Raw genomic sequence first — 57,671 nt, 5'->3', positions numbered from 1 at the left:
TTTTCAGTAACCGCAACACCGCCGATATCAGCCAGTATAAAATTGGCGCCCGTGACGCCCACTTCCGCCTGCGCATACTTCGCCCGCAGCCGCTCCCGGGCCACCAGGGTTAGCTGCTCGGCACTGAGGCCGGGATCGGTCCCGAGTTTTTCCGCAAACAGTTGCGCAATGCCCTCGCGGCTTTTATGCATGGCAGGCGTAACGATATGATAGGGCGTTTCACCATCCAGTTGCTGGATATACTCACCCAGATCCGTTTCAACGCTTTCGATACCGGCTGCTTCAAGATGCGTATTGAGATGGATCTCTTCTGTAACCATACTCTTGCTTTTCACCAGGGTCTTGCAGTTTTTCTCTTTGCAGATCTCCAATACGGCGTCGATGGCCTGCTGACTGTCTTCGCACCAGATCACCCGGCCGCCGCGGGCGGTGATCTGAGATTCGAAATTTTCCAGTTGCTGGTCCAGGGTCTCCAGGGCTTTCCATTTCAGATTCTTGGCCCTTTCCCTGGCCAGTGTCAGCTCGGAGAACTGCTGCTTGCCCCGGGGGACCGCATTGTTATATTTGCCAATATTAAAATTAATGACATCCCGATGGGACCGGTCTGCGGCTTTCTCGCGGCTTTTTTTATGGAAGGTGGAGGCGGTCTGAGACATAATGGATCATTTAGGAATCTAAGGCGCCTGGCGATGCATCCGGGCAGCCTGCTCCAGCACCTCAAAAAAATCTTTACCGTATTTACGGATCAGGGGTTCTTTTAAAAATTCATATACCGGCACTTTCAGTTTTTCGCCCAACTGGCAGGCAGGACTGCATAATTGCTGCCGGGGTTCGTAGTTCAGGCGTTCATAATCACCGTGCCGGCCCTGATAAGCAATGATGGGATACAAATGACAACTGATGGGCTTTTTCCATTGGATCTTTCCGTCATTATAGGCCTGTTCGAAGGCGCATTTAATCATGCCGCTTTTTTCGCGAATGGCGTAAGCGCAGATTTCATTATCAGCAGCCAGGGTAGGCGTCACCCAGCCAAATTCTTCGTCGTACTGATACTTGCCGTTCTTTTCAACATGCCGGATGGCGGCTGCGGTCATATAGGGCTTGATGGCCTCAAAGTTCCGGTTGACTTCATCCAGCTCGGCCTTGGACAGCGGTGCTCCGGCATCCCCCTCTTCGCAACAGCCCCCCTTGCATTTACCCAGATCACATACAAACTGTGATTCCACAATATCATCACTAATAATCTTATTCTCTATTACTATCATTTCACTATGATCTTTATCTGCTTGGCCCGGTTTCTTTCAATCTCCAGTACAGTGAATTCAAAATCACCTGACTGGATCGTATCATTCAACTGTGGTAAATCACCCGCCAGTTCATTCATGAGGCCACCTAGGGTCTCACTGTCACCCCGAATATCATCAAAGGTATTTAAAGGCAATGACATCGCCCGGCATACATCCAATAGACGGGTATTGCCTTCGAAAAGATAGGTCTTATCATCAATTTTGGTGCTGTTGTTTTCCTCTTCGTCAAATTCGTCCTTGATATCCCCCACCACTTCTTCGACAATATCCTCCATGGTCACGATTCCACTGGTGCCGCCGAATTCATCTACAACGATCGCAAAATGGGTCCGCTTTTTCTGAAATTCCAGTAACAGGTCTTCGATCAGTTTGGATTCGGGGACAAAAAACGGCGGCCGGATCAGGTCATGCCAGTTAAAATCCGGTTCGTACAAAAAAGGCACGACATCCTTGGTATTCAATACCCCTTCGATCTCATCGAGGTTCTCCCGGTAGACCGGTAACCGGGAATAGTGCAGGGATTCAATCTTTTTAACCAAATCCGCAAAAGAAGTTTTTAGCTCAATACCATTCACATAGAGCCGGCTGCGCATGATCTTTTTAACCGAGATCTGGCCAAACTTTACAATGCCCTTCATGATCTTCTTTTCTTCCGGCGAAGCTTCATCATCGGTCTGCACATCGATAGCGGCATCGAGTTCTTCAATGCTATTGGCCTCCGCATTATTCGCGCCGATTCCACGGCCCAGTCCATCAGAAATAGAAACCACCCATTCACTGATCCGGCGCAGGGCCATATGGATGCCTTCTACGATCATGATGACCACGGGCCATTCGTAAGCAAACCGGAGGCTGTTCTGCCGGGCCCAGACCCGGGGAAATATTTCCAGCGGAAATAGAATCAGAAAAGCAATCAGCAGCCATTTGCCCAAAATTGCCCAGGAATTATGAAAATATTCCGGCGGCGTATACTGGTTGATCAGGTAATTGGAAACGATCACCAGCAGAATATTGATAATGGTTTTGGCAATCAGCATGGAAGCAAAGACCGCCTTGGGCTTTTCCAGCAGGTCCAGGATGCGTCGTGCCGCGGGTTGCTGACGGGTCTTGAGCACGTCGATATCCTTCTCATCCAGTGAGAATACGGCAGCCTGCGAACCTGAAATCGAAAAGGAAAGGAAGACCAGGACGATCAGGCCGATAATAAGTAAGGTGCTGCTCTGGGTCGTCGCCGGCAATTGCAGGATTACCCAGCCTTTAGCGATCAGCGTAATAAAGGCAGTGTCAAACAAAATGGAAAATTATTTTTGAAACTTTTTTACCCTCATAACGGGATTACCAGACAAAAATATGGGTAATTGTCAGAATTTGTATGGTTTTAGGACGCCGGCTACCAGTCAGATGAGCTATCGGATCCCTGTTCGGATTGCCCCTGATCTCTATCTGCTTCAGACTCATTGTTTTCACTATGGGAATTGACATCGCCTTTTTTATCCAGCATGATCAGATTTTCTCCGACGACTTCGGTAATATACTTTTTCACACCATCCTTGTCTTCCCAACTGCGGGTACGCAACCGTCCTTCTATATAAACCAGGCTGGCTTTGTGTAAAAATTTTTGCGCCAGATCGGCGAGGCCCCGCCATAACACAACGGTATGCCATTCCGTTTGTGACACCAGTTTTCCCGAGCGGTCCTTAAAGGTTTCCGTAGTCGCCAGTGGAAACTTGGCCACCGGAATATTTCCATCCAGGGTCTGTATTTCCGGATCTTTACCCAAATTCCCAATCAACATAACGCGATTAACTCCTCTCATATACAAAAATTTATCTGAAACGGTAATTAGTTACCGGTCTAACCCGCAGTGAAATTAACTTTTTTTGATGATTTATAAATATTTAATGGTCTCCGATTCAAAAAATTTAAAAGAGGGTACCATTCCTTAGACCCCGGCGTTTTCCAGATAACGGTGAATGATTTTAGGAAAAGCAAAAGCAGTCAGTTCCGCCGGATCCACCCACGCACATGTTTCCAGTGATGCCGGTACCCTGCCTCTTTTTGCCGGCGCCTCGATAAAAACCGCAGTAATCGTCTGATGGGTGAGCTTTTGTTGTAGCGGCCCGGTGACCACCCGCGCCTGACGCTGACCGGATATCCAGCCCAGCTGACCCGCCTGCAGCACCGCCTGTTCTTCCTGACCGGCTAAAGGAAGTTCCAGCACCGGGAACTCATACAATTGCTGCCAGATATCGGCTGCAGTCCGTTGGCGCAAGGCCAGCTTCCCCCCACGACGAAGTACAAAAAAATAAAAAAATCGCTGGCGCTGTTTGAGCTTTTTTTCTTTTACCGGCAGTTGGGTAATCCTGTTGTGCTGGTAAGCGATGCAGCTGGCCTGGTAAACACATTGCTCGCAGGATGGCGCAGCAGGTTTACAGACCGTGGCGCCAAAGTCCATAATCGCCTGGTTATAATGTCCGGGGTGGCGTCGATCCAGCAAAGCCGCAGCCTGGCGTTCAAAATACTTCCTGCCGGCCGTGCTGTCAATCGGTTTTTCGATTCCGAATACCCGGGCGAGTACCCGCAGGACATTCCCGTCCACCACTGCATGCGGCAGGTTATAGGCAAAAGAGGCAATTGCCGCAGCCGTATAAGGTCCCACACCTTTCAACTGCAACAGGCCTTCATAGCTGTCGGGAAAGCGGCCCTGGAACGCATCAACAATCAAACGGGCCGTAGCCATCAGGTTGCGGCAGCGGGAATAGTAGCCCAGGCCCTCCCAGCGCTTGAAAACGGCAGCTTCGGGGGCTGCCGCAAGTCGATGCACATCAGGGAAATCCGCTATGAACCGCTGGTAATAAGCCAGACCCTGTTCTACCCGGGTTTGTTGCAGGATAATTTCACTAATCCAGATCCGGTAAGGATCCCGTTCTCCCTTCCAGGGCATTTTTCTGTTGTTTTGGATTTTATTCCATTTTAACAGAATTTCCGAAAAATTATTGAAATTCAGAGATTTAAGTGTTAAATTGCTCAAAAGTTTAAAAATAAATTGTTTAAGGCATAAAGTTTGGATTAATAATTGTTTATAGCAAAATTCACATGCCATAGAGCGTTTAAACGTTTATGGGGGATTTTCAGATTTACAAAACTCATGTTTTAAGTTAAAATCATTAATTACTATGCGAAAAGCTGACTTAGTTAACAAGATTTCAGACAAAACAGGTATTCCGAAAGTGGATGTATTGGTCACACTGGAAACCATGTTTAAAGAAGTTAAAGATACGCTGGCTTCAGGAGAAAATATTTATATCCGGGGCTTTGGTAGCTTTATAACCAAAAAGCGGGCGGCTAAAATTGGTCGTAATATTAAAAAGAATATTGCCGTCCATATTCCCGAGCATTATATCCCCGCATTCAAGCCAGCCAAGGAATTCAGTGCTGAAGTCAAAAAACTCAAGGAACCTAAGCCCGATGCGGGTCCCGGTGAAGATGCGGATTAGTGCCTGAGGCATTCCTGAAGCAATACATTTCGCCTTAGATCCCGGAATCCCAGAGATTACCGGGATTTAAGGCTTTTATTTTTAATCCTCCGACGGTCGTTCCAGACCTGGAAAAACCTCCCGACCTGGTGCCGGCTTAAAAAAATTCCCTGCTTTTGGCGGTTCACGCCGGATTGAGTTACCTTTGCAGTTCAAATTTTTTTGATTTTGAAAAAGCCGCAATTATTCATCCTGCTGGCAGCACTGCTGGTGCTGGTCCTGCTCTGGGCGTTTGGCAGTACGGTCTCCCATAAAAAAGTTTCGCACGAAGGACATAACCACGATGCGCCGGCGGTATCCACCGACTTATCAAGTTCCTCATTTTCAATAGATAGTGCACTTATTTCAACGAAAAAAGCGTTAAACCCCGCCCAGTCAGCCTTTGTCAGCCAACTGGAAGAAAATATCGGAAAAGCGCCTGGTGGCGAAGAAAAAATTCATGCTTATCATCAGTTGTCGCAGTATTTTAAAGACAGCGTTCGGGCCTTCCTGCCCTTCGCCTGGTACACGGCGGAAGCGGCAAGGTTGGAAAATTCAGAAAAAAACCTCAATTTTGCAGGCCATTTGTTTTTAAACAATGTGCAGGAGGTCCATCAGGCTGACATGAAACAGTGGATGGCCCTTCAGGCAAAAGACTTGTTTGAGCGTTCTTTGAATATTAATCCGCAGAATGATTCTGCCAAAGTAGGATTAGGTGCGACTTATATGTTTGGCGGCATTTCCAATGCCCCGATGCAGGGTATCAGCAAAATCCGGGAAGTCATCGACAAAGACAGTACCAATGTCTATGCGCAGATGACCCTGGCGATGGGTTCCCTGATGAGCGGACAGACAGACAAGGCACTTCAGCGTCTCCTGACGGTGCACCGTCTCGATGGCCGCAACCTGCAGGCAGTTTTACTACTAGCTGATCTTTATGAGCGGCAGGGCGATAAAAACCAGGCCCTGCAATGGTATAGCAAAGCGTTGCCTCTGATCACCGATCACGATGAAATGAAGACCGCTTTGCAGGAACGGATTAATACTCTTAAAAATTAGACCTCAACTTATTTTTTTATAAACAATATTTTAAATCATTTTAATTATGCCTTGCGGTAAAAAAAGAAAACGTCATAAAATTGCGACTCACAAGCGTAAGAAAAGACTTCGGAAGAACCGTCATAAGAAAAAATAATATTTTTTTCTAAGATGATCCTATTGATAAACCCCGTAATGGTACGGGGTTTATCTGATTTGCTGTTTTCAGGTTACTTGATTCATGGTAGGCGCACCCAATGCCTTTGAATGCCATATGTCTCTTCTTTTCAGCCATAACATGGGTTAAGGTCACCAATAAAATTTTACCTATCAGGGCATAGCAATATGTTCACACCTGATGAATAAAGAAATTGTAATTAATTCAGCTCCCACCGGCGTGGAAATTGCATTGCTGGAAGACAAAAAGCTGGTTGAGCTGCACAGTGAAAAAACCGATGCCCGGTTTGCTGTGGGGGATTTATATCTGGGAAAAGTCAAACGCCTCATGCCAGGGCTGAATGCCGCCTTTATTGATGTGGGATTCGAAAAGGATGCTTTTCTCCATTATACCGACCTCAGCCCCTACGCAAAATCCCTGCTCAAATTCACGCAACAGGCCATGCAGGCCACCGATGCAGCCCCTGTCGATTTTACGAAATTCCAGGTAGAACCTGAAATAATCAAAACCGGCAAAATCAGTGAAGTACTCGGCGGCAAACCGCATATCCTGGTGCAGATTCTCAAGGAACCCATTGCCGCCAAGGGACCCCGGCTCAGTTGCGAATTATCGCTGCCCGGCCGGTTTGTGGTCATTACCCCATTTAATAATATCGTAGCGGTTTCCAAGAAGATCCACTCTTCTGAGGAAAGAAAAAGACTGCAGAAGATTATTGATGCGGTCAAGCCTAAAAATTTCGGAGTCATTGTGCGTACAGCCGCCGAGGGGAAAAATACGGCAGAGCTATATGAAGACCTTGCCAACCTGGTATCGATCTGGAATACGATTACGATAAACCTGCGGGGCGCCAAGGCCGCTTCAAAGATCTACAGTGAACAGACCAAGACCAACAGCATCCTGCGGGATCTGTTGAGTGCGGATTATAACCGGATCGTCACCAACGACAAGAATATTTATACCGAGACCAAAAACTATATTCAGCGGATCGCACCGGAAAAAGCTGAAATTGTCAATCAGGCCCAGGGAAATGTATTCGACGCCCTTGGAATTACCAAACAGGTAAAGGGTTCTTTTGGCAAAACCGTAACAATGAGCAGCGGTGCCTACCTGATCATCGAGCACACCGAGGCACTGCATGTGATTGATGTAAACAGCGGCTACAAGAATGCCAGCAACAATCAGGAACAGAACGCACTAGAGACCAACCTGGAAGCTGCCTCTGAAATTGCCCGGCAATTGCGGCTGCGGGATATCGGTGGCATTATTGTGGTGGACTTTATCGATATGAAGCTGGCGGAGAACCGTAAGAAACTCTATGAAAAAATGGAGGAGATCATGCGGGCGGACCGGGCCAAACATTCCGTTTTACCGATTTCAAAATTCGGGCTGATGCAGATCACCCGGCAAAGAATGCGGCCTGAAGTCAATATCAATACCCAGGAAATCTGCCCCAGTTGTAACGGCACCGGTAAGATATCTTCGACGCTGGTGCTGGAGGATGCCATTGAAAAAAACCTCAGCTACCTGATTACTCATAAACACAAAAACCTGAAACTGGTGGTGCATCCCATCATGCATGCCTACCTGACCAAGGGGATGTGGTGGAACAGCATCCTGGCCAAATGGAATAAGAAATTCACACAAAAGACCCGTCTCGAAAAAAATTCAGATTATTACCTGACGGAGTATCATTTTTTTGATACCAATGATGATGAAATAAAATTTTAAGAAAAAGCGGCCCAGGCCGCTTTTTTTAGAGCTTTCCTTTCACGTTCAGTGCATCCCTGAGTCCATTTCCCAGCAGGTTGAACGCCAATACCAGCACCATAATGGCAAATCCGGGTGCCAGGGCCAGCATCGGATTTTCGGTAATGATAAAATTATAATTCTCTTTAATCATCAGTCCCCAGCTGGGCATGGGCGGTTGCACCCCAACGCCCAGAAAACTCAGGCCCGCCTCAATGATAATGGCCGAGGCGAAATTGGCTGCCGCAATCACCAGTACCGGACCCGCAATATTCGGCCAGATATGGGCCACAATGATTCGGATCCTGCGGAAACCCAGGGCGCGGGCAGCTTCGACATATTCCTGTTCCCTTTCAGCCATTACCTGACCCCGGACCAGCCTGGCGACATTGACCCACATCGTCAGACCAACGGCTATAAAGACCTGCCAGAAACCCTTACCCAGCGCCAGCGTGATCGCAAAGACCAGCAGGAGGGTGGGGATGCTCCAGATTACGTTGATAAACCACATGATAATATCATCTACGCGGCCCCGGTAGAAACCGGCCAGAGAACCCAGTAGCAGGCCGATGCTTACGGACAGTATGACGGTTACCAGACCCACACTCAGGCTCACCCGGGTACCCACGATCAGACGGCTGGCAATATCCCGACCGTAACTATCGGTACCCAGCCGGAAATGACGGCGCACCACCGGCTGTGCAGCCAGTGCGCCCCTCGCATAGCTCTGGCGTTCACTGAGCCCTTCGTCGATATATTTTTCGACAATCAGACTGTCTCCCTTCCATTGATGCGCATTTACCGGAATATGGTGATACCGGTCTCTTCTTCCCTGCAGCAATGTCTTCAGGAAATTTTCAGATTCGGGTGGACTGGCTTTTTTTACCAACAGAAAATCCTTTACAAATCCGGGCTTCTCGCCACCGATCTCCAGAATGATACGGTTCGCAAAGGGCGAAGGATCCGGTGCGATATAATAACAGCCCAAAGCGACGACAACCGACAGCAGGATGACCAGCAGTCCGGCCATTGCGCCTTTGTTTTTTTTCAACCGGATCCAGGTAGGACTTTTAAAAAAAGCATTTGATGCCATGGGCCTTAAAATTATTAATAATCCGCTTATCTGACTTTACGTCCCTTCCATTCATAATTACCGAAACTACCCAGAAAACCCGCCAGCAGGGTATAGGCGATATGAAGGGGTTGAAAAAATAAAAAATAGCGCATCAGGTGTTGTTGACCGAAAAAACGACTCACCGTTCTGACAAAGGGAAATTCTGCCGCCGTTTTCAGGATCCATAAAATCAGTAGAAACCACAGATACCGGGGCTCAAACAACGCAGCTGCAATCAGGATCAGAAAAGCGGCGTTGAACAGATAGACCAGCAACAGGACGGCAAAAATGCGTTTGTCATCATAATTGCCTGCCTTACTGGCCCAACGGATGCGTTGCTGTATAAAAGCTTTCCACGAGGCTGCAGCGGCCGTGTCCACAATCATTCCCGGCGATTTCAGGTAACCCACCCGGTCCGGATAAAGCAACCAGATCTTATGCATCAGTAACATATCGTCACCGGAAGCCAGCCCGTCTATATCCTTAAAACCTGCTACTTCTTCAAATACATCACGCCGGTAAGCCAGGTTGGCACCATTGCACATACTGTGCATTTTCTTATACACAGAGGCACCGGTGATGCCCTGTAAGGTCAGAAAATCCAGGGTCTGGAACACAAAGAGCAGCTCCTGCCGTCCCGCAGCTTCGGGTGCAGGAATGAAACGTACGGGTGCCGCCACGAAAACAGGGTCGCTGTTCTCAATGAAAGCGGCAAAGCCCGAAAGCCAGCCCGGGGGCAGAATACAATCAGCATCCGTACATACAATCCAGGGCTGTCGGGCGGCGGCAATACCGGTTTCAATCGCTTTTTTCTTATAGGAATTAATGCCCTCTTCCGTTAAACGAATCACCCGGACACCCGGATAGCCTGCGGCAATCTGCGGCGTAGCATCCGAGGAATGGTCGTCAACCAGAATGATTTCAAATAAGGCCCTGGGGTAATCCTGGGCCAGGAGGCTTTCCAGCAGGGCCCCGATCGAAGCCGCTTCATTGCGGGCCGGTATGATAACGGAAAAACCCATACCTGAAACCGATGCACCTGCGGTGAATGTCGGCAGGGCCTTCCAGCTTTTATGGTAATAGCTGATAATGCCTGCATAGCACAACCAAATCAGAAACAGGACCATGCCGCTGATGAACATCCGGCAAAACTAAGCGGTTGCGCCCATCTTTGAAAGCCTTTTTAACTACGGATCTGACAAAAAACCCCGGGCCGGCAGGTTCCTGCAATTCCGGAAAGGCGATTGTTTTCTTAAGCAGGATCAACAAATCAACAGGCGGTTACGGGATTCAACAAATAATCCTAACTTCAATTGGTTGTTAAAACAACTATATGACAAACAACCAATTTAAAAGAAGTGAATTATATAGTTTTATAACAGGTATTGCCAGTACAGCGATTGCCAGGCGCCTGCAAAAAAAATTCAATGGGGCGGACCTGAGTCTGACGATTGAACAGTGGAGCGTATTATATCATTTATGGAAGGAAGACGGGATCAGTCAGCAGGAGCTCTGCCGGGCCACTTTCCGGGATAAGCCGAGCATGACCCGGCTGGTAGACAACCTGGAAAAGGCAGGGCTCGTTAGGCGCATCGCCTCGCAGTCAGATCGTCGTAAGAACCTGATTCATCTGACACCCAAGGCCCAGGCCATGGAAACGGTCTGTCATGGATTTGCCGCCGAGACCGTAGACGAGGCACTGCAAAGCGTCAGCAATGCAGACATTGAACGCTGTAAAGTGGTGTTGAAGAAAGTGTATGAGAACCTGAAGTAGCCGGCCGGCTGACGGGCGGTCGGATAACAATTACTAAAATTAAAAACAATGAATACTGCAGCAACATCAGAACCCATCAAAGGCGCCCAGTGGCTGGTTACCGCAGCCGGTTATGCCGATACCTTTATCAGTGAAGAATTCGGAGAAGAAGAACAGATGATCCGGGATATGTGTACCCAGTTTCTGGAAACCGAAGTCCTGCCGATTCTGGACCAGATTGACGATATGGAAGAAGGGCTGATGCGCAGTCTGGTTGAAAAAGCCGGCGCACAGGGCCTGCTTTCCGCGGCATTGCCCGAAAAATATGGCGGTCTGGGTAAAGATTTTATCACTTCGACCATTATCAATGAATACCTGGGTGCGGGTCATTCCTTTTCTGTGGCCATTGCAGCCCATACCGGCATCGGGACCCTGCCGATCCTGTATTTTGGAACCGAAGCGCAGAAAGAAAAATATATTCCGCAGCTGGCCACCGGCGAATGGGCCGGTGCTTATGGTTTGACCGAGCCCAATTCCGGCAGTGATGCACTTAGCGCCAAAACGACGGCCCGGCTTTCGGAAGACGGAAAACACTACCTGCTCAATGGCCAGAAATGCTGGATTACCAATGGTGGATTTGCACAGGTTTACACCGTATTTGCAAAAGTGAATGGCGAGCAGTTTACCGGTTTTATCGTAGAAAGAGGTATGGAAGGTTTTACCAACGGACCCGAAGAAAAGAAAATGGGCATCAAAGGATCTTCCACCGTGCAACTGTATTTCCAGGACGCCAAAATACCGGTAGAAAATCTGCTCGGTGAAATCGGCAAGGGACACCGCATCGCCTTCAATATCCTGAATATCGGAAGACTGAAACTCTGCGCAGCCGCCCTGGGCGGGGCTAAAATGGCACTGAACCTGTCCATTACTTACGCCCGTACCCGCGAACAGTTTGGTAAACCGATCGCTGAATTCGGCGCCATCCAGCACAAACTGGCTGAAATGGCCATCCGGGTCTATGCGGCAGAGTCCGCGCTGTACCGGACAGCCAAATGGATCAACGACCTGGAAGAACGGCATATCGCAGCGGGCAAACCCTTCAACGAAGCTGTGCTGGCTGCCGCTGAAGAATATGCTATAGAATGCGCCATCCTGAAAGTCTACGGCAGTGAACTGCTGGATTTTGTAGCTGATGAGGGCGTACAGATACACGGAGGCAACGGATACAGTGCAGAATATGATATTTCCCGCGCCTACCGTGACAGTCGAATCAACCGTATATATGAAGGCACCAATGAAATCAACCGCCTGCTGATACTGGATATGACCCTGAAAAGGGCCATGCAGGGCCGGCTGGATTTAATGGGACCGGCCATGGCCGTGCAACAGGAGCTGATGAGCATCCCGGATTTTGGCAGCGGACCGGAGGTTGCCTTTGAAGCCGAAAAGAAACTGGTCGCCGGATTTAAAAAAGCCATTCTGATGGTAGCCGGTGCCGCAGTTCAGAAACTGATGACCAAGATTGAAAGCGAACAGGAAGTCCTGATGGCACTCGCAGATATGGCCATCAACTGTTTTCATGCGGAAAGTATCCTGCTCCGGACCGAGAAGCTCAATGCCACGGTGGGTGCAGAGAAAACACAGGTTCAGCTGGCCATGACCCGTACTTTCCTGTATGATGCAGCGGATGCCATCCATAAATCAGGCAAGGATGCCATCAATGCTTTCGCTGAAGGGGATGAACAGCGGATGCTGCTGATGGGCCTGAAGCGTTTTACCAAGGCCGCTCCCTTCAACACGAAGGAAGCCCGTAGAGAAATTGCCGCGGCATTGCTGGATGCCGGCAAGTTCCGTTTTTAGCCGCTCCCGGGTGCCCTGCCGCCGGTGAAGGCATCCGGCGGCAAACCCATGTCGATTTAACAAATTTTTATCTATCTTTGACCTCTTTACAAAACTAAATGAGGCCCTACCTCCTATTGCGTATCACCAAAAATTGACAATCTATGAGCAAACTGCTGCATATGAAACTGATGGCATTGCTATTCTGTATCGCGAGTTTCAGTGCCATAGCCCAGAACCCTAAGCATTTTAAATTCGGAAAAATTTCTGCAAGTGATTTCGATGTCCGGTCCCCGGTCATTGATACCGGTACGACAGCAGTTATCCTGGCTGATATCGGAGAATCAAAAATTGAGGGGAATAATAATGGCTTTTTCTCCCTGGTCTATACCCATACCCGCCGTATTAAAATCCTGAATAAGAACGGATTTGATGCTGCCGATGTATCCATTGTACTCTATAATTCACCTACCTCAGAAGAGAAACTGACCACCTGCAAGGCCTATACCTATAATCTGGAAAATGGTAAAGTGGAAGAGACCAAACTGGATAATTCCAATATTTTTAAGGAAAAGGTCAACCGGAACTATATGCTCCGGAAATTCACTTTTCCCAATGTGAAGGAAGGTTCTATTATAGAATATACCTATACCGTCAATTCCGAATTCCTGACCCACCTGCGCCCCTGGGAATTTCAGGGTGCGTCCTGGCCCAGGATCTATAGCAGGTATACGGTAAATATTCCCCAGTTTTTTGATTATGTATTCCTGTCCCAGGGCTATGTCAAAACCGAAATGGAAAAAGACGCTACCTATAAAAGCTATTCTGTTTCTACCAGCCAGGGGGCGGGTGCAACAGAACACTATTCCCTTTCCGGTAATGAGAATGAAGTCACCTGGACGGCGTTGAACGTCCCGGCGCTAAAAGAAGAACCCTTTACCTCATCGATTGAAAACCACCTGACCAAAATTGATTTCCAGTTGAAATCAATTCAGTTCCCGAATATGCCGGCAGAACAGTACATGGGCACCTGGGCCAAGGCTGCCGAGGAATTATTGAAACGGGAAGACTTTGGTATGGAAATCACCCGACCGAATAATTGGCTGAATGATGAAGTGGAAACGATTGTCGGAACGGCAGCCACCTCCCTGGAAAAAGCCAGGTTGCTCTATGCCTATGTTCGGGATCATTTTACAGCAACTACGGAATCCGGTATCTTCATCAACGACAATACCCGGCTCAAGGATGTTTTCCGCAAGAAAAGCGGTAATATAGCAGAAATCAATCTCCTGTTAATAGCCATGCTCCGCACAGCGGGCCTTCCGGCGGATCCGGTATTGATCAGCACCCGTAGCCATGGATGGGCGAACCCCTATTACCCGCTGATCACGAAATTCAATTACCTGTTATGCCAGACCAATATCGATGGACAGAACCAACTCCTGGATGCCACCGGCAGTAAAATGGGCTTCGGGCGACTGTCACCGCAGTGTTATAACGGGACGGCATTTCTGGTCCGACCCAATCCGGCCAACTTCGACCTGGCACCCGACTCCCTGCGGGAAGCCAAAAGTACCCTGATCTTTCTGATTAATGACCCTGAAGGCGGCATGAAAGGTTCCTTTACCAGCACACCGGGTTATTATGAATCTACCCAATTACGCAAAAGACTGGTGAAAGAAAACATCAAAGACCTGGTGAAGGAGTCGATTAAGACCTATTCTTTCCCGCTGACGACCTACCAGGAACATGTTGACTCGCTGGATAAATATGATTATCCCGTGGCATTGAAATATAACCTGCATTTTGATACTGATGACCAGGACATGATTTATCTCAATCCCATGTTTTCCGAGGGAACGACCAAGAATCCGTTTACATCAGCCGAACGAAACTATCCGGTGGAAATGCCGTATAAGTTATCGGAAACCTATGTACTTTCCATGGATATACCGTCCGGCTATAAAGTAGAGGAACATCCCAAATCAGCAAGGGTGAACCTCAATAATGGTGAAGGCAGCTTCGAATACTATATCGATGTGAAGGAAAACAAGATTCTGTTAACCAGTCGCATCAATATTAAAAAAACCCAGTTCAGTTCGGAAGATTATCAGACGCTCAGGGATTTCTTCGGTTATATCACCAAGAAACACAGCGAGGTCGTCGTGCTCAAAAAAATATAATTGCTGGCAAGTTTTGATACCGGCCTGTAGGTCCCCTATCACGAAAACTTAATGATGCGAAAATGAAAAACTATTTCCTCCTGCTGCTGTCCATGCTGTTATCTGTAGGCATGCAGGCCCAATATGAGGTCAGCAGTATTCCGGAAAACCTGCTGAAAAATGCCAATATGGTCATCCGGGCCGATGAGATCCGGATCGATATCAAAAGTCCCGGCAAGGCGGTCTGCACCAGAAAATTCGTTTATACCCTGCTGAATGAAGCCGCAGCACCCTATGCAGTCATTTACCATCCCTATAATAAATTCCTGGACCTGAAAACCATTTCGGGTACGCTTTATAATGCGGCCGGCAAAAAAATCAAGGATGTCAAAAAAAAGGATATCAGTGATGAAACCGGAAACAATTCCGGGCTGATCGAAGATACCCGCTACAAGATCCACAGCTTCTATCATAGGGTCTATCCCTATACCATCGAGTATACAACCGAAGTGGTTCTCAATGGCCTGCTGGGCATTCCGGACTGGGAACCTGTTCCGGCACCTGAAGTGGCCGTCGAACATTCCAGTTTTCAGGTGACCACACCTAAGAATTATACCCTGCGCTATAAACAGTTTCGCTATAAAGGCAGCCCTGAAATTAAAACGGAGAAGTCGGGGATTACTTACAACTGGAAAGCCCAGGCTATTGCAGCCGCGCCGGACGAAGCTTATATGCCCGCCTGGGAAGATATCAGTACCCGGGTGCTGGTCGCTCCTTCCGCTTTTGAATTCGGCGGTTACAAAGGTGATATGAGCAGCTGGCAAAATTTTGGTAATGCCATGATGGCCCTTTACCGCGACCGGGACCAGTTACCGGCATCTGTCAGTAGCAAAGTGCATCAGCTGACCGACGGCCTGACCGATCCCAGACAAAAGATCAATACCCTGTATCAGTACCTCCAGAACAATACCCATTACATCAGTATTCAGCTGGGAATCGGAGGCTGGCAACCCCTGGATGCTACCTATGTGGCGGAGAATAAATACGGCGACTGCAAAGCCCTGTCCAATTTTATGGTAGCCCTGCTCAAGGAAGCGGGCATCAAAGCCTATAATGTCCTGATCTATGCCGGAGCCAATGAGTCCAATATCATTACGGATTTCCCGTCCAACCAGTTCAACCATGTAGTGGTCTGTGTGCCTTTAAGCAAAGATTCACTCTGGCTGGAATGCACCAGCCAGACCCTGTCACCGGGTTATTTGGGCAGCTTCACGGGCAACCGCAATGCTTTGTTGCTTGATGATAAAAACAGCCGGCTGGTCCATACGCCGGAATACTCCAAACTACAAAATCGGCAGGATCGGATGATCGAAGCCAACCTCAATGAAAGCGGCGGGCTTCAGGCAAAGGTAGTGACCCTGAGTTCCGGCCTGCAACAGGATGACCTGCACCATGTCATCCACAACCAGTCTCCGGAAGAACAGCAAAAAAGACTCCGCAATCTTTTTAACCTGACCGACTACGACGTGCCTGCATTTCAATATCATGAAAACAGGTCTGCACTCGTACCGACCATAAGTGAACGCCTGGATCTCGTATCAAATCATTATGCCAGTGTCAGCGGCAAAAGAATTTTCGTACGGCCCAATATCCTGGCTACCTATACCTCCAAACTATCCGCCGACGATAAGCGGGTACATGATATTTATTACAGTTATGCTTTCGAGGATAATGATACCGTCCATTTGCAGCTGCCTGCGGGTTACCGGATAGAATCCCTGCCCAAACCTGTCACGCTGACCAATAAGTTCGGGAAATACCGCATCCGGTATGAGGTCAGGGACAGCACCATCCAACTCATCAGGAATTATGAGCGGAATAAGGGTCGTTTCCCGGCCAGTGACTATGCGGACTATGTGGATTTCAATAATACCATTTATAAAGCTGACCGGGCAAAAATGGTCTTTGTAAAGCAGGAAGATCCGCCCCCCGCCGGCTGATGATCCCTCCAGGAAGGCCTTTTATCAAGGGAATGACAACTTATTTCAGGAATGGACGCCGTTGCCATCGTCAGGGCTGGCCTGATGTTTGTGCTTTTTTGAAGTAATATTCAAAAAACGACACTATGAAAAAAATTATTTTCTGCCTGCTGGCAGCAGGCTTGATTTCAGCCCAATGTACCAAGTCTGAAGGCGTATCCGATTGTCAGCGAACGGTGGTTACGCCAGCCGATGCAGTAACCGGTCCGACCAGCACCAACCTGGGCCAGGAAACAGAAATCAAAGTCCGTTTTACGGTTTCCAACGGATGTGGGAATTTTGGAGAATTTGAGGAAACCGCGGAAGGACAGACCCATCAGATCAGCATACTTGCCGATTATGCCGGTTGTAACTGTACGACGGCACTGAAAGAAATAGAAGCGGTATATCTTTTTAAACCCGTCACTGCCGGCGAACACCAGCTGATTTTCAAAAATAAGGAAGGACAGAATATCGTTCACACCATTCAGGTAATCCCTGTGGCTGAAGCCTTCTGAACTGTGCACTGTTCCCTGTATCAGTCGGGTTCCGATTGCGGGTAAGCATCTCCTTTATGACAGGTATAACAACTGACCTTGGTCAGGTAGGCGGGATGAATGCCAGGATTAAAATTGAAATATTTCTGATTGATACCCATGGTTAGTCGGATCATACGGCGGCCTTCTTCTTTTACCGGATTGTCCTCAGCAGCAAAATTGATCAGCGTATCGCCATTTTTGACTTCATAGGCATGGCAGAAATCACAGCTAACCCCCAACCCCTGATTGTAGGTCTGCATCAGGCTGTCCAGCCTTTCATCCGATATATCCTGAGGCAAAACTTTAAGGTTCCTTTTCTGCATGCTGTCTGCCTGCACAAAGCCCGCAAGCACCAGACAGCTGATACCGGCCATCGTCAGCCATATTTTATTCCTAAGCATGCAGCAATGTACAAAAAAACAGGCAGCCGTTTGATCCGTAAGCAATCGCAGGCTGCAAAAACCTGGCTTGCATTACAATCAATTACCACCAGTTTTTAGGCCATTTCCCTAAGTCCTGACAGTTTTATGACAAATTTCTGTCATTTATCAGACACCCGGGCGCGACCGCAGGATCAGGATCCCGCTTAAATAAACTACCTTTGCACGCGATTTACAGTATCAAAATGTCAGAACTTGCAACAGCCGCATTGACGGCAAAAGATTTCGCGACAGACCAGGAAGTACGCTGGTGTCCGGGTTGTGGAGATTACTCCATCCTGGCCCAGGTGCAACGGATCATGCCGGGACTGGGGATTCCCAGGGAAAATATTGTTTTTATTTCAGGGATCGGCTGCAGTAGCCGCTTCCCCTATTATATGAATACCTATGGTATGCATTCGATCCATGGTAGAGCTACGGCGATCGCCAGCGGACTGAAGGCTTCGCGGCCCGAACTCAGTGTCTGGATCGTCAGTGGTGACGGGGACGGTCTGAGTATCGGCGGCAATCATACCATTCATATGCTGCGCCGGAACCTGGATGTCAACCTACTGCTGTTCAATAACCAGATTTACGGATTGACCAAGGGACAGTATTCGCCCACTTCCGAACAGGATAAAGTCACTAAATCCACGCCTTTCGGCAGCATTGATCATCCATTTAATCCGGCGGCACTGGCTTTGGGCGCCGATGGCAGTTTTATTGCCCGGAGTATGGACCGGGACCCCAAGCACCTGCAGGCCATGTTGTTAAGAGCCCAGGATCATAAAGGCAGCTCCTTTCTTGAGATTTATCAGAACTGTAATATCTTCAATGACGGCGCTTTCAGCAGTTTTACAGAAAAAGGCACGAAAGCAGAACAAACTATTTTCCTGGAGCAGGGTAAGCCGCTGGTCTTCGGTGCCGCACAGGAAAAAGGTATCCGGCTGGACGGTTTTAAACCCCAGGTTGTCACGCTGGGTGAAGAATACAGCGCCGATGATCTCTGGATTCATGATGAGCAGGATATGTACAAAGCCCAGATACTGGTGCGGATCTTCGATGATCCCGCGCTGGCCCAGCACCTGCCGCGTCCTTTCGGTGTTTTCTATGAGCACGACCGCCCCTGCTATGAAGAGGTGATGGCGCTGCAACTGGAAGACGCCATCGCCCGTAAAGCGCCTGATCTGAACGCCCTACTGCGGGGCAGGGAAACCTGGACGGTGGCCTGACCCGCTGCGAATGGTTAAAGAAAACCGATGTAGCCTTAAAGGAATAGCGGGGTTCTGAAAGTTTAACTATCTTTAACCCATGCTTTTACAGATCCACCCGAAAGACCCGCAGGAGCGGCTGATCAAACAGGTGGCCACCGCATTGCGCAACGGAGCGATCATCGTTTACCCCACTGATACTATTTACGGCTTGGGTTGTGATATTTATCAAACCAAAGCCATCGCCCAAATCGCCAGGATTAAACAGATAGACCCCAAGAAAGCACAATTCTCCTTTGTCTGTGCCGATCTCAGTCATTTAAGCGATTTTGCCCGGCAATTATCCAATCCTACCTATCGGTTATTAAAGGAATACCTGCCCGGACCCTATACATTTATACTCGAGGCCAGTAAGCAGGTGCCTAAAATACTACAAAGTAAAAAAGATACCATCGGCCTCAGGATACCGGATAATAAAATTGCCCTGGAGCTGGTGCGGGAACTGGGACATCCGATTCTGAGTAGTTCCTTACCCGGAGAGTTTATCGAAGATTATACGGACCCGGAAATCATTCATGAGAAATATGAAAACCTGGTGGACATAGTAGTAGACGGCGGTATCGGGGGAAGCGTCCCCTCCACGGTAATTAACTGCGTTCATGATGAATTTGAGCTGGTACGTCAGGGGGCCGGCCCCTGGGAATAATAGGTGGTCGACGGCTCACCATTATTGGGTATTTTAAAAAATCATTGTTTTCGGGATTGTTTTTAGTGCGAACTGGCTGTTTCTTTGTACCAAAATATTGCAAATCAAACTTCAAAAACTTCAATATGAAAAATAAACTTCAAGGCAACGCCTGGATGGCAGCCACCGTCCTGCTGGCATTGATTGGTTTGTCCGCCTGTACCAATCCCCGATACATTCATTCTCCTGCTGTGCAGAATGCCGCATTCTTTCAGCAGCAGGGCGATTTTAAATTCAGCGTGGCTGCGGCTGGCAACCCCGGAAAAATCTTCTCCAATTTGGACGCACTGGATGAGGAAGACGATGATGACAACCTGGACCATTCCTATGGCTTTGACGGCCAGGCGGCCGTAGCAGTAACCGACCATTTCTTCATCGCAGCCGGTGGTTATTACCGCAATGAAAAAGACCGGTACCACGATGATGACCTGCCAGGCTTTGAAGGGCCTTCCAAAGTGAACTATGAACGTTCCATGTTCGATATCCATGCCGGTTTCTATACCCCAATGGGCAATAGCCGGAAAGCCTATTTTAACGGTTCCCTGGGCGTGGGATTCGGATCCATGCGCTCCACAGATAATGGCGATCCGGTAGAAGCAGCGCGTGCACGGACCTATAAAGCACAAACAATGAAGTACTCGCTGACGCCCGCTTTTAATTTCTTTTTTAATGATTACCTCCGCATGGCCGTATCACCCCGTTTCTCACTGCTGAAACTCCACGATATCCAGACCAATTATAGTCCCGAAGAGGAAACGGCACTGGGTTACGGGAATGCCCGTTCCAAAACATTTGCCCTGCTGGAACCCGCGGTCCTCTTACAGGCCGGGTTTAAAAACAATGACTGGCTGAAACTGGACATGGGCTTTAATTTTTCCAGTAATCCCTTTACCAGTGACGGGGCCGAATCCGACGGCGTAGATGTGGATACCTATAATGTAAAATCCAGAAATTTTCTATTATCGCTGGGCCTTTCCTTCTATCCCGGGAGAAAAAAATAGTCTTTTTTAAAATTTCGGACGGCTCCTTTACCCTTTGTTACAGCAATCAGGGCAATAAAAGTTTTGAAAAAGCGAGTGAGTCTCCATTAAATACATTAAAGTCCACCGGGCCATTAATGCCGTTGACCCGACCCCGGTCATTGTGTTGCCAGAACTGCCATTCCCTTTTGATCCGGGGTTGTTTGCGCTCATAGTAATGGGCCACCCAGAGCGGATAATCTTCAAAATCCGCTCCCATGTATTTTTTGTAAAAATCGGCGTTGGTATAAATAATGGGTTTGACCTGATAATGTGTCTCGACCAGGTTGAGCCATATTCTGAGACCAGCCCGGTAGGCTTCGACGGACTGTTGTCCGGCGTGCTCCGCGTCAAGCACGGGTGGCAGATCACCCTGCTCCAGTTTTACCCTGGAAATAAAATAACGGGCCTGCCGGGCCGCATCGGCCTGGGGCAGAAAAAAATGATACGCCCCTCTGGCGATTTTCTGATTTCGGGCATTTTTCCAGTTCCGTTTAAAATATTTGTCGGTCAGCCGGGTTCCTTCTGTGGCTTTGATAAAGGCAAAACGGATCCGCACGCCTTCAATTTCCATTTCACGAACCCCCTGCCAGCTGATTTTCTGCTGATAACGTGATACATCGATCCCATGCCAGTGATAATCTACCGGCAGGTCGATATTAAAAGCTGCATAATGTGCAAATCGGACCTGACGGGCGTGCTGCCAGCGGAGAATAAAGAGTACCAGTGCCAAAATCAGCCCCGCAGCCACCAGCAGTTTTACATTGTTATAATTCCGTTTTTTCTTTTTTCCCGCCATAGTTCCGGATGATAGTCCGCAACAAATTTAGGAAAGGAGTCCCCGAACTAAATGCTAAAAATCGAATGCCGTATGGTTTAGCGGGATGTCGGCTATTTGTTGTAGTAAGAGCGAAAAGTGCTTTTGCGGCTTTCAATGCCGTGCAGTTCCTGTTCGACGGCAGTCGGCATCGTAATATGTACCGAACCAGCCAGACCTTCGTAATCCCGGGCAGAGCTGTAGAGATAGTCGGTCGCATGCTGAACGATCCGGTCCTTAACCGGCAGGGTATGTATCATATCCAGGTGTTCGGCCATTGTTTCAGGACGATTGATATCCAATTGTACCACAGAAAGGGCGGGTTTCCAGCATTTGGGTTTGGGTACCGTGAATAAGGAACTGCTTTTCATAAAATGACGCAACAACCAGTCCCTGCGCTCACCAGGCTCATTATTGATGGCATCAATAATTTTTGCACAGGTGAACTGCTTGAACTCAGTTCTTAACGCGGAAAGCGGAAGGTCTATTCTTTGAGCCTGACAAATAAGATACAAGCGGTTGGTCAGTAAAGTCCATCCATACACCACCAAACCTTTACTGTCAATAAAATGGTTTAAACTATGTACGATGATCTGCTTGTACATAGGTTTTGTAAAAATATCTACAGAATCCACCGTTTCAAGCGTCAGACAATAAGATCTGTTATCGTGTAAAGAAATCATTGCTGCTGCATTTTATCTTTTGCCAGCAAATCCTGTTCCAAGTTTTTTGAAAGCAGGTCCTACCACAAAAAACATTACTGATAGTCAATAATTTGCAAGACAGACACTCCCCTTTATTGGGGAGACAGCGTCATTGCCCTTTGAAAACCGGTTTTCTTTTCTCTAAAAAAGCTGCGATGCCTTCCAGGGCATCATCCCCTTGCAGCAATTCGCCGAACAGCCTGGCTTCCAGGGCATAGCCGTCTTCCTGGCCCGGGGTAACGGCCTGAATGCAGGCAGCGACCGCCCCGGGCGCCTTGCTATTGACCAGGGCCAGAATGGACCGGGCTTTCAGGAGTAATTCCTGCTGGGGTACCACATGATTGACCAGTCCGTAGTTAAACGCCGTGACGGCATCGATCATATTGCCGGTAGCCAGGAGTTCCAGTGCCCTTCCCTTCCCGATGAGTTCCACCAGTCGTTGGGTACCTCCGTATCCAGGCAGCAGTCCGAGGTTCACTTCCGGTTGGCCGAAACGGGCTGATTCCGCTGCCAGGCGGAAATGGCAGGCCATGGCCAGCTCACAGCCTCCGCCCAGGGCAAAGCCATTAACGGCAGCCAGGATAATTTTCGGACTCCGGGCTATTTTGTCAAATACCTGCTGACCCCGGCGGGAAAGCGCCTCCGCCTGAGCGGCATCCAGCCCGCTGAATTCTGAAATATCGGCACCGGCAACAAAAGCTTTTTCGCCTTTGCCGGTAAGGATCGCTGAGCGAATTTCAGGATCCTCAAGCAGCTGGTCCAGACAAATCTCCAGTTCATCAAAAACTGTCCGGTTCAGCGCATTGAGTTTCTCCGGCCGGTTGATGGTGATGATGGCCGTTTTTTCTACTGTCTCGTACAGGAGGGTCTTATACATAGTGATATGCTGTTTTTCTAAAGAAATTCTTTGATTTGAAAAGCTGCGTCCCGTTGTTTGTCAGAAAAATTAAAGTTACGCATCACTAAGCTATGTATTTTTGAGGTACAGATGAAGTTTATCGATTTTATCACTTATGCCGGTATCCTGGTTTTTGCGCTGGCAGGCGCCTTTAAAGCCCGGGGTGCCCGGCTGGATGTTTTCGGTGGCCTGGTAGTGGCCTTCGTATCCGCCTATGGCGGCGGAACGATCCGCGACCTGCTGCTGGGGATCCGACCGGTCAATTGGCTGAATGATATGCCAGCCCTGTTACTTGTGTTCTGTGGTACCGGTTTCACTTTCCTGGTGAAAGATAAAGTCAATAATTTCCGGCGCACCATTTTCTTCACTGATGCCGTCGGCCTGGCCCTGTTCACTGCTGCGGGGATCGAAGTTTCCCTGCGCATGGGCATCAACAACACCTATGCCCTGGTAATGGGCGTCATAACCGCCACTTTTGGCGGATTGATTGCCGATATATTCTGCGGATACCCACCGGTACTGCTACGCCGGGGCGAGCTCTATGCCACCACCTGCGCCATCGGCGGGCTTGCTTATATTACCCTGAAAGAAATCGGCTATACCAGCAAAGACCTGAATATTACGGTCTGTATTTTTCTGATCGTTATCCTGCGCATTTACTCGAAACGTAAAAAGCTGATGCTGCCCGAGCTCTGAAGTTTGTTTTTTTGATCCGGTCCCTTTAAAATCGGCAGGTAAGCCTATATTTACAGCCTGAAGAATGCAGATCCCGGGATCTACTTATTGCCTGAAAATATTTCGCCCCAGTATGGGCCTCTGTGTTCACTATTACAAAAAAGTTCAATATTATGTCTGAACCGCTCCAACATATATCCGCCGGCGCCCGTTTCCGGGAAGCGATGCTTCAGGAAGACCCATTGCAAATCGTAGGCGCCATTAATGCCAATCACGCCCTGCTGGCGCAACAGGCTGGATTTAAGGCCATTTATCTCTCAGGAGGAGGCGTTGCCGCTGGTTCGCTGGGAATCCCGGATCTGGGCATTACGACCCTGGACGATGTACTGACCGATATCCAACGCATTACCAATGTCTGTGAACTGCCCCTGCTGGTGGATGTAGACACCGGCTTCGGGCCCTCTGCCTTTAATGTCGCCCGCACCGTAAAATCTTTGATCAGGGCGGGAGCAGCTGCTCTGCATATTGAGGACCAGGTGGGTGCCAAACGTTGTGGTCACCGGCCCGGTAAAGAACTGGTCAGCAGGGAGGAAATGTGTGACCGCATCAAAGCGGCAGCCGATGCCCGCACCGACGAATCCTTTGTAATTGGGGCTCGTACGGATGCTTTTGCCAGTGAATCAGAAACCCAGACCCTGGAAAGGGCCGTTGCCTATAAGGAAGCAGGCGCCGATTTTATCTTCGCCGAAGCGGTGCCCGAACTGGGTCTTTACCGGCATTTTGTGGAAGCAACCGGCATCCCGGTACTCGCCAATATTACCGAATTCGGCATGATCCCCCTGTATACCGTAGAAGAACTGAAAGCCGCCGGTGTGGGGCTGATTCTGTATCCGCTTTCGGCCTTTCGTGCCGCCAATAAGGCGGCGCAGCGTGTATATGAACATATTCGCCAGGATGGAACGCAGGCGGCGATGCTGGCGGAAATGCAGACCCGTGAGGAACTGTACCAAAGTATAGGTTACCATGCCTATGAACAGAAATTAGATGACCTCTTTAAAAAAAATAAAAATGGCGGGAACTAAAGCAACACCATTCAAGCCCAAAAAAAGTGTGGCTCTTTCCGGCGTAGCCGCTGGAAATACCGCGCTTTGCACAGTGGGTAAAAGCGGCAATGACCTGCATTACCGGGGCTATGATATTCTTGACCTGGCAGAGAAGGCCAGTTTTGAGGAAGTCGCCCACCTGATCATCCATGGCGAACTGCCATCCGCAGCACGGCTCCGGGCTTATCGTCAGAAACTCATTGGATTGCGGGGCCTGCCCCAGGCCCTGAAATCTGTCCTGCAACTCCTGCCGGCGGCCTCCCATCCCATGGACGTCATGCGCACCGCCAGTTCAGTACTGGGCAGCCTGCTACCTGAAAAAGAAGATCACAACAGCGCCGGTGCCAGAGATATCGCCGATAAATTACTGGCCTGTTCCGCCTCCGCCCTGTTGTATTGGTACCATTTTGCCCACCACGGCCGGGAGATCGAAGTAGCAACAGCCGATGAAACTACAGGCGGCCATTTCCTGCATTTATTGCATGGCAAACCCCCTTCCGAAACCTGGGTAAAAGCGATGCAGGTATCGCTGAACCTCTATGCGGAACATGAATTTAATGCTTCTACTTTTACCGGGAGGGTCATTGCCGGCACCGGCTCGGATATCTATAGTGCCGTAACCGGTGCGATCGGAGCACTCAGGGGTCCCAAACACGGAGGTGCCAATGAAGTCGCTTTCGAGATCCAGTCCCGTTATGCCGACGCCGATCTGGCCGAGCAGGATATTCTGGAAAGGCTGGCCCGCAAAGAAGTAATCATTGGTTTTGGTCACCCGGTCTATACGATTTCCGATCCACGGAACATTGTCATTAAAAAAATAGCCCGTGAACTTTCCGAAGAAGCTGATGATCTCCGGCTGTACCGTATCGCCGAAAGGCTGGAAACCGTTATGTGGCGGGAGAAAAAAATGTTTCCCAATCTGGATTGGTTTTCGGCGGTCTCCTATCACCTGATGGGCGTACCTACACTGATGTTTACCCCCCTGTTTGTACTGGCCCGGATCACCGGATGGACCGCGCATATTATGGAGCAAAGACAGGATGGCAAAATCATCCGGCCCAGTGCCCAGTATACCGGACCCGAAAACCGCAAATTTATTCCCCTGAACAAACGCAGGTAGGCTGTTTACAGCAACACTTTATTTTATACTGAACTTAAATTTATTCTATCTCATGTCATCAAGGATATCGAACGAAAGACCACAACCTGATCAGGTACTCAGTGATATAGCAGATTATGTGCTGAACTATGAAATTACCAGTGAACTGGCCTGGCAGACGGCCCATTACTGTCTGCTGGATACCCTGGGTTGCGGATTGGAAGCCCTGACTTATCCCGCCTGTACCAAATTGCTGGGACCCATTGTACCCGGCACTATTGTACCGCACGGCGCACGGGTTCCGGGTACACCCCATCGCCTGGATCCGGTCCAGGCTGCTTTCAATATTGGTGTCATGGTCCGCTGGCTGGATTTTAATGATACCTGGCTGGCTGCCGAATGGGGTCATCCTTCCGATAACCTGGGGGGCATTTTGGCTACTGCCGACTGGCTGAGCCGCAACCGACTGGCCGAAAGCAGGTCGCCGCTAAAAATGAAGCAGGTGCTTGAAGCCATGATCATGGCCCATGAAATCCAGGGCGTGATGGCACTTGAAAACGCTTTCAATAAAGTAGGACTGGATCATGTGATGCTCGTAAAACTGGCAACCACCGCGGTGGTAGGCAAGCTCCTCGGTCTTGATCGCGATGAACTGATTAATGCCATATCACTGGTATTTGTGGATGGCCAGTCACTACGTACCTACCGGCATGCCCCCAATACAGGCAGTCGTAAATCCTGGGCTGCAGGTGATGCCAGCTCCCGCGGGGTGCGACTGGCACTGATTGCCCAGACCGGGGAAATGGGCTATCCCTCGGTGCTGACCGCCAAAACCTGGGGCTTTTACGATGTCTCCTTTAAAGGGCAGCCATTTAAGTTCCAGCGCTCCTATGGAAGTTATGTCATGGAAAATATCCTGTTCAAAATATCATTTCCAGCGGAGTTTCATTCGCAGACTGCCGTCGAAGCAGCCATGAGTCTGCACCGCCAACTGGCAGAGAGCGGGCGGACTGCGGCAGATATCAGCCGGATCACCATCCGGACCCATGAAGCAGCCATCCGCATCATCGATAAAAAGGGTCCCCTGAACAATCCGGCAGACCGGGACCACTGTATCCAGTATATGGTTGCCATACCCCTGCTATTCGGAAGGCTGACGGCGGCGGATTATGAGGATGCTGTGGCGGCCGATCCCCGAATTGATGTCCTCAGGGAAAAGATTGACTGTGTGGAAGATCCGGCATTTACCCGGGACTATCACGATCCCGAAAAAAGATCGATTGCCAATGGACTCACCGTTGAATTCCAGGACGGCAGCCGGTTAGAGGAGGTGGTGGTGGAATATCCCATTGGTCATAAACGCCGCCGTGAAGAAGGCATTCCTCAGTTGATCGAAAAATACAAGATCAACCTGGCCCGGATATTTGCGCAGAAGCAACAACGACTGATCCTGGAACAGTCGCTGGATTTACAGCAGCTCGAATCCCTCACAGTGGATGAATTTATGGACCTGCTGAGTCTCTGATCGACTCAGACTGTTTTTTTATAGTCGGTAATGGCAATAATCCGGTCACTCCCTTCGTATTCCTGGGCATCATTGCTGCTAATAACAACCAGCCGATCCAGGCAGTACCTGCGGAGCAGTTCCTGGTACAGCCGGATACCGGCATCGTCCAGATTGCTGCAAGGCTCATCCAGCAGTACCAGGGGTGTCGCTGAAAATATGCATTGCGCCAGTTTGGCTCTTTGTTTCATACCACTGCTGTAATCGGCGATTTTCTTGTCTCCGGCCTGATCCAACTGTACAATTTCAATAATTTCTTTGATGGAAAATCCGGGCAGCAGGGGTTTAAATTGCTGGTGAAATGTCAAAAGTTCGGTAAGGCTGAACTCTTCAATAAGCTCCAGATAAGGCGCACAGAGGGCGATCTGGCGATGTATTTGTTCCCTGGCAATGAGCCCATGATCGGCATTCAGCCATTCCACAGTTCCTTCATTGTTGCTGATGGCCCCGCTCAGCAACTGAAGCAGGGTGCTTTTACCACTTCCATTTGGACCGGTCACGGCATAACGGCCTGGCGTATCGAATTCAAAGGAAAATCCCCGGAATATCCATTCGCGGTTATAGCGTTTGCCTGCATTAAGCAATCGGATCTTCATCGCCGTTGGCTTTGGAGTAGCGTTTGATAATGCCGCGGGTACTTTCATGGATAAAAGTCAGAATCTCGTCCCTTTCTTCGGTTACGGCGAATTCTTCTTCGATATATTGTATGGCCTGGGTCACATTGAGGCCCTTATTGTAAAGCACCCGGTAAATATCCAGTATATGGTTGATCTTCTCGATACTATAACCTCTTCTTTTCAATCCTACAGAATTCACGCCGGCATAACTTAATGGCTGGCGGGCGGCTTTAATAAAGGGTGGCACATCCTTACTGACCAGGGATCCGCCACTGATAAAAGAATGAGCACCGATTTTTACAAACTGGTGTACCGCCACCACACCGCCAAATCCAACATGATCTCCCAGAACCACATGGCCGGCTATCTGGGTGCTGTTACTTAAGGTACAGTAATTGCCAATGATGCAATCGTGGCCGATATGGCTGTAAGCCAGAATCCAGCAGCCATTGCCTACCGTTGTTTTCCATCGATCACTGGTCCCGCGGTGTATGGTAACAAATTCCCGGATAATACAATCATCACCGATCTCCACCGTGGTTTTTTCACCGGCATATTTCTTATCCTGGGGTTCGGAACCAATAACAGTACCCGGAAATATTTTACAATTTTTGCCAATCGTCGTGCCTTCCTGAATCGTCACATTTGAACCGATCCAGGTACCCTCGCCGATTTTTACATTGGGATGTATGACCGTAAACGGATCGATTTTCACATTCGTTGCCACTTCGGCATCCGGATGTATGTAAGCATTAAAATGTATCATTCAACTATGACGATTTATATTTAGGACTTCTGGACCGGCACTACTGATGCAGTTGCCGTTGCGGCCCATCGGCTGAAGGACTGCATCTTTTAAGAGATATCCTGCCGAAAGCTGCGTTTTTGGCAATTTGCAAATTTAATTATTTGATAATAGTCCGCTTGCTTAAAAGCCGGTCAAAATTAGTCTAATGGCACGGAAAACACAAAAATGCTTCTGCGCCTGTTCCTTCGGCATCCGACAGCTGTCTGTGTCATCGCAGTGTCAGCTTATCGCCAGGGTTACTTTATTTGCCCAACATCGTTATTTTTGCACCCTCAAATGGCACAGATCAGCGAAATAACATCCGGAGGGTCTCATTGGCCGGTCAATATCAATGAGCTGCAGGAAATCAGTTGCAAGAAGCAGCGGATCCCTGGTGCTGTGAATTATTCCATCCGCCGATTCTCTCGTATTGCTGATCAGAATACCGGTGACATCGGCATCGTTTCCTATAATTACAAAGGAAAAAGTAATAAGGAAAACCGGCTGAACCTCCGGTTCTGTGTAGCGGGCAATATGTTCTGCAATGCTGAAAATTGTCAGAAATGCAGTGCTGGAAATGCCCGCAGTTGTAACGACAGTATGCCCTGTCTGGACCTGCTGGCCGTAGAATATGCGGCCGAACAACTTTCACAGTTTGCCAATACCAAGGGCAACAATGGCGGCACCGATCTGCTACTGCGTTTCAATAAAAAGGAATCTTTTGAGAAAACGATACCGCTTTGTTGCCGCACCCGTGGCGTCATAGAAGCCCTGGTGAACCATAAATATACGGGCAGTCTGGAAAACATCTATGTCAACGCCCAGTTGCAGATGCTACTGCTCTACAGCATGGACTGGGTAACGGACAAAGAAGAAGTATTGTCCTGCCGTTTTCTCAACAGTGAATCCGACCGTGAGAAAATCATCATGGCCCGGGACCTGCTGATACAGAATATCGGACAGCCCCTGACGATAAAAGAACTGAGCCGCCGTGTAGCCATGAACGAGTGCTACCTGAAAAAAGGCTTTAAAGAAATGTATGGCACTACCATATTCGAATTCTACCAGCACCAGCGCATGGAGCATGCCAAGTACCTGTTGTACGAAAAAGGACTGAATGTCACTGATGTATCGATGATGCTGGGTTATTCCTCAATTTCCCATTTCAGTACCGCCTTTAAAAAACAAACAGGGCTGAAGCCCTGTGAGTTGCTATTACGCTGATATTTTTGTCCGCTTTATCCGGCTACTTTTCCCAGTCCCACTTTATGGCCAGCAATGGCAAAATACAGAATGTACAGGTAACAGGGCAGCACGGTGATAAAATACGCCAGCTGAAAATCCAGTCCTACATTGTCTTTCAGGAACCCGTATAGCAAAGGCCAGACAGCACCACCGGCAATACCCATAATCATGATCGCCGATCCGATCTTGATGAATTTGCCCAGATGGTTGATACCCAATGGAAAAATGGCGGGCCACATGAGCGAATTTGCCAGCCCCAATAATGCGATAAAAATGACCGAATAATAAATATCCCCCTGTGCTTTGATAAGATTGAAACCCAGGAAATTCCAGTCCAGATCCACATAAAACTTCCCTTTGACCAGATAAGCCAGTACGCTGAACAGAATGCCGAGGATGGCACAGGTTTTTAAGGCGGTTTGCTGCGAAAGCCATTTGGGTATGGTAAAAATGCCGATAATATAGCCGATCAGCATGCCGGTCAGGGTCAGTGAGGTAAAATACTTGCTGAGATCCGGGTCGATGCCCAGGGCCTTACCGTAAACGCCGATGATATCTCCGGCCATCACTTCTGCCGCCACGTATAAAAAGATACAGAGTGCGCCCAGGAAAAGATGAGGAAACTGGAAAATACTTTTATGTTGAATAACCTGGCCGCTTTGCTGGTCTACAACGTCTTCTTCCGGTTGCACTTCAGGCAGGTGCATAAACTTAATAACGACGGCAAAAAGCACAAACACGATCGCCAGCACAATATAGGGCGTATTGACCCGGGCCAGCACTTCATTAAGTAACTGGGTTCTTTCCGCGCCGGTAGCCGCTTCAATTTTTTGCTCCACTTCACCTGCGTTTTTCAGAAAAACCGCCCCCATGATAAAGGGTACGGTCATACCCGCAAACTTATTACAGATCCCAGCCATACTGATGCGTTTGGCGGCGCTTTCGATGGGACCTATAATGGACAGATAGGGGTTTACGGCTGTTTGCAACAGGGCGAGCGCGGCCCCCTGAATAAAAATCCCGGTCAGAAAAAGCCCGAAAGAATGTATATGGGCTGCAGGAATAAAGATCAGACCGCCCAGCGCCAGAATGACCAGACCAATGACTATGCCATTTTTAAAGCCCGTTTTCTTCAGGATCCAGGAGGAAGGCAGGGCCAGAAAAAAATACGCCATATAGGAAGCGGTTGCTACCAGAAAAGCCTTGGTATCCGTGAGACTGAAAGATATTTTAAAAAAGGGGGTCAGCGTCCCGTTGGCCCAGGTGATAAAACCAAAAATAAAGAACAGGGCACAAATGGCGGTCAGGGGCACCCAATTACTTTTCCGGGCAGGCGCAGACGTTGTCAGATCCATATTTAATCAGCTTTTGTTAAAAGCAATAAAAATAACAGAACTTGGCGAAGAATCCATCATCCGGACAATCGGTTGCGCAGTAAAAAAAGCCCCCCGGGGGGCTTCGAAGTTCAATTGGGGCCGAGCACTTCAGCTCAGACGTCCAGTTCGCCGGTTTCTTTTTTATACGCCTTGATGAATATGGCGCCCAGATTCTTATACGGCGGAATATAATCCTCGAAACCCTGAACCCGGGCCCGATTCTTAAACTCCTTCCAGAACGGAATCCAGTCAATATCCTTGCCATTGCGCAGCTTATCGGTCAGCAGCAAAAAGAAAGGTTTGTTGATGGCTGTCTTTCCGATCTGCTTGGAGGCGATAATATGCGCATCTTCGGATTTTTTCAGAATTGAATCAATCAGATTAAATCCACCACAGGATCCCATAAAGACGACTTTCGAAGAGGATGCCATATAACCAATGGTAGTTTCCGCATAATAGCTATGGCCGCGATGAATGGTTACCGTGGGATGGAGGTTGTTTTCCTCCAGGTATACATTCAGGGCACGCTGGGCTTCATCATCCAATCCCTTCTTCTCATCCAGGGGCCGATTGGCATAAATGCTCACCGGTTTACCCTTGGCGGATTTAATCACCACCCACTGTTTATTACTGCGGTCGATGCTCCAGTTTCCCCCGCCAAACATATTCAGAAAACCGTTAAAAATATTGCGGCCATCCTGATCTCCGTAAAAGAAAACCTGTGAAATCACTTCCCCTTTTTCATTCGTCAGCGAGTTAAAAGGCACATTGTAAACCGGCGGAATATGCAAGGTTTCCGTCAGATTGATGCTGCTGCTGGTATCGGCAGACAAAAACAGGTTGTATAAAATATCATATATCGCCGTCCCTTTCTTATTGCCGGCGGCTTTGTTGCGGTCCAGATTGTCTTTGACATTCGCCAGCATATCCTTGGCCAGTTCCGGAAGGGTCTCAGCAACGCTGGCATACGAATCGGCAACATCCACGCCATCTTCCAGCCCTTCGGACTTTTCCAGTCCGGTTACAAATGCTTTCATCAGGTCCGTAGCATCCTGCTGATGCTCAAAGCTGCCCAGAAAGCCTTTCAGGGTGTTATAGGCTGCTGCCTGACTCAGGAATTTACGGTAATGGTCAAAATTTACTTTCTTCAATAGCTCATCCCCTTGGTTCTCCATTTTTTTCATCATCAGGGGATAAACTCCATTGGTATAGCTGCTGGTATATATCAATCCGTTGGTCAATACGGCTACATAATAGAGCTCTTCAGCCTTCAGGGGCTGTATGCTGCGAAAACGTATGGCATCGGGTCTTTCGTGCAGCCCGTTAATCTTGGCAACAAATTCGTCCTTGGCTTTCTGCTCTAATTTGCTGAGCAGGCTGCTGTGCCCGATGGCGGTATCGCCTTCCAGCATCCGGCCCGTATAATCAATCTGGGTCTCCACCAGCATCCGGAAATAAAGTACAGGATCATTTTTGGCTTTATCGATGGCGTCGATGGAGAGTTTACCACTTACGATATTGTCCAGAAAGGGGAAATAAAACTGTCCGCTTTTATTGGCACTACGCGCCATACCCACCACCGTAGAAATCAGTGCATCATCCTTTATATTCTGCAGGCGGTAGCTGAACTTATTATTGGCCTGGGCATAGTCATAGACCTGCTGCGGGTACCGATGTCCCAGGACCCGAATCAGGCTGTCCGCAAAAGGGGCTTCCGGGTAGGCTTTTAATGCCGCAAAAGTTTTCTCGGGGTATTTATTGGCGAGTTTCAGCAGCATGATATCCTTTACCTGACTGTATTCTTTGTTGTCCTGAAATATCCGCGGCTGGATCGCCGCATTGGCTACGTCATAAGGCAGGGGTCTTAACACCGCCGACAGGGACTGACCCGAAGTGTCTGCAGTAATCAGTTTCCGGTAAGTGGAAAGTATCTCCGGCAGATAGGTCAAATTGGTCTTTTTACTCCGACTGCTGAGCCGTACATATTCTAGTATAGATGTCAGACCATCGGTATAATTGGTCTTTAAACGCTGGTTGAGCCGGTCGCTGGTTTCAATTTCATACTGAATCCGGTCGATGCCCTCGGTTGCCGCTTCGGTTAACGCCTCGTTTTGCTTTTTGTCATCCGAAACCTCCAGTAATTTATCCGCCTTCCCGTCCATAGAAAGCAGCATTTTCTGCTGTTTCTCGGCTTTTTCAAATATCATTTGCCGGTTGATGGCCACCGTGTAGGCGGGAATGGTGTCGACTACCTGGACAACGGGCTCCTGCTTTCTCTGCCTTTTCTTTTTACGGCGCTGCGCATCAGCCTGTAGGGTGAACAGCAACAGTACCGCCAGGGGAATCATTTTTTTTAGCTGTGTAACAGATATCATCTTCAGTAGGATTTTTGCAGGTCGACCCTTTTGCGGGAAACCTGCCAGGTGAACAAGCACGCCAACAAGGAAATTGTAATGCATCTGCAATTACAAAAATATTTGGTATTTTCTTAAAAACATCGGTAGCACAGCAATAATTGCGCCGATTTTACATTTAGTTAAGGTTTATCAGGCCCTTGCACCGGGGCCTGCCAACAGGGCACTGATATTAATTTTACATTAAGTATCTGTAAACAGCCTGCTTCGCAATTTAATATAATAAAAACGGGTTAGGTTTGTCTTTTAAACCCCGAAAAATATGGAAGCGAAAGGGCATAAAATTCTCATCGCGGATGATGAACCGGATATTCTGGAAATCCTGGCCTACAATCTTGAAAAAGAAGGCTATCGGATCATCACTGCGCAGGATGGCGATGAGGCGCTTGATAAGGCGCGTCAGTACAAACCCAACCTGATCATCCTGGATATGATGATGCCCAAAAAAACCGGTGTGCAGGTCTGTCAGCTGCTAAGAGCCCAGAGCGCTTTCAAAGATACCCTGATCATGTTCCTGACCGCCCTCAACGATGAAACCACCCAGGTACGCGGACTGGAAACCGGCGCCGATGATTATGTGAGTAAACCGGTAAGCCCGAAGGTCTTGATCAGCCGTGTCAATGCCCTGCTGCGTCGGGTGCAGAAAGAAACCACAAAAATCATAAGCCTGGGATCGGTTACCATTGATCCTGAACGTTTTCTGGTTCAAATTGGCGACCGCCAGGTGGTGCTCGCCAAAAAAGAATTTGAATTGCTTTACCTATTGGCACTGAAGCCGGGCCGGGTATTTTTAAGAAACGAAATCCTGAATGCCATCTGGGGCAATGAAGTCATCGTCGGTGACCGGACCATCGATGTACATATCAGGAAAATCCGACAGAAATTGGAACTGGACTGTATTACCACAGTCAAAGGTGTGGGCTATAAGTTTGAAATATAAGCATCCGGTACGGTTAACTTTGTATTAGATTATGTTCGATCCCAAAAATCTTTCCCCGGGGCTGTTGTCTTTCTATACGGCGCTGGCCCTTTCTATCCCGGTAAGCCTGTTGGTCTACCTGGTTGAGTTGCGCTGGCAGACTGCCCTGCTCTGTTTTCTGATCGTACTGGTAGGTGGCTGGTTGATGATTTCCTTTGTTCTGGAACGATTTATTTACAGGAAAATCAAGCTGATCTACAAATTCATCTATCAGACCAAGGCCACCCGCAGGGAGGAAACCTATTATAAGTACATTCTGCCCAAAAAAAGCATTACTGAAGTTACCGAAGACGTGGAAGCCTGGGCCGCAGAAAATAAAAAACAGGTAGAACAGCTGCAAGCCAACGAGCAGTTTCGCCGGGAATTCCTGCAAAACCTCTCGCATGAATTCAAGACGCCGATTTTTACCATCCAGAGTTACGTGGATACCTTGTTGCAGGAAGGTCCCGAGAACTGGGAACTCCGGAAAAAATTTCTGGAAAAGACGGCCAAAAATGTGACCCGGCTGACCTCACTCATTGATGACCTGGATGAAATCTCGCGGCTGGAAAGAGGAGAACTGGTACTGGTACGGACCCATTTTGTCATACAGGACCTGCTCAAAGACGCTTTTGAAAGCATTTCTATTAAAGCCGAACCCCTGGGCATCCGGTTCAGTATCAAAAAAGGCTGTGAGGCGCCCATCACGGTCCATGCAGACAAGGAAAAGATCCGACAGGTGGTGCTGAATCTTTTTGCGAACTCCATTAAGTATGGAAAACTCAGCGGGAGCATAAAAGCCGGAATCTATAAAACTGATGACAAACGCATCCTCGTGGAAATCAGTGATGACGGTATTGGCATCGATGCAGCCAGTCTGCCCCGCATTTTTGAACGGTTTTACCGGACCCAGAGTGGTCGCAACAAAGACCGCAGAGGCAGTGGACTGGGCCTTTCGATCAGCAAACATATCGTAGAAGCCCATAAGCAAACCATTCATATCCGCAGCACTGAAGGGGTGGGCACCACCGTGGGTTTTACCCTGAGCGCCCGCAAGGATTGATCCATCGACCTGGTGCAGGTATCCTTCCGGCTATTTCCTGATATTTCACCTATTTTCGCCAAAAAATCAACAATTATCGACCCTCAGGCTACGATATTGGTCACAGGTGGTACCGGTTTTATCGGCGCCTATATCATTGAGGAACTGTTACAACAGGGTTTTAAAGTGCGGGCACTCAAAAGAAAAACCGCCAGTCTGCCGGCTTTTATCACATCAGAAAAATGGCAGGACCTGGAATGGGTGGAGGGAGATATCCTGGATGTCGGGTCACTTGAAGACGCCATGCAGGGCATCGACACCGTTATTCACTGCGCCGCGATCGTTTCTTTTCGTAAAAAAGATCGACACCGGATGTACCAAATCAATGTAGAAGGTACCCGTAATGTCGTCAATATCGCCCTCGAAACCGGCCTGCGCCGCATCATCTATATCAGTTCGGTTGCTGCTATTGGTAGAAAGCTTCAAAACGGTATCGTGGACGAGAACGCAAAATGGGAGGACAATCAGGCACATACCCACTACGCGATCAGCAAACATAAAGCGGAACTGGAAGTCTGGCGGGGATTCTCGGAAGGGCTCAATGGCTTCATCCTGAATCCGGCGACTGTATTGGGCTATGGCGATTGGAATAAAGGCAGCTGCGGCCTTTTTCGCAATGCCTACAAAGAATTTAAATGGTATACCACAGGTGTTAACGGCTTTGCCGATGTCAGCGATCTTGCCCGGGCAACGGTCGTCCTGATGCAAACTGACATCACCGAGGAACGCTTTATCGTCTGTAATGACAACTGGCCCTTTCGAAAAATTTTTGATACCATGGCAGACGCTTTTGGTAAAAAAAGACCTGGCAGGGAGGCGGGCCCGCTGCTGTCTGCCATCGCCTGGCGAATGGAAAAATTCAAATCCTTCTTCAATGGCAAAGCGCCCCTGCTGACCCGCGAATCTGCCAAAGTCGCACAGAGTCATACCCGCTTCGACAATACCAAAATATTAAAAACCCTGCCCGGCTTTGAATTCAGACCCCTGGAAGCAAGCATACATGAGGCCTGTAACCGGTATCAATCAGCATATGAAGGCCCGACCGAATAAGAATTTTAATTGCGCAGGGGGACAATATCAATTCTTTGAAATCCGTATGGTTGAAAATTGATGGCTATTGTTGTTGCTGCACCTGTTCCATATAGCGGCGGTAGGAATTTCGGGAAGGCTGGTCCACCGCTTCCTGAGTCGTAATGCCCTGGTCAGCCACTGTTGGTATTACCTCGCGGTCATCTATCGACACCGAGACTTCCAGTACATGATCCGACGAACCTTTATAGGTACCTTTTACCGGGGTAACGTCTGAAAAATTTCGACCAACTGCCAGGCGGATATGCCGGTCTCCGGCAATGCAGTTATTGGTGGGATCCAGTCCCAGCCAGCCGTAATCCGGTACATAAGCTTCTACCCAGGCATGGGTGGCACCCTCACCACGCAGTTCCTTGCTGCGGGGACAGATATAACCACTGACATAACGTGCCGGAATTCCTGTCCGGCGCAGCATCAGCAATAAAAAATGTGCAAAATCCTGGCAAACACCAGCTTTCAGTTTCCAGATTTCATTGACGTCGGTTTCCACGCTGGTAATCCCTTTTTTGTATTCAAAATGCTTATAGACATAAGACGAAAATAACCGGGCATTGGCAAAGGGCGTTTGATGGACATCGTAGATGGTATCGATCAGCGCCTTCAGTTCTTCGAAACTGTCAAAATCCTCCAGCTGCAAAAAGTCGATATAGGGCACCTGACGGCAGCTTTCCGACAACTGCGTCCACTGTTTGGCTGCGTCCTGCAGGTCCTCCGGTAATGGCAATTCAGTAGTCACCACTTCCGCATCGGAAACAATGACCAGTTCCCGGTGCGGCGCAAGTAGGGAAAACATGCCCAGCTTATTGCCAAAATAATCTATAAAGGTTTCTACCTGTGGCGCAGCGCTGATGGTGAGATGATGCGTTTTAACTGACTGCCGGTTGTCCTGTATAGGATAGAGCATGATCTGATTGGCACAATCCACAGCAGGACTGCTGTATCGGTATCGGGTGGTATGTTTAATCTTAAATAAAGGCATAATCATTTTTTTCTTTTCCGCTCAGGATGCGTTATGGCCAAAATAATAACGGTTAAACCCCTGTGAAATACTAAGCAGATTGGCACGGATACCAATCAGCAAGTTCCGGATACCTGGACCATCGTTCAGGTCAGGATTGCTGTATTTCAAATCATTGAGTGATCTTCCAATCAGAAAATCTTCCTGTTCATAACTCTCGGGGATGCTTTGCTGGGCCAGCCTTTTAAAATAGCGGCTGATCCGGTTCATGCAATACAACACTGAATGCGCAAAGTCCTGATCATAAAGTATCTGTTTCATGACCAGGTCAGCCAGTTCAACGCCCCTTGCTTTCCTGAGATAGGCTTCATAGCCCGAAAGCGAATAAAGCAGGTAGCGCAGGTTGGGCGGTGTCTCCTCCCGATTATCCAGCTGATAATTGATCTCCCTTAGTTTAATATCGGTTATATCAGTGGTAATCACCGCCCGCTCGACATAACGGCCGATATTCAAAAAATTATAGGCTTCTCCGCGCGTCATCGTAATATCTATGGTACCATACAGAAACAGGCCGTGCTTGATCAGGGCGTCCAGCGCGGTAATCGGATCCCCCACCCGGAACATCTCGTGAATATAGGCTTCCCGGATGAGCAGGTAGTACCCGTTCAGGGTATGCCAGGTCTCTTTGGTAATATGATCCTGCACGGCTTTGGCATTTTCCCTGGCCCTGGTGATATTATTGATCAGCGAGGCCGGATTCCCCGGATTCAGTACCAGGTATTCCAGCACTGCGCGGGAATTATTGCGCATCCGGGAAGCTTCGGCTGCCGGCAGCTGCTCGCCATAGGTTTGCAATACCGAGCTCCAGTCGAAAGAGCGCATCTCGTCCTGCGAAGCAATATAACTGGTACGCAGCACCCGCAGCATCCCGTCCGTTCTTTCCATATACCGGGCCAACCAGAATACCGATTCAGCAACACGGCTCAACATAATAACTTGTTTTAATTTAAACTAATCTGCATCCCTTCCATCCGCTCCCAGCACCCAGGTATCCTTACTGCCGCCTCCCTGAGAGGAATTAACTACCAGGGACCCTTCATTCAGTGCCACCCGCGTCAAGCCGCCGGGCACCAGACTGATTCCTTCGGGACCGTAGAGGGCAAAAGGTCGCAGGTCCACCCTTCGGGGCTGCACCTTACCGTCAATATAACAGGGAGCGGATGAAAGGTTGATGATGGGTTGGGCAATAAAACTACGGGGATCTGCCAGGATCAGCTGCTTGTAGGTTTCCATCTCTTCTTCAGTGGCCTTATTGCCCATCAGCATCCCATACCCGCCCGACTCATTGGTTTTCTTAATCACCATCCGGTCCATATTGGCAAAGACCATGGAACGATTCTCCGGGATATTCATTTCGTAAGTCGGTACATTCTTCAGGATCGGCTCCTCATTCAGATAGTAGCGAATCATTTCCGGAACATAGGAATACACCGCCTTGTCATCTGCCACCCCATTGCCCATCGCATTGACAATGGCGAGATTCCCCTTCCTGTAGGCCCAGTAAATACCTGGAATTCCCAGCACCGAACCCGGTTTAAAGGTCAGCGGATCAATAAAATCATCATCCACCCGGCGATAAATCACATCTACTTTCTGCAGTCCGCTGGTAGTTTTCATGTAAACATGGTGGTTGTCAACTACCAGGTCCCGGCCTTCCACCAGTTCAATGCCCATCAGCCTGGCGAGTGCCGTATGCTCGAAATAGGCGGAGTTGTAGACACCGGGGGTTAGCAGTACTACGGTGGGATTGCTGTTCTGGCGATTGGCCAGTCCCAGCAGGTTTTTCAACAATAATGCGGGGTACTCGATGACTGGTCGCACATTATTCTCAGGTATAATATCCGGAAAGATCCGAAAAGTAATACTCCGGTTTTCAAGCATATAGGATACACCCGAAGGTGTCCTCAAATTATCTTCCAGCACATAATAGCTGCCGTCATAATCCCGGATCAGGTCGATCCCCGCAATATGCGAATAAATATCAAAAGGCACATTGACCCGAACCATTTCCCGCAAAAACAAGGGACAGGAATAGATCAATTGTGCAGGAATAATGCCATCCCTGATAATAAACTGCTGATGGTAAACGTCTTTTAAAAACACATTTAACGCCCGCAGTCTTTGTTTTACGCCCCGGTCGATCAATTCCCATTCCCTGGCTTCAATAATGCGGGGAATAATATCAAAAGGGAAAATTTTTTCCACGCCCTGACTGTCACTGTATACTGTGAATGTGATCCCCTGGGCCATAAAGAGCTTTTTCGCCAGGTCATCCTTGTGATTGAGCTCTTCGATGGAGCATCCCTGGAGGGTATTGACAAATTTGTCATAGCCCGGTCGAATACCTTCAGCACCCATGAGTTCGTCCCAAATATCAGCTTTCGTGGTATAGGAGGTGAGTATATCCGGTATTGACATAGTTGAGATAAGTTTGGCTCAATAATCTGAAAAAAGCAAGTGACCGCCGGTATAAATCCGGCAGCAATGCACTTTACTGCTTGTTGCTTAAATATACAGGAAGTTTTCTTTTTTAGAGCGAACCTTTCTCTTTTTTATTGGGCGGCCGGCGGGACCGATGCTGTTGGGATTTCTTGGGTGGATTACCGGAATTGGCCTGTTGCCCCCCCAAAGGCGGTCCGTTTCGTTTCTGTTGTTTGCGCCTTCTGCTGGCTTTTTCCAGACTGCGCAGGGAGGTCTGTCCTACCACATCTACAAATTCGGGTTCCACTTCCCGGGGTTTGTCAGAAACCACTTCCACGGCTTCCAGTTCATCAGGTACAATATTCTGACGGTTCAGTGCACGAATCTTTACCACACGTTCGATGGTCACCGGATACTGTTTATTGCTGTCGGGCAGCGAGTACCACATCAGGTTCTTGAAAATGTCTTTTTTTACCAGATAGGCATTGCCCTTGCCTACCCGAAGCTGATCACAGTCATTGGGGAATCCCTGAAGCGCATCCAGGTAAGTATCCAGCTCATAGTTCAGACAGCATTTCAGGCGTCCGCACTGACCACTTAGTTTGGTCTGATTGATGGACAGGTTCTGGTAACGGGCGATGGACGTATTGACGGATTTAAAATCAGTCAGCCAGGTAGAACAGCAGAGTTCCCGGCCACAACTGCCAATGCCCCCTACTTTACCGGCTTCCTGACGGGCACCGATCTGGCGCATTTCTACTTTAACCTTGAATTCGGAGGCATAGACTTTAATCAGTTCCCTGAAATCCACCCGTCCATCGGCGATATAATAAAAGGTCGCTTTTCTGCCGTCGGCCTGCATCTCCACCTGGCTGATCTTCATGTTCAGCTTCAGCTGGCGGGCAATAGCCCGGCTGCGGATGACTGCCTCCGGTTCTCTTTTCTTATTGATATCTTTTTGCTCTAGATCCCTGTCTGTCGCTACACGCAGGACTTTCTTGATATCAGAGCTGGTCTCTTTAACGCCGTATTTTTTCATTTGAAGCCGGACGATTTCACCCGTCAGGGAAATCTCGCCCACATCAAAGCCACTGACCCCTTCTACGGTGACCAGGTCGCCCTTCTCAAAATAATGTACCGTGCTGTTTCTGAAAAAATCCTTGCGTGTCCCTTTATTGAAACTGACTTCTACCACATTGCAATAGCTATCGCTGTCAGAAAGCGGCAAATTGCGCAGCCAGTCATATGTATTCATCCGGTTACAGCCCCCTGTGGAGCAGCCCCCATTGCTTTTGCAACCGTTCGGCTTACCGCCAGTAGCCGTACCACAACTTGTACAACCCATGTATTATCACTTAAATCCGGAAAAACTACAGGCAGGAATTATAGTATTCGACCGGGACGTCCAGATCCTGTCGCCCGGAATTTGCATCAAAAAACTGATTTTCAGTTTATTATAAACGACCCTATCAAATGATCCGGGCCGAACGGTATACTTAAATTCTTAAAAAACCGCCTCCAGTACTGCTCCGCTTAAAAAATCTCATTCATCCCCAAAACCACACAACACCTCATTCATTCAAAAATACGACTTTGTCCTTAATGATATGACTTAATTTAATGGTAAGTGCCATAAACAGCATTTTCCCATTGGCATTCCTTTCAATATAATAAGTCGCTCTACTGAGCTCTTCAATAATCGCCTCCTGCTGGGCGATATCGGCAAATTTGTTCAGGCGCAAGGCAAAATCAGCTTCCTTCTCAGGATATTGTGCCGACAGTTCGGGCAGTATCCGCAATTTTAGCGACAACTGCAGCAGGTGATCAAAATACCGTAAAAACTGCTTTTGGCCTTCCCGCCCCAATTGGGCCATTTCATCCACCCATTTTCCCTGGGCCAGCGGTCCGCCTTTCAGCATGCTGTTCAGCCAGTCCCGCAGCAAATGTTGCCAATCCTCACCGGCATGCTGGACCATCTGCAGGGCTTCCCGATAATTACCCTCGCTGATGGCTGCCGTTCTGGCGGCCGTATCGGGGTCGGTATGATGACGGCTGATTAAAGCCTCGCGGATGTCTTCGTCTGCCGGTTGGGGTACTTTGATCAGCTGGCAGCGGCTCAGTATGGTGGGCAGGATCAGGTTGTCATTTTCTGCTACCAGCAGAAACACCGTTTTTTCCGGTGGCTCTTCAATTAGTTTCAGCAACTTATTTCCCTCAGTCCCCAGGTACTCGGGCAACCACATCAACAGTACTTTATAGCCTCCTTCAAAGCTTTTCAGGTTCAGCTTGCGGATAATATCATTGCACTCATTGGCGGTGATATTGCCCTGTTTGTTTTCGGCGCCGATAAATTGCAGCCAGTCGTATACATTCCCGTATGGATAACTACCGATAAATTCCCGCCATTCGGCAATATAATCTGTACTAAGGGGCGGTGTTCCCGGCTTTTTGGTCACCACCGGGTAGCTGAAATGGATGTCCGGATGGGCCATGGCTGCGGCCTTCTGACAGGCGGGGCAGACCCCGCAGGCATCAGTTTTATCTTGTTGTGGCGCCGTTTCCGGCGCGGGTTCATCACCAAAAAGAGATGGGCCGGCCTGTACAGCAGCGGCCTGGGGATTGCAGACGATATACTGGGCGAATGCCATAGCCAGCGGCAGCGCACCTCCGCCTTCCTTACCCAGAAACAGGAGGGCATGCGCCAACCGGTTGTCCTGTGTCAGGCTGGTCAGCTCCCTGCTTAATGGCTCCTGTCCGATAACATCTTTAAACTGCATGGATGCAAAATACGGTTATATCGCGCTAATTTTGAAACTTGATGGCGGTCCAGGCCCTGAATATTTTTCCATGCGGGTGTGCTTTCGTCAGGGCAAATTCCTGCTGCAGCAAAGCAGACAATTGTTTCAGAGGGCTGTTTCTCCGCCTGTATTTCACCCCTTTTTTGTGTAGCTTAAGACTTTCTACATGGTGTCTCTGCTGCCCTTTACCAATAGCTGGTTTACGGCTTTTCCCCTTTTCGGTGATAACCAGGCGCAGACAGGCCCCAGTACGGACTGTTGGCCGGCAGAAAGAATACATCAATAAATTCAAACACAGCCCCTGCCACACTTATAACTTTTTTGTCATATGTACCAGCGGTCCGTCCACTACAAAATATACTTTCGGTCTTCAATATTCTGTATTTATATATAGAAATATAAAAAAACACATCCGCATGAAACCTCCCCTATAATCATCGATGCAATATCCTTACATAATACTACTTCTGAAATCCTATTCAGTGAAAATGACTCCTGCTACGCCCCCTGGAATATTCTTATATTTGAACTAAGTTCCGCCGTATGATTTTCCTCCGGTCAAAAATACTTTTGATAGTGGTTGCTATTTTTTTAGTAGCAGGCAGTTCCTTTTTGCTTTTCCCACATCATAAGATCGATTTTAATACCGAGGTAAAGCCCATTTTAAATAAAAAATGTATTGCCTGCCACGGCGGCGTAAAGCAAAGTGGCGGTTTCAGTGTATTGTTTAGAGAAGAGGCTTTGGCAAATACCGAAAGCGGTAAGCCCGCCATCGTTCCGGGCAAACCTGATGAAAGCGAATTTATGCGCAGGATTACCGTTACCGATCCGGAAGAACGTATGCCTTATAAGCATGAACCCCTTTCCAAGCAAGAAATCAAAACCCTGCGCAACTGGATAAAGCAGGGGGCAGAATGGGGCAAGCATTGGGCCTATATATCTGTACAACCACAAAATCCGCCTGATGTAGAGGACGACTGGATAAAAAATGATATAGATAAATTTATTTTTCAGAAGTTAGACGAGGAAAACCTGGAACCCTCATTAGAAGCGGATAAACCCACGCTGCTAAGGCGTGTAAGCCTGGACCTCACCGGGTTGCCGGCTAGCGATGCGATGGCGAAAAAATTCTTGAATGACCCGTCAAAAAAGGCGTATGAAAATCTGGTAGAAGACCTTTTAAGCTCCCCGGCTTATGGAGAAAGATGGGCCTCCCTTTGGCTGGACCTCGCCCGCTATGCGGATACTAAAGGATATGAAAAAGATGAATACCGGTCTATATGGCGCTACCGGGATTGGCTGATAAATGCTTTTAATACAGATAAGCCTTATAATGATTTTTTGATCGAACAACTGGCCGGGGATCTTTTACCAAATCCCACCAATGCGCAATATATTGCCACTGCTTTTCATCGCAACACTTTAACCAATGATGAGGGCGGTACAGATAACGAAGAATACCGCATATCCGCCGTAGTGGACAGGGTCAATACTACTTGGGAAGCATTGATGGGTACTACGTTTGCCTGCGTACAATGCCATAGCCATCCTTACGATCCTTTTAAGCATGAGGAATACTATAAGTTTATGGCATTTTTTAATAATACGCGGGATGAAGACAGTTTTGAGGAATTCCCTTTGTTAAGAGAATATAAAGATAAAGACAGTCTTGTATTTGAAAACCTCAAAGGATGGCTACAGAAATCTGTATCTCCGGCAGCATATAGTGAAACGATTCGTTTTATTAAAACCGGCCAGCCTGTAATTAATGCAGTGGTATCAGATGAGTTCGTCAATAGTGCGCTTGCCGATACCAAATGGCTTTCGCTACGCAATAATGGGAGTGCCCGCATAAAAAAAGTGAACCTGAACGGAAAAACACAGCTCATGTTCCGCTACACCACCCCTACAGACGGCGGCATCTGGCGTTTGCATCTGGATTCCGTCCTGGGGCCGGTGTTTGCAACCGTTTCATTAAAGCCCACGCAGGGCTGGCAGGTCGCTACCATTGATTTGGCGCAGCAATCCGGCACGCACGATGTGTGGTTTACCTATCACAATCCTTCTTTAAAAAGTTCAGAAGAAAACGGCGCCATGTTTAGCTGGTTTTATTTCAAGCCGCCGTTTCCGGGGGAAGGTAAACCGGGTTACGATTCTGCTTATAAACATTATAATGAATTGATCGCTTCCAACAATGTTACACGCACCCCAATTCTAATAGAAAACCCTGCTGATCTTTTCCGCACTACGAATATATTTGAAAGAGGCAGCTGGCTTTCTAAAGGCGAGGCAGTGAAGCCGGATGTGCCCCATGTACTAAACCCCATGCCGGCCAATTCACCCAAAAACAGGCTGGGACTTGCCATGTGGCTTACCGATAAAAAAAATCCTTTAACCTCCCGCACCCTGGTAAACCGCTTGTGGGAACAGTTATTTGGAAATGGCATTGCAGAAACGCTTGATGACCTGGGTACGCAGGGGGTACCGCCCACGCATCGAAAATTGCTTGATTATCTTTCCTGGAAATTGGTGAATGAAAATAATTGGAGCATCAAAAAATTACTGAAGGAAATGGTAATGTCCGCCACCTACCGTCAAAAATCGGAAATAAGCAAGGACTTGCTGGCCAAAGACCCGCATAATAAATTATATGCCCGGGGGCCGCGAGTAAGACTTTCGGCCGAACAAATAAGGGATCAGTCGCTGGCGGTAAGTAATTTGTTGAGTCGTAAAATGTATGGAAAAAGCGTAATGCCTTTTCAGCCGGAGGGGATTTGGAATTCCCCTTATAGTGCTACCAGATGGAAACTTAGTGAAGGGGAAGATCAAAATCGACGTGCCGTGTATACTTTCTGGAAACGCACCGCGGCCTACCCCTCCATGATTAATTTTGATGCCGCCGACAGAGCCTCCTGCGTAGCCCGCAGAATACGCACCAATACGCCGCTTCAAGCGCTCACTACCTTAAACGACTCGGCGTTTTTAGTGATGGCCAGAAGTTTTGCCCATCACATGAAAGACCTGGCGGGCAATGATGCAAGGGCACAAATACAAAAAGGCTATGAAGCGATGATGTATAAACCAATTTCGTCCAACAAGCTGAATGCACTCGTAGGTTTATACAATCAGGCGTTCAAGAAGTATACTGCGGATAAAAATAGTGTATCGGAGATATTGGGCGAAGATACTGCGCACACAAATGCGCAAACAGCGGCAATGGTGGTGGTCGCAAATGCAATGTTGAACCTGGATGAATGGCTGAATAAAAGTTAATGTTTTTTTAGACGGATGAATCATGATAAGCATCAGTGGGGTCCCGGTTCTCTGTCGGTCAGGCAGGCGCACTTCCTTATGCCGGTTGCAAATTGGCAACAAAGATTGCAATTGGTGATGGACTTTAAAAAATAATAAATGGCAAAACAAAATTTATTCAATGCCAGATTACTGCAGGAAGCTTTAAAGGCGCAGATGCAGCAACAGACCCGCAGGCATTTTATTAAAGAAAGTGCCATGGGCCTCGGCGCCTTGGCTTTTGGTTCCTTATTGGGCAGTTGTGGAAGCAAAAAAAGCGCAGGTTCGGCGAATCTTTTTGACCCCGTGAATCCACTGGCGCCCAAATCTCCGATGTTTCCCGGCAAGGCCAGGGCCGTAATTTATATTCACATGGCCGGAGCACCCTCTCAACTGGAGCTTTTTAACTTTAAGCCGGAACTGGCAAAATTAGATGGTCAGGACTGCCCGCCCTCATTATTGGAAGGCAAAAAATTTGCATTCATCCGCGGCGTACCTAAAATGCTGGGACCCCAAGCCAAATTCCGGCAGCATGGTCAAAGTGGCCTTTGGCTCTCAGATAATTTACCGCATCTTTCCTCCGTAGTGGATGATCTGGCATTTATCAATTCAGTCACCACCGATCAATTCAACCACGCCCCTGCGCAACTGCTGATGCATACAGGTTCCGCACGAAGCGGAAGACCAAGTGTTGGCTCCTGGGTTACTTATGGGCTGGGTACGGAGAATAAAAACCTTCCCGGCTTTGTGGTGCTCACATCGGGGGGCAACAACCCCGATGCAGGTAAAAGCGTATGGGGAAGCGGCTTTTTACCAAGTGTATACCAGGGAGTGCAGTGCCGGAGTGCTGGCGACCCTGTGCTGTTTATAAAAGACCCCGAGGGTATCGACCGTGATTTACGCAAAGCTTCCATTAACGCTATTAATAAAGTAAATCAGGAAGAATATAAAGAATACAACGACCCGGAAATATTAAGCCGTATCTCTCAATACGAAATGGCTTACAAAATGCAAATATCTGTTCCAGAAGTAATGGACATTAGCAAGGAGCCGGAATATATTCATGAAATGTACGGGACACAACCCGGCAAAACCGCCTTTGCCAACAATGTCTTATTAGCCAGGAAGCTGGTAGAAAAAGGCGTACGGTTTGTGCAATTATTTGATTGGGGCTGGGACTCTCATGGCGACTCTGCCGGTAATGCGGTGGACATCGGAATGGTAAATAAATGCCGGCAGGTGGACAAGCCGATCACTGCTTTAATAAAGGATTTAAAACAACGCGGCTTACTGGACGAAACCCTTGTAATCTGGGGCGCAGAATTCGGAAGAACACCCATGCAGGAAAACCGCGACGGAAAAACCATGGCCTATAAGGGCAGGGATCACCACGGTGATGCCTTTACTATGTGGATGGCCGGCGGCGGCATCAAAGGCGGTACGAGTTACGGCCAGACAGATGAGATCGGCTACAGTATTGTGGAGGGTAAAACAGAAGCATTTGATATACAGGCTACGATTCTAAACCAATTGGGTTTTGATCATGAGGAATTTACTTTTGAATTTCAAGGAAGGCCATTCAGGCTTACCGATGTGGGCGGCAAGGTAATTCAGGAGATTTTGGCGTAAATGCAGCGGGGAGAATTGAGGTGGCATCAGTACAGGATATTCCGATTGTCTACATAAAAGGTCACAGGGCCAGCTGGTATTTGATCGCGATGATAAAAAGAATTCTCCCCAAACCATTCATTCAGGAGGGCCCGGCAAGGAAGATTTACCCGCCCGCGTGATCGTCCCCGGGGCAGGGCAGCATAGGAGGGCGATGCATCATTAAACATATACTAGTAGAATGCATAACAGGAGGAAATTTATTACTACCACAGCAGTCGGTTCGGCTGCCTTATTTTTATCGCCTTTAGATACACTGGCTTCAACGCGCAAAACAGCATATACCATGAACAATAAAACCGCAGGATTAAAAATAATGGCTACGAACTGGGGCTTTACCGGCACTATGGATCAATTTTGCGCAAAAGCAAAACAATCCAGTTATGATGGGGTAGAGCTGTGGTGGCCTCTGGACAAAAGCAAGCAGGACGAAATGTTTGCAGCGGTCAAAAAACATGGACTGGAACTGGGATTTTTATGCGGTGGCGGGCAAGGTAATCCTTCAGCGCATTTGGATTTTTACAAAAAAATGATTGATGCCGCGGCAAAGCAAACCATTCAACGGCCATTGTATATTAACAGCCATTCCGGCAAGGATTATTTTACTATTGAAGAAAATGGAAAATTTATTGACTACACAGAGAAACTTGCAAAAGAAACCGACCTGTTGATTTGCCATGAAACCCACAGGGGGCGCATGTTATACGCAGGCCCTGTAACTAAGGAGTACCTCAGGAGGCACCCGTCCTTAAAACTCACCTTAGACATTTCACACTGGTGTTGTGTGCATGAAAGTATGCTGGGCGATCAGCAGGAAACTGTAAACCTGGCACTGGAACGTGTGGAGCATATTCATGCACGCATCGGCCACCCCGAGGGTCCGCAGGTAAACGACCCACGTGCCCCCGAATGGGCAAAAATCGTGGAGCAGCATCTAAAATGGTGGGATGTGGTGGTAGCCCGCAAAAAGAAAAAAGGAGAAACCGTTACATTTCTTACGGAATTTGGTCCGCCAGATTATTTACCCACTATGCCTTACACCAAAATGCCGCTTGCAGATTTGTGGGAAGTGAACACTTATATGATGCAATTATTAAGAAAAAGATATTCGTAAAATATTGTTGTGGTATTACTAAACTTTAGCGAATTTATCGGACGATTACACCCGGTGCTTGTGCATTTGCCCATTGGCATTTTATTATTGGTGGCGTTATTTTATGTATTCGCTAAAAACGACATAAGAAACTCCCAGTATACGCTAATTAATATTGCGCTTCTTTGTGGAATGCTTGGCGCTCTCGCTGCAGTGATTAGCGGATTTCTGCTTTCTAAAAATGATGATTATGACCCCGGTCTTATCAGCAGGCATCAATGGTCAGGCATCGCTACTGCGGGGGTTGCGATAGTTGCTTATCTCATGCATAGGCAAAGTCATCTTTATATGCGCTGGGTGATGGGCTTACTGGTACTACTTATTACCCTTACGGGTCACCTGGGTGGTTCTATTACACATGGTTCCGATTATCTTACCGCGCCGTTTAATAGTGAAACCTCCGCCAAAACAACGTTTAAACCTATTGCCAATGTGCAGGAGGCGGCAGTATACAACGAGATTATTAAGCCGATCCTTTCAGCAAAATGCTATAGTTGCCACGGTCCGAATAAACAGAAAGGAAAACTGAGACTGGATGCCCCTGATTTTATTCTAAAAGGAGGTAAAGAAGGAAAAGTTATTGTGCCGGGCCAAACAGAACATAGCGACTTGCTTCAGAGAATCGCACTGCCTGTACACGATGAGGACCATATGCCGCCTAAGGAAAAACCACAGCTCACTAAACAGGAAGCAGCCCTGTTGCATTGGTGGGTGGGTGCAGGAGCGGACTTTAATAAAAAAGTAAAGGAGACTAATGTAACCGATAATATTAGACCGGTATTAGCCTGGCTGCAATCAGGTGAAAGAGCCAGCGAAACAAAAACCGGTATTTCTAATGTACCCGCCACCGCAACTGACGCAGCCCGCCCGGAAGATATTAAGGCTTTGCGGGATAGGGGCGTGGCCATAGTCCCCGTTGCCAGGGACAACCATTACCTATCTGCCAATTTTGTAGCCGTAGATACAGTGGGACCAAAAGATATTGAAATACTGGAAAACCTGAAAGAGCAACTGATTTGGCTAAAGCTGAGCGACGCAAATATAAATGATACCCAACTGGAAAATATTTCGAAACTTAAAAACCTCACCAGATTGTATGTGGACGGAAACGACATCGGCGATAGTGGCGTCGGAAAATTAAAAACGCTTACGGCATTACAATACCTTAATGTTTCGGGCACTAAAGTTTCTTTAAAAGGGCTGCAGCAACTTGCCGGCCTTAAAAACCTCCGTCAAATATATCTTTACCAAACACCATTTACACAGCCGGAGTTTGTGCAGTTAAAAAAACTATTCCCCCAAGCGGTAATAGATACCGGTGGTTATCGGGTACCTACTTTTGAAAGCGATACCACGCGCGTCACAGATGCGGTTACAGAGGGGAAGTGAACTATCCAGCCAAGCTGATGGGTTGGGTTTCAGACTTGGCAAATAGTTGAGTATTGCAACTTCTTACACCATCTCCATTCGTGTTTTCGAGACTGTATTGAATAATGTTTTTTTATTCTCCACTTGTGCGAGCTTCATTTTTTTGATTTTGGATGATGCTTTAACAACCTGCCTGGCGTCTTCGATTTGCTTATTCATTTCATAAAAATCCTTTCGGTATCGCACCGAAGAATAACTGCAGATCAGGCTGCCATTGTCCGTATCCAGTCTTATACTTTTGCCTTCTTCCCGGCTAATACTCCGATCGGTTTGGGCTAATAATTCGGTGGATAAATGGGAATAAATTCTCTAAATCTTGTAAATACCGATACGGCATTTAAGTTCTCCACACTAGGAAAACGTGCGGGACTGATAGGCGTAAGTCTATTACTACGAAACCAACTGTTGGATATTTTTAAAGACTGATGCAGAATAATTGCGAACGGAATAATAACTGGTGAATAGTGGCAGCAGAATATCAACTCCTATTCAGCTCCTAGTTATTCCAGTCTCTTGTTAGATTCCGATAACCACCGGTGCCTTTTTATACTTTTTCATCTGTTCAGGAGTGCCAATAATTTTTACATGGTCATCCATATACAGAATTTCCATCATTAGCTTTTGATTCCTGGTGATATCAATCTGATCTATTTTATTTCCGTTAATGAAAAACTGGGTTAGTGCCGGATTTCCTGAGATATCCAGGCTGCTCAATTGGTTATCATCTACAGCAAGATGCTTCAGCTTTTTAAAGTTATGGAGATCCAGGCTGTTTATTCTGTTGTCTCTCAGAACCAGCATTTTCAGATTAGGACAATTGACCATTTCAATTGTTGACAGCTGATTTCCCGCGCAGGCCATTTCTTCCAATTTCGGCATATTTGAAATTTTCAGTTTGGTCAGCTTATTTTTAGTACAATAAAGTACTTGTAGCTTGGGCAGATCATCCAGCACAATCTCTTCTATAAAGTTGTCCAGCACTGAAAGAAAGCGCAAATTCTTAAAATACTTAATGTCCGAAATCGCAATCAACTGCGATTCTGTAAGGTTCAATTTCTCAACCTTATTCGCTTCTCGCTTTTCGATTTTACCGTTGCTATTTAGATCAATTTCCGGGTACTTTTTTAAAATTGCTTTCTCCAAATTCGGATACTCGAATTTCAGTTCCTGAGAAAAACCAACTTGAAAGCAAACGATAAATAATAGATTTAAAAACAGTTTCATTTTGGTATAATTATTATAGCCGATTGGTTGAGCGCCGGAAAAAGATCAGGGTTATTGTTCCCTGTTCTTGTAATCCAGTAAGTTATCAGTGTCCAGAATCGGCTGATCTGTCACACCCTTGGCGTACCAGTAAATCCATGACTGTATGGTGCTTCCGTCTGCGAGCGTAACATCTGTCAGTTCCCGGGTATAGAGAACCTCTTCTTCCTCATCCGGATACAGCCCTTCATAATCATCGAGTTGTGCCAGTGCATAGGACAGTTCCCTGGGGTTGCGGATTTCATAGAGTTCCCCTTTGATCCTGTGACCTGTATCCGCAGGGACACCGACGGGAAAGCTTCCCATATCATAAATGGTCCCGGTTACTTGACCTTCTCCGCGCAGATGGAAGTATTTATAGATATATTCATATGCCGGACTCCGGAATCCGCTCAACAGGGAGCCGTAAACAAAGATAAAAGGTACAGGGGGTTGCATATAGGTTGTTGTATTTTCGATACCGGCAAGTTACGTTATTCATCATTCAAATCATTCACCAGAAAAACATAAACTTCCCGGGGCCCGTGAACCCCTACCACCAGGGTTTTTTCGATATCAGCCGTACGGCTGGGACCGGTGGCAAATGTAATCAGTGAAGGCAGCTTTTTATCGTATCGTTCCCGCATCCCCTCCAGTGCATCCCGGATATCATAGACCAGCTGGCTGGTATAGGCAATGCAGATATGTACCGGTGCGTAAACACTGGTATTGCGGCCGCTGGCTTCAGCGGCACTCATCACAATACTGCCGGTTCGGGCAACCAGGTACTCACAGCCTGTAATGGCCACATCACAACCGGCCAGTTCTTCTGTAGCATTGGTAAGGGTCAGGCTTTCGGAAAGTATTCCTCCGAGGGGTTCATCAATACAGTAAATCGAAGACCATTTGCGTGATATTACCAGTGCGTATACCTGTCGAATCAGGTCCCGTTGGTTCAGGCAAAAGGCAAATTTCCCCTGCAAGCTGGTAAACTGCTCCGCAAACTCCACTTCCAGCTCCTGGTCCGGCGGGGTATAAACCGGTGACTGTCCTTCACTTTTGGGAAAGGGTAAGGGAGTGGGTTGGACCAGCGCTTCCCGGATCTTCTTTAATACGGCATCTTTTCTATTGATCATCCCTTCCGCGATTCTTATAAGGCCTGTTCGGCAATCTCACTGTCATAAGGCGGAACGCCGGCAGAAATTTCTCCGATGGGTTTGCCGTCCTCTTCCAGTAGTTTCTTTTCTTCAAATGGCCGGGGACCAATCAGTGCCGCCACATCCGCCTGAAACAGCACTTCACGTTCCAGCAGGGCCTCGGCGAGTTTCTGTACCTGTTCCTTTTTGTCTGAAAGCAAGGATTTGGTCCGGTCATAACAGGTATCGATCAGCGCCCTTACTTCCTCGTCGATCAGTTTGGAAGTCTCCTCACTGTAGGGTTTGGTAAATGAGGTTTCCTGTTGGGGATCGTAAAAACTTACATTGCCCACTTTCTCATTCATCCCGTAAATAGTGACCATACTATAGGCGGTACGGGTGATCTGCTGCAGGTCATTCTGGGCACCGGTGGAGATTTTGCCAAAGAAAATCTCTTCACTGGCCCGTCCCCCCAGTGTCATACACATCTGGTCCATCAACTGGTCGGTATTATAGAGATACTGTTCCTTGGGTGTATACTGGGCATAACCCAATGCCGCTGTACCCCTTGGTACAATGGTTACTTTCAACAGCGGATAGGCATGTTCCAGGAACCAGCCACAGATGGCATGACCTGCTTCATGATAGGCGATAATTTTTTTCTCATCCGGAGAAATGATCTTGTTCTTTTTCTCCAGTCCGCCGATAACCCGGTCTACCGCATCCTGAAAATCTTCCATATCAACGCCGGTCTTGCTTTTACGGGCAGCGATCAATGCGGCCTCGTTACAGACATTGGCGATGTCGGCACCCGCAAACCCCGGCGTCTGTTCAGCCAGCTTGTGGATATCCAGGTTCTGGGAAGTCTTGATTTCTTTGAGGTGCACTTTAAAAATCGCTTCACGGCCTGCCAGATCCGGTTTGTCAATGGTAATCTGACGGTCAAATCTACCCGGCCGAAGCAGGGCGGAATCCAGCACGTCAGGACGGTTGGTGGCCGCCAGTACGATAATACCCGAATCGGTTCCAAAGCCGTCCATTTCCACCAGCATCTGGTTCAGGGTACTCTCCCTTTCATCATTGCTCATCATGGCGTTCTTGCCCCTGGCCCGGCCGATAGCGTCAATTTCATCAATAAATATCACACAGGGAGCTTTCTCCCTGGCCTGTTTGAACAGGTCCCGCACACGGCTGGCACCCACCCCTACAAACATTTCTACAAAATCAGAACCGCTCAGGCTAAAAAAAGGCACCTGGGCTTCTCCCGCCATGGCTTTGGCCAGCAGGGTCTTACCTGTACCCGGAGGTCCCACCAGCAGGGCTCCCTTGGGTATTTTCCCTCCCAGACTGGTATATTTTTTCGGATTTCTAAGAAAATCAACAATTTCCATTACTTCTACCTTGGCTTCGTCCAGGCCCGCCACATCCGCAAATGTGATATTTACCCGGGTACCCTTGTCAAAAAGGGTGGCTTTCGATTTGCCAATGCTGAAAATGCCACCAGGTCCGGCGCCGCCACCGGCACCACCGCTCATTTTACGCATCAGAAGGATCCAGACGCCGATAATCAGGATAAAAGGCAGCAAAAGACTAATGGTCTTGCTGAAAAGTTCGTTATCATTGGTTACCTGTGAGGTAACTGGTGTGGTATCGGGATGGTTTTTGTAAAAAGCATCCATCTGCTCCACAAACTTGTCGCCGCTGGTGACTTCAAAATAAAACTGGGGACCTTCTTCTGAGGGTTTGGTAGCAAAACTACTGCCGTTATCTGGCAGGTATTTTTTCAGACTGGAAGGTTTTACCCAGACCCTTACCAGGTCCTTATTGTTGACAATGACCGATTTCTGGACATCTCCCTGCAAAATCATTTCCTGGTATTGTCCGATGCTGATGGCGGTACGGGAACCTCCCAGCGGATTCAGGAACTGAAAAGCCAGCATGATGGCCAAAATGATGATAAAGGCCCAATAACCACCGAACCTAGGCTTTTTTGGCTCACTGCCATTGTTGACTTTATTGTTCGTTGAAAACGGATTCGTTCTTTTTTCCTGCTTCGCCATTTTTTCGTTTTGATAGATATATAAGGTAAAAACCTTCCAATTGTTTATATATATTGTTTAAAGTTAATCGTGGTGTTGCAGCACGGCATCACTCCACATTTCTTCCAGATGATAAAAACGCCGGGTCTCGGGTTGCATAATATGAACCACCACGTTCACAAAATCCACCAGTACCCATTGCAGCTGCTCCATTCCTTCCTTATGATAAACGTTTTCCCCGCAATTTTCCTTTACCTGCTGCTCGACATGATCCGCTATTGCCTTGACCTGCGGCTGATTATCGGCTTCACAGATGATAAAAAAATCAGAAACCGCCTCAGGAATCTTTCTTAAATCCAGGGAAATCGTTTTTTCCCCCTTTTTTTCAGCAATTGCTGATATGATCGTCTTAAAGATTTTTGAATTTTTAGTGAGCCGTCTTCCGCCTGCGGCTTTTCGTTTTGTTAGCGAAGCTAAAGGTTCCAATAGAAGATACTTTTTTAAAGAATGAATTGATTATTAAGCGTTTGAGTGAGCAATAGAGCAGCCTGATATGGCGACCGGCTTACAATTTGAGGCCTGAAAATTGCCGGATGCAACAAATTTATCCTATCATACAACTTAATCTTTCTTACTTTGTTCAAAAATAATGATTATTGACACAACAACCCGTAGATAATTGCGCCGCTTTGCCCGACGGGTCCTCATTTCCGCCCCTTATTGAACTCGCACAAACAGACAGCACCAATAACTATGCCCTTCAACTGCTGCGACAGGGTAAACTGACGGAAGGTCAGGCCGCCGGAACGGGAATATTTGCCCATGAACAATGGGCAGGCAAGGGTCAGCGGGGTCGTAGCTGGTTGTCCAAAGCAGGGGAAAACATTCATTTAAGTACCATTATCGACGCCCGGTCCTTTTCACTGGACCGTCAATTCCTGCTGGTGGTTCGTGTCGCACTGGCAGTCAGTCGGTTTCTGGAAAAATATGCCACCGGCCAAATCTGTATCAAATGGCCCAATGACCTGTATTTTCAGGACAGAAAGGCGGGGGGCATTTTGATAGAAAACATCATTTCCGGAAACAACTGGAAATGGGCAGTGGCGGGTACGGGCCTCAATATCAACCAGACAAGATTTGATGCCTCCATCGCCGAAAAGGCGATTTCGCTCAGACAGCTAACCGGCCGGCATTATGACTGCCTGCAGCTGGCCCGCGAACTGCGGGACGGTATCCTGGAAACTGTTGCCCTACCACAATCCGAAGAAGACCTGCTGAATGCGTACCATCAGCGGCTGTATAAAAAGGACCAAAATGTGCTTTTGCAGCAGGATGACCGGATTTTTGAGGCAAGGGTTATAGGGGTTCTCGCTACCGGGCAACTGGAAGTCTTTACCGACCGGAGGCTGCTGCTGGACTTTGGGACGGTGAGCTGGCTGGCTTAAAACAGAACCGCCCGGCCTGAATGCCGGACGGTCGGTAAGTTTCGTATTTAACCAGTGTGCCGGACTACTTTTTAAGTTTTTTCAGGAGCAGTTCAGGCTCGTTCGTCGTAAGGAAATCCACTCCGTCTGCGAGCAGTGCATCCATGGCTTTGGGGTCATTTACCGTCCAGGCATTGGTGACGACACCGATTGCTTTGGCCTCTTTGATCCAGGTCGGATTTTTTTCAAATACCTTCTGATTGTAATCCAGATCCAATCCTTCCGGTTTCAGTTGATCCGGGCGGATATCTCCGTTCAGGTATTGTACCGATGCCAGCGGATCGAGGGCTTTGACTTTTTTACAGACATCATAATCAAATGCGATGTAGACCGTTTTGGACTGCCCCTTGAGTTCTTTAACCAGCGCCACGACTTTTTCTGCCAGTTGCAGCGAACGTTCCTTGCTAACGACGGAGGTTTTGATTTCCGCTACCATGATGGTTTGGTCCTGGGCATATCCGGTTTTCAGGTAGGATTCCAATGTGGGAATGGATTCTCCGTTCGGCAATTTCTTCTGCAGAAGTTCCTGATAGGTATGTTTTTCGATGGGCAGGCCCAGAAAATCATTATTGTGATTCACCACCAGCACTTCGTCGCTGGTCATGTGAATATCAAACTCCGATCCACCGCAGCCCAGGGCAATCGCGTCTTTCAGGGAAGCGATAGAATTTTCCGGAGCCCCGGTATTTTTCCATGCGCCCCGGTGGGCAATGACTTTATTGGGAAAATGAATCGGTCTTTTGGAATGGGTGCCCGCTTTTTGAGCGGCGCAGCCTGCCATCAATGTGACAATAGCAACGGCGATAAGGAGTTTCCTGTTCATGGATAAGTTTTTATGATTCTAATTATTGTTTGTTTCGGGATACGGCGGCCCAGTTTAGTGCTGCGGTCGGCCGAATTTCTGTCAATCGGGCATTCAGTCGGGCCGCAACTGAAACTTTT

51 protein-coding genes (2 of these 51 only partly in view) are annotated in these 57,671 nt (G+C 48.1%); 24 read left to right on the top strand and 27 right to left on the bottom strand.

The window, feature by feature from the left end; all coding sequences use genetic code 11:
- The 5 genes from ACYVI9_RS09390 to mutY all read right to left on the bottom strand — a co-directional run.
- Positions 1–656, bottom strand: the 5' portion of a protein-coding gene (locus tag ACYVI9_RS09390; RefSeq protein ID WP_460763783.1) for a LutB/LldF family L-lactate oxidation iron-sulfur protein. The gene continues 718 nt to the left of window position 1, outside the view; only the first 656 of its 1,374 coding nucleotides appear in the window; its start codon is at positions 654–656; its stop codon lies off the left edge, out of view.
- A gap of 18 nt (positions 657–674) precedes the next feature.
- The gene (locus ACYVI9_RS09385) at positions 675–1,265 is read right to left on the bottom strand and encodes a DUF3109 family protein (RefSeq protein ID WP_460763781.1); all 591 of its coding nucleotides are present in this window, start codon (positions 1,263–1,265) and stop codon (positions 675–677) included.
- Complete coding sequence (gldE, locus tag ACYVI9_RS09380) at positions 1,262–2,599, bottom strand: gliding motility-associated protein GldE (protein ID WP_460763778.1); 1,338 nt, start codon at positions 2,597–2,599, stop codon at positions 1,262–1,264. Before gldE ends, ACYVI9_RS09385 begins: the two co-directional genes overlap by 4 nt.
- 98 nt (positions 2,600–2,697) lie before the next feature.
- Positions 2,698–3,123 (bottom strand): single-stranded DNA-binding protein, encoded by a 426-nt coding sequence (locus tag ACYVI9_RS09375; protein WP_460763775.1) that lies wholly within the window; start codon positions 3,121–3,123, stop codon positions 2,698–2,700.
- A 126-nt stretch (positions 3,124–3,249) separates the two neighbouring features.
- Positions 3,250–4,338 (bottom strand): A/G-specific adenine glycosylase, encoded by a 1,089-nt coding sequence (gene mutY / locus ACYVI9_RS09370; protein ID WP_460763772.1) that lies wholly within the window; start codon positions 4,336–4,338, stop codon positions 3,250–3,252.
- Between the two features lie 145 nt (positions 4,339–4,483).
- Between mutY and ACYVI9_RS09365 the strand changes: the two genes are divergently transcribed.
- From ACYVI9_RS09365 to ACYVI9_RS09355, 3 genes are all read left to right on the top strand, one after another.
- Positions 4,484–4,804, top strand: coding sequence for an HU family DNA-binding protein (locus ACYVI9_RS09365; protein ID WP_460763768.1), 321 nt, complete (start codon positions 4,484–4,486; stop codon positions 4,802–4,804).
- Positions 4,805–5,011: 207 nt separating this feature from the next.
- Complete coding sequence (locus tag ACYVI9_RS09360) at positions 5,012–5,881, top strand: tetratricopeptide repeat protein (protein ID WP_460763765.1); 870 nt, start codon at positions 5,012–5,014, stop codon at positions 5,879–5,881.
- 337 nt (positions 5,882–6,218) lie between these two features.
- Positions 6,219–7,766 (top strand): Rne/Rng family ribonuclease, encoded by a 1,548-nt coding sequence (locus ACYVI9_RS09355; RefSeq protein ID WP_460763763.1) that lies wholly within the window; start codon positions 6,219–6,221, stop codon positions 7,764–7,766.
- A gap of 25 nt (positions 7,767–7,791) precedes the next feature.
- Here ACYVI9_RS09355 and ACYVI9_RS09350 read toward each other — a convergent pair whose 3' ends face one another.
- Both ACYVI9_RS09350 and ACYVI9_RS09345 read right to left on the bottom strand, forming a co-directional pair.
- Entirely contained in the window at positions 7,792–8,877 is a 1,086-nt protein-coding gene (locus ACYVI9_RS09350) for an ABC transporter permease (protein WP_460763761.1), read from the bottom strand.
- A 26-nt stretch (positions 8,878–8,903) separates the two neighbouring features.
- Positions 8,904–10,040 carry a glycosyltransferase gene (locus tag ACYVI9_RS09345; protein WP_460763758.1) on the bottom strand — a complete coding sequence of 379 codons (1,137 nt, stop codon included), beginning with the start codon at positions 10,038–10,040 and terminating at the stop codon, positions 8,904–8,906.
- Between the two features lie 191 nt (positions 10,041–10,231).
- Here ACYVI9_RS09345 and ACYVI9_RS09340 point away from each other — a divergent pair, with 191 nt between their 5' ends.
- The 5 genes from ACYVI9_RS09340 to ACYVI9_RS09320 all read left to right on the top strand — a co-directional run bounded on the left by ACYVI9_RS09340 (position 10,232) and on the right by ACYVI9_RS09320 (position 17,188).
- Complete coding sequence (locus ACYVI9_RS09340; protein WP_460763755.1) at positions 10,232–10,672, top strand: MarR family winged helix-turn-helix transcriptional regulator; 441 nt, start codon at positions 10,232–10,234, stop codon at positions 10,670–10,672.
- Between the two features lie 48 nt (positions 10,673–10,720).
- Complete coding sequence (locus ACYVI9_RS09335; protein ID WP_460763753.1) at positions 10,721–12,511, top strand: acyl-CoA dehydrogenase family protein; 1,791 nt, start codon at positions 10,721–10,723, stop codon at positions 12,509–12,511.
- 143 nt (positions 12,512–12,654) lie between these two features.
- Positions 12,655–14,673 (top strand): DUF3857 domain-containing protein, encoded by a 2,019-nt coding sequence (locus ACYVI9_RS09330; RefSeq protein WP_460763750.1) that lies wholly within the window; start codon positions 12,655–12,657, stop codon positions 14,671–14,673.
- 62 nt (positions 14,674–14,735) lie between these two features.
- On the top strand, positions 14,736–16,652 hold the full coding sequence (locus ACYVI9_RS09325; protein ID WP_460763748.1) for a DUF3857 domain-containing protein: 1,917 nt from the start codon (positions 14,736–14,738) through the stop codon (positions 16,650–16,652).
- A gap of 125 nt (positions 16,653–16,777) precedes the next feature.
- A complete protein-coding gene (locus ACYVI9_RS09320) occupies positions 16,778–17,188 on the top strand; it encodes a hypothetical protein (protein ID WP_460763745.1) in 411 nt (136 codons plus the stop codon).
- 20 nt (positions 17,189–17,208) lie between these two features.
- Here the strand turns inward: ACYVI9_RS09320 and ACYVI9_RS09315 are convergent, their stop codons facing one another.
- Positions 17,209–17,610, bottom strand: coding sequence for a c-type cytochrome (locus ACYVI9_RS09315; protein ID WP_460763743.1), 402 nt, complete (start codon positions 17,608–17,610; stop codon positions 17,209–17,211).
- Positions 17,611–17,834: 224 nt separating this feature from the next.
- Between ACYVI9_RS09315 and ACYVI9_RS09310 the strand changes: the two genes are divergently transcribed.
- The 3 genes from ACYVI9_RS09310 to ACYVI9_RS09300 all read left to right on the top strand — a co-directional run bounded on the left by ACYVI9_RS09310 (position 17,835) and on the right by ACYVI9_RS09300 (position 20,585).
- Positions 17,835–18,860 carry a 2-oxoacid:ferredoxin oxidoreductase subunit beta gene (locus ACYVI9_RS09310; RefSeq protein WP_460763740.1) on the top strand — a complete coding sequence of 342 codons (1,026 nt, stop codon included), beginning with the start codon at positions 17,835–17,837 and terminating at the stop codon, positions 18,858–18,860.
- A 79-nt stretch (positions 18,861–18,939) separates the two neighbouring features.
- A complete protein-coding gene (locus tag ACYVI9_RS09305) occupies positions 18,940–19,545 on the top strand; it encodes an L-threonylcarbamoyladenylate synthase (protein ID WP_460763738.1) in 606 nt (201 codons plus the stop codon).
- Positions 19,546–19,670: 125 nt separating this feature from the next.
- A complete protein-coding gene (locus ACYVI9_RS09300) occupies positions 19,671–20,585 on the top strand; it encodes a hypothetical protein (RefSeq protein WP_460763735.1) in 915 nt (304 codons plus the stop codon).
- A 46-nt stretch (positions 20,586–20,631) separates the two neighbouring features.
- On the opposite strand, the gene ACYVI9_RS09295 is transcribed toward ACYVI9_RS09300, so the two are convergent.
- From ACYVI9_RS09295 to ACYVI9_RS09285, 3 genes are all read right to left on the bottom strand, one after another.
- Positions 20,632–21,402, bottom strand: a complete 771-nt coding sequence (locus ACYVI9_RS09295; protein ID WP_460763733.1) for a glycoside hydrolase family 25 protein — start codon at positions 21,400–21,402, stop codon at positions 20,632–20,634.
- Positions 21,403–21,494: 92 nt separating this feature from the next.
- Entirely contained in the window at positions 21,495–22,103 is a 609-nt protein-coding gene (locus ACYVI9_RS09290) for a hypothetical protein (RefSeq protein ID WP_460763730.1), read from the bottom strand.
- A 130-nt stretch (positions 22,104–22,233) separates the two neighbouring features.
- On the bottom strand, positions 22,234–23,001 hold the full coding sequence (locus tag ACYVI9_RS09285) for an enoyl-CoA hydratase-related protein (protein ID WP_460763728.1): 768 nt from the start codon (positions 22,999–23,001) through the stop codon (positions 22,234–22,236).
- A gap of 111 nt (positions 23,002–23,112) precedes the next feature.
- On the opposite strand from ACYVI9_RS09285, the gene ACYVI9_RS09280 reads away from it, so the two are divergent.
- The 4 genes from ACYVI9_RS09280 (at position 23,113) to ACYVI9_RS09265 (ending at position 27,424) form a co-directional block, all read left to right on the top strand.
- Positions 23,113–23,718 (top strand): trimeric intracellular cation channel family protein, encoded by a 606-nt coding sequence (locus ACYVI9_RS09280; RefSeq protein WP_460763725.1) that lies wholly within the window; start codon positions 23,113–23,115, stop codon positions 23,716–23,718.
- Positions 23,719–23,870: 152 nt separating this feature from the next.
- Positions 23,871–24,779 carry a methylisocitrate lyase gene (prpB, locus tag ACYVI9_RS09275; RefSeq protein WP_460763723.1) on the top strand — a complete coding sequence of 303 codons (909 nt, stop codon included), beginning with the start codon at positions 23,871–23,873 and terminating at the stop codon, positions 24,777–24,779.
- On the top strand, positions 24,766–25,920 hold the full coding sequence (prpC, locus tag ACYVI9_RS09270; RefSeq protein ID WP_460763720.1) for a bifunctional 2-methylcitrate synthase/citrate synthase: 1,155 nt from the start codon (positions 24,766–24,768) through the stop codon (positions 25,918–25,920). The genes prpB and prpC overlap by 14 nt, the downstream gene beginning before the upstream one ends.
- A gap of 52 nt (positions 25,921–25,972) precedes the next feature.
- Positions 25,973–27,424, top strand: a complete 1,452-nt coding sequence (locus tag ACYVI9_RS09265) for a bifunctional 2-methylcitrate dehydratase/aconitate hydratase (RefSeq protein WP_460763718.1) — start codon at positions 25,973–25,975, stop codon at positions 27,422–27,424.
- Between the two features lie 5 nt (positions 27,425–27,429).
- Here ACYVI9_RS09265 and ACYVI9_RS09260 read toward each other — a convergent pair whose 3' ends face one another.
- Positions 27,430–28,059 (bottom strand): ABC transporter ATP-binding protein, encoded by a 630-nt coding sequence (locus ACYVI9_RS09260; RefSeq protein ID WP_460763715.1) that lies wholly within the window; start codon positions 28,057–28,059, stop codon positions 27,430–27,432.
- Positions 28,040–28,846, bottom strand: coding sequence for an acyl-ACP--UDP-N-acetylglucosamine O-acyltransferase (gene lpxA / locus ACYVI9_RS09255; RefSeq protein ID WP_460763712.1), 807 nt, complete (start codon positions 28,844–28,846; stop codon positions 28,040–28,042). Before lpxA ends, ACYVI9_RS09260 begins: the two co-directional genes overlap by 20 nt.
- 318 nt (positions 28,847–29,164) lie before the next feature.
- Between lpxA and ACYVI9_RS09250 the strand changes: the two genes are divergently transcribed.
- Positions 29,165–30,091, top strand: coding sequence for a helix-turn-helix domain-containing protein (locus tag ACYVI9_RS09250; protein WP_460763709.1), 927 nt, complete (start codon positions 29,165–29,167; stop codon positions 30,089–30,091).
- Positions 30,092–30,105: 14 nt separating this feature from the next.
- On the opposite strand, the gene ACYVI9_RS09245 is transcribed toward ACYVI9_RS09250, so the two are convergent.
- Both ACYVI9_RS09245 and ACYVI9_RS09240 read right to left on the bottom strand, forming a co-directional pair.
- Positions 30,106–31,467 carry a sugar MFS transporter gene (locus tag ACYVI9_RS09245; protein WP_460763706.1) on the bottom strand — a complete coding sequence of 454 codons (1,362 nt, stop codon included), beginning with the start codon at positions 31,465–31,467 and terminating at the stop codon, positions 30,106–30,108.
- A 134-nt stretch (positions 31,468–31,601) separates the two neighbouring features.
- Positions 31,602–33,863 (bottom strand): hypothetical protein, encoded by a 2,262-nt coding sequence (locus ACYVI9_RS09240; protein ID WP_460763703.1) that lies wholly within the window; start codon positions 33,861–33,863, stop codon positions 31,602–31,604.
- 301 nt (positions 33,864–34,164) lie between these two features.
- Between ACYVI9_RS09240 and ACYVI9_RS09235 the strand changes: the two genes are divergently transcribed.
- Genes ACYVI9_RS09235 through ACYVI9_RS09225 form a run of 3 tightly spaced genes read left to right on the top strand, consistent with a single transcriptional unit; the run spans position 34,165 to position 37,012 of the window.
- On the top strand, positions 34,165–34,842 hold the full coding sequence (locus ACYVI9_RS09235) for a response regulator (protein ID WP_460763701.1): 678 nt from the start codon (positions 34,165–34,167) through the stop codon (positions 34,840–34,842).
- 31 nt (positions 34,843–34,873) lie between these two features.
- Positions 34,874–35,923, top strand: a complete 1,050-nt coding sequence (locus tag ACYVI9_RS09230) for a sensor histidine kinase (RefSeq protein WP_460763698.1) — start codon at positions 34,874–34,876, stop codon at positions 35,921–35,923.
- Positions 35,924–35,935: 12 nt separating this feature from the next.
- On the top strand, positions 35,936–37,012 hold the full coding sequence (locus tag ACYVI9_RS09225; protein ID WP_460763695.1) for an SDR family NAD(P)-dependent oxidoreductase: 1,077 nt from the start codon (positions 35,936–35,938) through the stop codon (positions 37,010–37,012).
- Between the two features lie 64 nt (positions 37,013–37,076).
- Here ACYVI9_RS09225 and ACYVI9_RS09220 read toward each other — a convergent pair whose 3' ends face one another.
- The 5 genes from ACYVI9_RS09220 to ACYVI9_RS09200 all read right to left on the bottom strand — a co-directional run bounded on the left by ACYVI9_RS09220 (position 37,077) and on the right by ACYVI9_RS09200 (position 43,267).
- Positions 37,077–38,030: a transglutaminase family protein gene (locus ACYVI9_RS09220; RefSeq protein WP_460763693.1), complete on the bottom strand. Its 954-nt coding sequence runs from the start codon at positions 38,028–38,030 to the stop codon at positions 37,077–37,079.
- A gap of 21 nt (positions 38,031–38,051) precedes the next feature.
- On the bottom strand, positions 38,052–38,999 hold the full coding sequence (locus tag ACYVI9_RS09215) for an alpha-E domain-containing protein (RefSeq protein ID WP_460763691.1): 948 nt from the start codon (positions 38,997–38,999) through the stop codon (positions 38,052–38,054).
- Positions 39,000–39,020: 21 nt separating this feature from the next.
- Positions 39,021–40,487: a circularly permuted type 2 ATP-grasp protein gene (locus ACYVI9_RS09210; RefSeq protein ID WP_460763688.1), complete on the bottom strand. Its 1,467-nt coding sequence runs from the start codon at positions 40,485–40,487 to the stop codon at positions 39,021–39,023.
- A 112-nt stretch (positions 40,488–40,599) separates the two neighbouring features.
- On the bottom strand, positions 40,600–41,835 hold the full coding sequence (locus ACYVI9_RS09205; protein WP_460763685.1) for a PSP1 domain-containing protein: 1,236 nt from the start codon (positions 41,833–41,835) through the stop codon (positions 40,600–40,602).
- Positions 41,836–42,061: 226 nt separating this feature from the next.
- Positions 42,062–43,267, bottom strand: a complete 1,206-nt coding sequence (locus ACYVI9_RS09200) for a DNA polymerase III subunit (RefSeq protein WP_460763683.1) — start codon at positions 43,265–43,267, stop codon at positions 42,062–42,064.
- Between the two features lie 597 nt (positions 43,268–43,864).
- Here ACYVI9_RS09200 and ACYVI9_RS09195 point away from each other — a divergent pair.
- The 4 genes from ACYVI9_RS09195 to ACYVI9_RS09180 all read left to right on the top strand — a co-directional run bounded on the left by ACYVI9_RS09195 (position 43,865) and on the right by ACYVI9_RS09180 (position 50,789).
- Positions 43,865–46,561, top strand: a complete 2,697-nt coding sequence (locus tag ACYVI9_RS09195; RefSeq protein WP_460763680.1) for a DUF1553 domain-containing protein — start codon at positions 43,865–43,867, stop codon at positions 46,559–46,561.
- A 138-nt stretch (positions 46,562–46,699) separates the two neighbouring features.
- Positions 46,700–48,208: a DUF1501 domain-containing protein gene (locus ACYVI9_RS09190; RefSeq protein ID WP_460763678.1), complete on the top strand. Its 1,509-nt coding sequence runs from the start codon at positions 46,700–46,702 to the stop codon at positions 48,206–48,208.
- A gap of 325 nt (positions 48,209–48,533) precedes the next feature.
- Complete coding sequence (locus ACYVI9_RS09185; RefSeq protein WP_460763675.1) at positions 48,534–49,361, top strand: sugar phosphate isomerase/epimerase family protein; 828 nt, start codon at positions 48,534–48,536, stop codon at positions 49,359–49,361.
- Between the two features lie 9 nt (positions 49,362–49,370).
- Complete coding sequence (locus ACYVI9_RS09180; protein WP_460763672.1) at positions 49,371–50,789, top strand: c-type cytochrome domain-containing protein; 1,419 nt, start codon at positions 49,371–49,373, stop codon at positions 50,787–50,789.
- 555 nt (positions 50,790–51,344) lie between these two features.
- On the opposite strand, the gene ACYVI9_RS09175 is transcribed toward ACYVI9_RS09180, so the two are convergent.
- From ACYVI9_RS09175 to rsfS, 5 genes are all read right to left on the bottom strand, one after another.
- Positions 51,345–52,052: a leucine-rich repeat domain-containing protein gene (locus ACYVI9_RS09175; RefSeq protein WP_460763669.1), complete on the bottom strand. Its 708-nt coding sequence runs from the start codon at positions 52,050–52,052 to the stop codon at positions 51,345–51,347.
- 51 nt (positions 52,053–52,103) lie between these two features.
- On the bottom strand, positions 52,104–52,529 hold the full coding sequence (locus tag ACYVI9_RS09170; protein ID WP_460763666.1) for a gamma-glutamylcyclotransferase family protein: 426 nt from the start codon (positions 52,527–52,529) through the stop codon (positions 52,104–52,106).
- A 35-nt stretch (positions 52,530–52,564) separates the two neighbouring features.
- The gene (locus tag ACYVI9_RS09165) at positions 52,565–53,206 is read right to left on the bottom strand and encodes a LutC/YkgG family protein (RefSeq protein WP_460763663.1); all 642 of its coding nucleotides are present in this window, start codon (positions 53,204–53,206) and stop codon (positions 52,565–52,567) included.
- Positions 53,207–53,220: 14 nt separating this feature from the next.
- Complete coding sequence (gene ftsH, locus ACYVI9_RS09160; RefSeq protein WP_460763660.1) at positions 53,221–55,266, bottom strand: ATP-dependent zinc metalloprotease FtsH; 2,046 nt, start codon at positions 55,264–55,266, stop codon at positions 53,221–53,223.
- 63 nt (positions 55,267–55,329) lie between these two features.
- On the bottom strand, positions 55,330–55,731 hold the full coding sequence (gene rsfS / locus ACYVI9_RS09155; RefSeq protein WP_460763657.1) for a ribosome silencing factor: 402 nt from the start codon (positions 55,729–55,731) through the stop codon (positions 55,330–55,332).
- Between the two features lie 170 nt (positions 55,732–55,901).
- On the opposite strand from rsfS, the gene ACYVI9_RS09150 reads away from it, so the two are divergent.
- Complete coding sequence (locus ACYVI9_RS09150) at positions 55,902–56,690, top strand: biotin--[acetyl-CoA-carboxylase] ligase (protein ID WP_460763655.1); 789 nt, start codon at positions 55,902–55,904, stop codon at positions 56,688–56,690.
- A 64-nt stretch (positions 56,691–56,754) separates the two neighbouring features.
- Here the strand turns inward: ACYVI9_RS09150 and ACYVI9_RS09145 are convergent, their stop codons facing one another.
- Positions 56,755–57,552, bottom strand: coding sequence for a glycerophosphodiester phosphodiesterase family protein (locus tag ACYVI9_RS09145; protein WP_460763652.1), 798 nt, complete (start codon positions 57,550–57,552; stop codon positions 56,755–56,757).
- Positions 57,553–57,645: 93 nt separating this feature from the next.
- Positions 57,646–57,671 carry the final stretch of a DUF4157 domain-containing protein gene (locus ACYVI9_RS09140; protein WP_460763649.1) on the bottom strand. The gene runs 301 nt beyond the window's last position, so 26 of the gene's 327 nt are visible here — the last part of the coding sequence; the start codon falls outside the window, past its right edge; it ends in the stop codon at positions 57,646–57,648.

The organism is Niabella terrae (assembly GCF_054783135.1).
Note: the sequence above shows the minus strand (reverse complement) of the source record. Positions and strands in the feature narration are given on the sequence as shown.

Excerpts from the sequence above, each read along its gene's own strand:
- ACYVI9_RS09200 (WP_460763683.1), bottom strand. The coding sequence starts at position 43,267 with ATGCAGTTTAAAGATGTTATCGGACAGGAGCCATTAAGCAGGGAGCTG.
- ACYVI9_RS09375 (WP_460763775.1), bottom strand. The coding sequence starts at position 3,123 with ATGAGAGGAGTTAATCGCGTTATGTTGATTGGGAATTTGGGTAAAGAT.
- prpB (WP_460763723.1), top strand. The coding sequence starts at position 23,871 with ATGTCTGAACCGCTCCAACATATATCCGCCGGCGCCCGTTTCCGGGAA.
- ACYVI9_RS09235 (WP_460763701.1), top strand. The coding sequence starts at position 34,165 with ATGGAAGCGAAAGGGCATAAAATTCTCATCGCGGATGATGAACCGGAT.
- ACYVI9_RS09165 (WP_460763663.1), bottom strand. The coding sequence starts at position 53,206 with ATGATCAATAGAAAAGATGCCGTATTAAAGAAGATCCGGGAAGCGCTG.
- ACYVI9_RS09230 (WP_460763698.1), top strand. The coding sequence starts at position 34,874 with ATGTTCGATCCCAAAAATCTTTCCCCGGGGCTGTTGTCTTTCTATACG.
- ACYVI9_RS09295 (WP_460763733.1), bottom strand. The coding sequence starts at position 21,402 with ATGGCGGGAAAAAAGAAAAAACGGAATTATAACAATGTAAAACTGCTG.
- ACYVI9_RS09170 (WP_460763666.1), bottom strand. The coding sequence starts at position 52,529 with ATGCAACCCCCTGTACCTTTTATCTTTGTTTACGGCTCCCTGTTGAGC.
- ACYVI9_RS09250 (WP_460763709.1), top strand. The coding sequence starts at position 29,165 with ATGGCACAGATCAGCGAAATAACATCCGGAGGGTCTCATTGGCCGGTC.
- ACYVI9_RS09345 (WP_460763758.1), bottom strand. The coding sequence starts at position 10,040 with ATGTTCATCAGCGGCATGGTCCTGTTTCTGATTTGGTTGTGCTATGCA.
- ACYVI9_RS09220 (WP_460763693.1), bottom strand. The coding sequence starts at position 38,030 with ATGCCTTTATTTAAGATTAAACATACCACCCGATACCGATACAGCAGT.
- ACYVI9_RS09385 (WP_460763781.1), bottom strand. The coding sequence starts at position 1,265 with ATGATAGTAATAGAGAATAAGATTATTAGTGATGATATTGTGGAATCA.
- ACYVI9_RS09215 (WP_460763691.1), bottom strand. The coding sequence starts at position 38,999 with ATGTTGAGCCGTGTTGCTGAATCGGTATTCTGGTTGGCCCGGTATATG.
- ACYVI9_RS09260 (WP_460763715.1), bottom strand. The coding sequence starts at position 28,059 with ATGAAGATCCGATTGCTTAATGCAGGCAAACGCTATAACCGCGAATGG.
- ACYVI9_RS09190 (WP_460763678.1), top strand. The coding sequence starts at position 46,700 with ATGGCAAAACAAAATTTATTCAATGCCAGATTACTGCAGGAAGCTTTA.
- ACYVI9_RS09205 (WP_460763685.1), bottom strand. The coding sequence starts at position 41,835 with ATGGGTTGTACAAGTTGTGGTACGGCTACTGGCGGTAAGCCGAACGGT.
- ACYVI9_RS09290 (WP_460763730.1), bottom strand. The coding sequence starts at position 22,103 with ATGATTTCTTTACACGATAACAGATCTTATTGTCTGACGCTTGAAACG.
- ACYVI9_RS09355 (WP_460763763.1), top strand. The coding sequence starts at position 6,219 with ATGAATAAAGAAATTGTAATTAATTCAGCTCCCACCGGCGTGGAAATT.
- prpC (WP_460763720.1), top strand. The coding sequence starts at position 24,766 with ATGGCGGGAACTAAAGCAACACCATTCAAGCCCAAAAAAAGTGTGGCT.
- ACYVI9_RS09300 (WP_460763735.1), top strand. The coding sequence starts at position 19,671 with ATGAAAAATAAACTTCAAGGCAACGCCTGGATGGCAGCCACCGTCCTG.
- ACYVI9_RS09335 (WP_460763753.1), top strand. The coding sequence starts at position 10,721 with ATGAATACTGCAGCAACATCAGAACCCATCAAAGGCGCCCAGTGGCTG.
- ACYVI9_RS09145 (WP_460763652.1), bottom strand. The coding sequence starts at position 57,552 with ATGAACAGGAAACTCCTTATCGCCGTTGCTATTGTCACATTGATGGCA.
- ACYVI9_RS09325 (WP_460763748.1), top strand. The coding sequence starts at position 14,736 with ATGAAAAACTATTTCCTCCTGCTGCTGTCCATGCTGTTATCTGTAGGC.
- ACYVI9_RS09175 (WP_460763669.1), bottom strand. The coding sequence starts at position 52,052 with ATGAAACTGTTTTTAAATCTATTATTTATCGTTTGCTTTCAAGTTGGT.
- ACYVI9_RS09245 (WP_460763706.1), bottom strand. The coding sequence starts at position 31,467 with ATGGATCTGACAACGTCTGCGCCTGCCCGGAAAAGTAATTGGGTGCCC.
- ACYVI9_RS09350 (WP_460763761.1), bottom strand. The coding sequence starts at position 8,877 with ATGGCATCAAATGCTTTTTTTAAAAGTCCTACCTGGATCCGGTTGAAA.
- ACYVI9_RS09240 (WP_460763703.1), bottom strand. The coding sequence starts at position 33,863 with ATGATATCTGTTACACAGCTAAAAAAAATGATTCCCCTGGCGGTACTG.
- ACYVI9_RS09320 (WP_460763745.1), top strand. The coding sequence starts at position 16,778 with ATGAAAAAAATTATTTTCTGCCTGCTGGCAGCAGGCTTGATTTCAGCC.
- ACYVI9_RS09340 (WP_460763755.1), top strand. The coding sequence starts at position 10,232 with ATGACAAACAACCAATTTAAAAGAAGTGAATTATATAGTTTTATAACA.
- ACYVI9_RS09315 (WP_460763743.1), bottom strand. The coding sequence starts at position 17,610 with ATGCTTAGGAATAAAATATGGCTGACGATGGCCGGTATCAGCTGTCTG.
- ACYVI9_RS09285 (WP_460763728.1), bottom strand. The coding sequence starts at position 23,001 with ATGTATAAGACCCTCCTGTACGAGACAGTAGAAAAAACGGCCATCATC.
- ACYVI9_RS09280 (WP_460763725.1), top strand. The coding sequence starts at position 23,113 with ATGAAGTTTATCGATTTTATCACTTATGCCGGTATCCTGGTTTTTGCG.
- ACYVI9_RS09210 (WP_460763688.1), bottom strand. The coding sequence starts at position 40,487 with ATGTCAATACCGGATATACTCACCTCCTATACCACGAAAGCTGATATT.
- ACYVI9_RS09305 (WP_460763738.1), top strand. The coding sequence starts at position 18,940 with ATGCTTTTACAGATCCACCCGAAAGACCCGCAGGAGCGGCTGATCAAA.
- ACYVI9_RS09365 (WP_460763768.1), top strand. The coding sequence starts at position 4,484 with ATGCGAAAAGCTGACTTAGTTAACAAGATTTCAGACAAAACAGGTATT.
- ACYVI9_RS09185 (WP_460763675.1), top strand. The coding sequence starts at position 48,534 with ATGAACAATAAAACCGCAGGATTAAAAATAATGGCTACGAACTGGGGC.
- ftsH (WP_460763660.1), bottom strand. The coding sequence starts at position 55,266 with ATGGCGAAGCAGGAAAAAAGAACGAATCCGTTTTCAACGAACAATAAA.
- ACYVI9_RS09310 (WP_460763740.1), top strand. The coding sequence starts at position 17,835 with ATGTCAGAACTTGCAACAGCCGCATTGACGGCAAAAGATTTCGCGACA.
- lpxA (WP_460763712.1), bottom strand. The coding sequence starts at position 28,846 with ATGATACATTTTAATGCTTACATACATCCGGATGCCGAAGTGGCAACG.
- ACYVI9_RS09265 (WP_460763718.1), top strand. The coding sequence starts at position 25,973 with ATGTCATCAAGGATATCGAACGAAAGACCACAACCTGATCAGGTACTC.
- ACYVI9_RS09330 (WP_460763750.1), top strand. The coding sequence starts at position 12,655 with ATGAGCAAACTGCTGCATATGAAACTGATGGCATTGCTATTCTGTATC.